The organism is Corynebacterium sp. LaCa_23, assembly GCF_058182375.1.
In genome coordinates this window covers 2223478-2281148 of record NZ_CP190825.1, presented here as the reverse complement: position 1 = coordinate 2281148, position 57671 = coordinate 2223478, and the positions used below count along the sequence as shown (strand labels likewise).

General features: G+C 60.0%; 43 protein-coding genes (2 of these 43 only partly in view). 20 read left to right on the top strand and 23 right to left on the bottom strand.

The window, feature by feature from the left end; all coding sequences use genetic code 11:
• Positions 1-837 carry the 3' portion of a UDP-glucose dehydrogenase family protein gene (locus ACP8IT_RS10785; protein WP_490290610.1) on the top strand. Its footprint begins 480 nt before the window's first position, so only the last 837 of its 1317 coding nucleotides appear in the window; its start codon lies off the left edge, out of view; its stop codon occupies positions 835-837.
• Here the strand turns inward: ACP8IT_RS10785 and ACP8IT_RS10780 are convergent.
• The 9 genes from ACP8IT_RS10780 to ACP8IT_RS10740 all read right to left on the bottom strand — a co-directional run bounded on the left by ACP8IT_RS10780 (position 834) and on the right by ACP8IT_RS10740 (position 13937).
• Complete coding sequence (locus tag ACP8IT_RS10780) at positions 834-1961, bottom strand: YibE/F family protein (protein WP_490290609.1); 1128 nt, start codon at positions 1959-1961, stop codon at positions 834-836. The genes ACP8IT_RS10785 and ACP8IT_RS10780 overlap by 4 nt on opposite strands.
• A 256-nt stretch (positions 1962-2217) precedes the next feature.
• Complete coding sequence (locus tag ACP8IT_RS10775) at positions 2218-3453, bottom strand: pyridoxal phosphate-dependent aminotransferase (protein WP_490290090.1); 1236 nt, start codon at positions 3451-3453, stop codon at positions 2218-2220.
• A 49-nt stretch (positions 3454-3502) separates the two neighbouring features.
• A complete protein-coding gene (locus tag ACP8IT_RS10770) occupies positions 3503-4153 on the bottom strand; it encodes a DUF1707 SHOCT-like domain-containing protein (protein WP_490290089.1) in 651 nt (216 codons plus the stop codon).
• A gap of 75 nt (positions 4154-4228) precedes the next feature.
• Positions 4229-5536, bottom strand: coding sequence for a cation:proton antiporter (locus ACP8IT_RS10765; RefSeq protein ID WP_005279348.1), 1308 nt, complete (start codon positions 5534-5536; stop codon positions 4229-4231).
• 34 nt (positions 5537-5570) lie between these two features.
• Positions 5571-8453, bottom strand: coding sequence for a (Fe-S)-binding protein (locus ACP8IT_RS10760; RefSeq protein WP_490290088.1), 2883 nt, complete (start codon positions 8451-8453; stop codon positions 5571-5573).
• Between the two features lie 119 nt (positions 8454-8572).
• Entirely contained in the window at positions 8573-9607 is a 1035-nt protein-coding gene (locus ACP8IT_RS10755) for an oxygenase MpaB family protein (RefSeq protein WP_490290087.1), read from the bottom strand.
• Between the two features lie 96 nt (positions 9608-9703).
• Positions 9704-11668, bottom strand: a complete 1965-nt coding sequence (locus ACP8IT_RS10750) for an ABC transporter ATP-binding protein (protein WP_490290086.1) — start codon at positions 11666-11668, stop codon at positions 9704-9706.
• Positions 11668-13410: an ABC transporter ATP-binding protein gene (locus ACP8IT_RS10745; protein WP_490290085.1), complete on the bottom strand. Its 1743-nt coding sequence runs from the start codon at positions 13408-13410 to the stop codon at positions 11668-11670. The genes ACP8IT_RS10750 and ACP8IT_RS10745 overlap by 1 nt, the downstream gene beginning before the upstream one ends.
• A 110-nt stretch (positions 13411-13520) precedes the next feature.
• Positions 13521-13937, bottom strand: a complete 417-nt coding sequence (locus ACP8IT_RS10740) for a methylenetetrahydrofolate--tRNA-(uracil-5-)-methyltransferase (RefSeq protein ID WP_490290084.1) — start codon at positions 13935-13937, stop codon at positions 13521-13523.
• A 172-nt stretch (positions 13938-14109) separates the two neighbouring features.
• Between ACP8IT_RS10740 and ACP8IT_RS10735 the strand changes: the two genes are divergently transcribed.
• From ACP8IT_RS10735 to ACP8IT_RS10720, 4 genes are all read left to right on the top strand, one after another.
• A complete protein-coding gene (locus tag ACP8IT_RS10735) occupies positions 14110-14895 on the top strand; it encodes a phosphoadenylyl-sulfate reductase (RefSeq protein WP_490290083.1) in 786 nt (261 codons plus the stop codon).
• On the top strand, positions 14895-15794 hold the full coding sequence (cysD, locus tag ACP8IT_RS10730; protein ID WP_023018066.1) for a sulfate adenylyltransferase subunit CysD: 900 nt from the start codon (positions 14895-14897) through the stop codon (positions 15792-15794). Before ACP8IT_RS10735 ends, cysD begins: the two co-directional genes overlap by 1 nt.
• The gene (locus ACP8IT_RS10725) at positions 15794-17077 is read left to right on the top strand and encodes a sulfate adenylyltransferase subunit 1 (protein ID WP_490290082.1); all 1284 of its coding nucleotides are present in this window, start codon (positions 15794-15796) and stop codon (positions 17075-17077) included. Before cysD ends, ACP8IT_RS10725 begins: the two co-directional genes overlap by 1 nt.
• A gap of 206 nt (positions 17078-17283) precedes the next feature.
• On the top strand, positions 17284-17892 hold the full coding sequence (locus ACP8IT_RS10720; protein WP_490290081.1) for a nucleosidase: 609 nt from the start codon (positions 17284-17286) through the stop codon (positions 17890-17892).
• Between the two features lie 117 nt (positions 17893-18009).
• On the opposite strand, the gene ACP8IT_RS10715 is transcribed toward ACP8IT_RS10720, so the two are convergent.
• The 6 genes from ACP8IT_RS10715 to ACP8IT_RS10690 form a co-directional block, all read right to left on the bottom strand.
• Positions 18010-20379 (bottom strand): SpaA isopeptide-forming pilin-related protein, encoded by a 2370-nt coding sequence (locus ACP8IT_RS10715; protein ID WP_490290080.1) that lies wholly within the window; start codon positions 20377-20379, stop codon positions 18010-18012.
• Positions 20380-20852: 473 nt separating this feature from the next.
• Positions 20853-21656 (bottom strand): pilin N-terminal domain-containing protein, encoded by an 804-nt coding sequence (locus ACP8IT_RS10710; RefSeq protein ID WP_490290079.1) that lies wholly within the window; start codon positions 21654-21656, stop codon positions 20853-20855.
• Positions 21657-21713: 57 nt separating this feature from the next.
• The gene (locus ACP8IT_RS10705) at positions 21714-22634 is read right to left on the bottom strand and encodes a class C sortase (protein WP_284630747.1); all 921 of its coding nucleotides are present in this window, start codon (positions 22632-22634) and stop codon (positions 21714-21716) included.
• Positions 22635-22796: 162 nt separating this feature from the next.
• Entirely contained in the window at positions 22797-24317 is a 1521-nt protein-coding gene (locus ACP8IT_RS10700) for a SpaH/EbpB family LPXTG-anchored major pilin (protein WP_490290078.1), read from the bottom strand.
• Positions 24318-24622: 305 nt separating this feature from the next.
• Positions 24623-26104, bottom strand: a complete 1482-nt coding sequence (locus tag ACP8IT_RS10695) for an AI-2E family transporter (RefSeq protein ID WP_490290077.1) — start codon at positions 26102-26104, stop codon at positions 24623-24625.
• Positions 26105-26244: 140 nt separating this feature from the next.
• Complete coding sequence (locus ACP8IT_RS10690) at positions 26245-29685, bottom strand: bifunctional proline dehydrogenase/L-glutamate gamma-semialdehyde dehydrogenase (protein WP_490290076.1); 3441 nt, start codon at positions 29683-29685, stop codon at positions 26245-26247.
• 1124 nt (positions 29686-30809) lie between these two features.
• On the opposite strand from ACP8IT_RS10690, the gene ACP8IT_RS10685 reads away from it, so the two are divergent.
• Entirely contained in the window at positions 30810-32528 is a 1719-nt protein-coding gene (locus tag ACP8IT_RS10685; RefSeq protein WP_490290075.1) for an LPXTG cell wall anchor domain-containing protein, read from the top strand.
• Positions 32529-32663: 135 nt separating this feature from the next.
• Here the strand turns inward: ACP8IT_RS10685 and ACP8IT_RS10680 are convergent, their stop codons facing one another.
• The 4 genes from ACP8IT_RS10680 to ACP8IT_RS10665 all read right to left on the bottom strand — a co-directional run bounded on the left by ACP8IT_RS10680 (position 32664) and on the right by ACP8IT_RS10665 (position 35210).
• Positions 32664-33338, bottom strand: coding sequence for a response regulator (locus ACP8IT_RS10680; protein WP_490290074.1), 675 nt, complete (start codon positions 33336-33338; stop codon positions 32664-32666).
• Positions 33323-33478, bottom strand: a complete 156-nt coding sequence (locus ACP8IT_RS10675) for a hypothetical protein (protein ID WP_023018046.1) — start codon at positions 33476-33478, stop codon at positions 33323-33325. The genes ACP8IT_RS10680 and ACP8IT_RS10675 overlap by 16 nt, the downstream gene beginning before the upstream one ends.
• A 91-nt stretch (positions 33479-33569) precedes the next feature.
• On the bottom strand, positions 33570-34748 hold the full coding sequence (locus ACP8IT_RS10670; protein ID WP_490290073.1) for a histidine kinase: 1179 nt from the start codon (positions 34746-34748) through the stop codon (positions 33570-33572).
• 240 nt (positions 34749-34988) lie between these two features.
• Positions 34989-35210, bottom strand: a complete 222-nt coding sequence (locus tag ACP8IT_RS10665) for a hypothetical protein (protein ID WP_039885835.1) — start codon at positions 35208-35210, stop codon at positions 34989-34991.
• A gap of 485 nt (positions 35211-35695) precedes the next feature.
• Between ACP8IT_RS10665 and dnaK the strand changes: the two genes are divergently transcribed.
• From dnaK to exaC, 5 genes are all read left to right on the top strand, one after another.
• Complete coding sequence (gene dnaK, locus ACP8IT_RS10660) at positions 35696-37558, top strand: molecular chaperone DnaK (RefSeq protein WP_481971692.1); 1863 nt, start codon at positions 35696-35698, stop codon at positions 37556-37558.
• Positions 37558-38280: a nucleotide exchange factor GrpE gene (gene grpE / locus ACP8IT_RS10655; RefSeq protein WP_481971693.1), complete on the top strand. Its 723-nt coding sequence runs from the start codon at positions 37558-37560 to the stop codon at positions 38278-38280. Before dnaK ends, grpE begins: the two co-directional genes overlap by 1 nt.
• A 98-nt stretch (positions 38281-38378) precedes the next feature.
• A complete protein-coding gene (gene dnaJ / locus ACP8IT_RS10650; RefSeq protein WP_481971694.1) occupies positions 38379-39584 on the top strand; it encodes a molecular chaperone DnaJ in 1206 nt (401 codons plus the stop codon).
• Between the two features lie 20 nt (positions 39585-39604).
• Complete coding sequence (locus ACP8IT_RS10645) at positions 39605-40141, top strand: heat shock protein transcriptional repressor HspR (RefSeq protein WP_237801270.1); 537 nt, start codon at positions 39605-39607, stop codon at positions 40139-40141.
• A gap of 455 nt (positions 40142-40596) precedes the next feature.
• Positions 40597-42117: an acetaldehyde dehydrogenase ExaC gene (gene exaC / locus ACP8IT_RS10640; protein ID WP_005279394.1), complete on the top strand. Its 1521-nt coding sequence runs from the start codon at positions 40597-40599 to the stop codon at positions 42115-42117.
• Positions 42118-42160: 43 nt separating this feature from the next.
• On the opposite strand, the gene ACP8IT_RS10635 is transcribed toward exaC, so the two are convergent.
• Positions 42161-43339 (bottom strand): alpha/beta hydrolase, encoded by a 1179-nt coding sequence (locus ACP8IT_RS10635; protein WP_490290072.1) that lies wholly within the window; start codon positions 43337-43339, stop codon positions 42161-42163.
• Positions 43336-43599 carry a hypothetical protein gene (locus ACP8IT_RS10630; protein WP_490290071.1) on the bottom strand — a complete coding sequence of 88 codons (264 nt, stop codon included), beginning with the start codon at positions 43597-43599 and terminating at the stop codon, positions 43336-43338. The genes ACP8IT_RS10635 and ACP8IT_RS10630 overlap by 4 nt, the downstream gene beginning before the upstream one ends.
• 91 nt (positions 43600-43690) lie before the next feature.
• On the opposite strand from ACP8IT_RS10630, the gene ACP8IT_RS10625 reads away from it, so the two are divergent.
• Positions 43691-44506, top strand: a complete 816-nt coding sequence (locus tag ACP8IT_RS10625) for a carbon-nitrogen hydrolase family protein (RefSeq protein WP_490290070.1) — start codon at positions 43691-43693, stop codon at positions 44504-44506.
• Here ACP8IT_RS10625 and ACP8IT_RS10620 read toward each other — a convergent pair.
• Both ACP8IT_RS10620 and ACP8IT_RS10615 read right to left on the bottom strand, forming a co-directional pair.
• On the bottom strand, positions 44503-45747 hold the full coding sequence (locus tag ACP8IT_RS10620; protein ID WP_490290069.1) for a 2-polyprenylphenol hydroxylase: 1245 nt from the start codon (positions 45745-45747) through the stop codon (positions 44503-44505). The two genes, ACP8IT_RS10625 and ACP8IT_RS10620, sit on opposite strands and share 4 nt — an antisense overlap.
• A 126-nt stretch (positions 45748-45873) precedes the next feature.
• Positions 45874-47217, bottom strand: a complete 1344-nt coding sequence (locus tag ACP8IT_RS10615; RefSeq protein WP_490290068.1) for an NAD(P)-binding domain-containing protein — start codon at positions 47215-47217, stop codon at positions 45874-45876.
• A gap of 131 nt (positions 47218-47348) precedes the next feature.
• Here ACP8IT_RS10615 and ACP8IT_RS10610 point away from each other — a divergent pair, with 131 nt between their 5' ends.
• The 8 genes from ACP8IT_RS10610 to fbaA all read left to right on the top strand — a co-directional run.
• Positions 47349-48725: a sodium/glutamate symporter gene (locus ACP8IT_RS10610; RefSeq protein ID WP_035108524.1), complete on the top strand. Its 1377-nt coding sequence runs from the start codon at positions 47349-47351 to the stop codon at positions 48723-48725.
• A gap of 403 nt (positions 48726-49128) precedes the next feature.
• Positions 49129-51684 carry an ATP-dependent chaperone ClpB gene (clpB, locus tag ACP8IT_RS10605; RefSeq protein ID WP_490290067.1) on the top strand — a complete coding sequence of 852 codons (2556 nt, stop codon included), beginning with the start codon at positions 49129-49131 and terminating at the stop codon, positions 51682-51684.
• A 45-nt stretch (positions 51685-51729) separates the two neighbouring features.
• Positions 51730-52587 (top strand): sulfurtransferase, encoded by an 858-nt coding sequence (locus ACP8IT_RS10600; protein ID WP_284623027.1) that lies wholly within the window; start codon positions 51730-51732, stop codon positions 52585-52587.
• A gap of 70 nt (positions 52588-52657) precedes the next feature.
• A complete protein-coding gene (locus ACP8IT_RS10595) occupies positions 52658-54670 on the top strand; it encodes a hypothetical protein (protein ID WP_490290066.1) in 2013 nt (670 codons plus the stop codon).
• A gap of 77 nt (positions 54671-54747) precedes the next feature.
• Positions 54748-55302 carry an orotate phosphoribosyltransferase gene (gene pyrE, locus ACP8IT_RS10590; RefSeq protein ID WP_005279411.1) on the top strand — a complete coding sequence of 185 codons (555 nt, stop codon included), beginning with the start codon at positions 54748-54750 and terminating at the stop codon, positions 55300-55302.
• Positions 55303-55336: 34 nt separating this feature from the next.
• Positions 55337-56026 carry a TrmH family RNA methyltransferase gene (locus tag ACP8IT_RS10585; protein WP_490290608.1) on the top strand — a complete coding sequence of 230 codons (690 nt, stop codon included), beginning with the start codon at positions 55337-55339 and terminating at the stop codon, positions 56024-56026.
• A gap of 53 nt (positions 56027-56079) precedes the next feature.
• Positions 56080-57285: a glycoside hydrolase family 76 protein gene (locus ACP8IT_RS10580; protein WP_490290065.1), complete on the top strand. Its 1206-nt coding sequence runs from the start codon at positions 56080-56082 to the stop codon at positions 57283-57285.
• Positions 57286-57474: 189 nt separating this feature from the next.
• Positions 57475-57671 carry the 5' end (the start) of a class II fructose-bisphosphate aldolase gene (gene fbaA / locus ACP8IT_RS10575; RefSeq protein ID WP_023024081.1) on the top strand. It continues 838 nt past the right edge of the window, so 197 of the gene's 1035 nt are visible here — the first part of the coding sequence; it begins with the start codon at positions 57475-57477; its stop codon lies beyond the right edge, outside the window.

Sequence of the window (57671 nt, the reverse complement as noted above, 5' to 3'; positions counted from 1 at the left end):
ACCATTACCCCGGACCGCATTGTCATTGGCACCCGCGAATCAGAATCCCGCGCGGAAGAGCTTGCCCGCGAGATCTACGCGCAGCCGCTAGCGCAGGATACGCCCTTCATTGTGACCGATCTGCAGACCGCGGAGCTGGTGAAAGTATCCGCCAACGCTTTTTTGGCCACCAAGATTTCCTTCATCAATGCAGTCTCCGAGATTTGTGAGATCGCGGGGGCAGACGTGGTGGCGTTGGCGGATGCCATTGGCATAGACAAGCGCATTGGTCGCAAGTTTCTCGGCGCGGGCCTGGGCTTTGGCGGTGGATGCCTGCCCAAGGATATCCGCGCCTTTATGGCGCGCGCCGGTGAGCTCGGCGCTGATCAAGCGCTGACCTTCCTGCGCGAGGTGGATGCGATTAATATGCGCCGGCGCGACCGCATGGTGGATATGTCTAAAGAAGCCTTCAATGGCTCGCTGTTGGGCCACCGCGTCACCGTGCTGGGCTGTGCTTTTAAGCCGAACTCGGATGATGTGCGGGATTCGCCGGCGCTCTCGGTCGCGGGGTCCTTGTCCTTGGCGGGTGCGGCGGTGACCGTCTATGACCCAGAGGGTATGGAAAACGCCAAGAAGGTTTTTCCCACCTTGGACTATGCCGCCGACACGGAAACCGCCTTGCGGGAGGCGGAACTTGTCATCCTGGCTACCGAGTGGGAGCAATTTAAGGAACTGGACCCGAACGAGGCCGGCGAGCTGGTAGATAATAAGCACATTATCGATGGCCGCAATGTGTTAGACGTTGCGGCCTGGTCCGACGCCGGCTGGAAGATACAGGCGCTGGGGCGCACGCTTTAACGGCGGCGTGACGGGACCGTAAACGCGGCAATCAGCGTGGTAATTGGGACTGCGAGGGTCAGCGCCATGGCGCCGACACCGGAGCGCAAGAGTTCGGTGGCGACGAGATCGCTGCTAAGTATTTGCCCCGCGGGGCGTTCGGCGGCGGTAATGAGCAGGAGCAGGGGTAATGCGGCGCCGGTATAGGTCAAAATCAGGGTATAGACCATCGAGGCAATGTGGTCGCGGCCGACCCTCATGGCGGATAAGAAAAGCTCGAGCGGTGTGGCCGCGGGGTCGGATTCATGCAGCTCGGTGATGGTGGAGGCTTGGGCGATGGCGACATCGGCAAGGCTGCCCAATGCGCCGACGACGAAGCCACACAGCAGCACGCCCAGGATGGACACATTGGGCATATATAGCAGCAGCTTGAGGTTATCTTCGGAGCTAAAGCCTTGCAGCTGCGAACTATCGATGGCCGCCCAAGCCAGAAACGCGGCGAGGGCGAGCGCAGTCAGTGAACCGCCGACCGCAGAGGCGGATTTCCAATTCACGCCGTGGACAAGTGGCACGGCGAGGAGAACGATGGCGGTACAGGCGGCGAGGGCCACCCACAGGGGATTGGTGCCCGCAATGAGCGCTGGGATGAGGAAGCTGAAGACGATACCAAGGCTCAACCCCAAGCCGATGATCGCGCGCACCCCATGCCACGCCGCGAAAGCAATGATGACGATCGCGATGACCACTCCCCAGAGCAGGAGGCTATTGCTGCGCTGATAATCGGCAAAGGCATACGATACTGCCCCGGCAGGATCGGTGGCCTTGGATAGCACGATGTCATCGCCCGGCTGCAATTCTGGGTCGCCTGCGTTGCCGTAGGTGACCAATTGGGTCATCTTTCCCTCGTCCTCGCCGGAGGTGATCTTCACCAGCGCCCGGTCACAGTCCACGTCTTCCTTTTCCGGAATAAGCGGCGGGGTATCGAAGGCCAAGCCGGTCTGCTCCGATTGGCACGCCGAATGATCGGTCTTCTCCACGGTGCCTTCCACCTGCGGGTGGTTCAACGCGTAGGTGGACTCGAACTCCTCCGAGGTATGCTCAGAGGCAGCACTAGTGGGCCAGAGCAGGACGAGGCCGACCAGCATGGCGATAAGGGCCGCACCGATGGCGGTTACTAGCCCAATGCGCCACGGGTGACCGGATACCGAGTGCGCCAACTGACGTGGCTTTAGGCGTTGTAACCTCGACCGGCCCTGCGCGTGCCCGCTGGACTCCGATCGACCCTGCGCTTGCCGATGCCGCGAAGCGGCGCCCGTCGTCGAATTAGAAACCGAGGAATGTCGTCCCATACGATGTATTGTCAACGTTTATCACTGCAATTACCAATCGTCTGCTGGGGTGCTATTGGCGGTAGCTTACTAAGAAATTGCCCAAGCGTTCGATGGCGTTTTCTAATTGGGAGGCCCAAGGCAGCGTGACCACGCGGAAGTGATCCGGGTGCGGCCAGTTGAAGCCGGTGCCTTGGACCATGAGGATCTTTTCCGCCTTGAGGATATCCAACATGAGTTTGGAATCATCGTGAATGTCATAGACATTGGGATCCAAGCGCGGGAAGAGATACAGCGCGCCTTTCGGCTTTACTGCGGAGACACCCGGAATTTCGTTGAGTTTGTCATAGGCGATATTGCGCTGGCGTAGCAATCGTCCCCCAGCTCCGGTGAGCTCGAAGATGGATTGGCGGCCGCCCAGCGCCACTTGGATGGCGTGTTGCGCGGGAACATTCGGGCACAGGCGGGTACCTGCCAACAATTCGAGCCCCTCAATGAGCCCGTGCGCATGATGTTTCGGACCCGTAATGACCATCCAGCCCGCGCGGTAGCCGCATACCCGGTAGGCCTTGGACAGGCCGTTAAAGGTAAAGGTCAAGAGATCGGGGGCCAGCGAGGCGATGGAGATATGCTTCGCATCGTCATAAAGGATGCGGTCATAAATCTCATCGGCCAAAATCAGCAGGTTGTGCTCCCTGGCGATGTCCACGATCTGCTGCAGGACCTCGCGCGAATACACCGCGCCGGTTGGGTTATTCGGGTTGATAACCACGATGGCCTTGGTCTTTTCGGTGACCTTGGACCTAATGTCCTCGATGGATGGGTTCCAGTCGTCTTCCTCATCGCACAGGTAGTGCACTGGGGTGCCGCCGGCCAGCGAGGTTGCCGCCGTCCACAGCGGGTAATCGGGTGCCGGGATGAGGATCTCATCGCCGTTATTGAGCAGGGCCTGGGTGGTCATGGTGATAAGTTCTGATACGCCATTGCCCAAGAAGACATCGTTGATATCAAAATGAGGGAAGTCTTCGAGCTCATAGCGCGTGACGATGGACCGCCGGGCCGAGGTAATGCCTTTAGAAGTGGAGTAGCCCTGGGAGGTGGGCAGCGCGCTGATCATATCGCGCATGATGACATCGGGTGCATCGAAGCCAAAGACGGCGGGGTTGCCGGTATTGAGCTTGAGGATGGTGTGGCCGTCCAGTTCCATTCTCTCCGCTTCCGCTGAGACCTCACCGCGAATATCGTAAGCGATGCCTTTTAATTTTTCGGACTGGTCAAAGATGCGGGGTTTGGGAGAAGTCATGGCCATATTGTGCCATCTTTCACAGCGCTAAGAAATATTGCAGCGCACCTCAGCGCTATTTATTATTCCACTTGCTGATTTGCTTCTTTGCCATTTCCATAGCCTGACCGGTAATTTCCCCGGCCTGCTGGCGGCGTTCGGACCACATTTTCTTCTCTAATTCTTTTTGGTGCGCCCGCTCGTGTGCCGTCAGCGCACGGATCTCGCGCTGCTGTTGGCGCTCAATCTGCCGCACCGAGGGGGCATGCCAGGATTCCGGGCCCACCTTGGCCACGTACAAGAGGATCCACACGATGGGGATGAGCGCTGCGGCCACGGCGCCGCCCGCCAGCAACCAGGGGCTATTCATAGTGGCGCTGAGCAAGACAAGAGTGGGCGATGCCGCGAGCAGCACCACCGAGCTGGTCAGAGCCGTAGCGATGCGCGGCTTCTTTGCAGCATTATAGGCGCGGTCCACATCGCCTTGGGAGTAGATCTTTACCTCTTGCGAGCCGGTCGCAGGAATATCGCTAAAGATCGGTGCCAGGTCTTTCTGGGTCACGGCCTGCATGACGCTATCGGAGCGCTCCTCAAACTCGTCCATGGATAAGCGGCCTTCGCCCACTGCGCGGGCTAGATCGGTCAGGGCATCGTTGCGCTCTGAATCGGATAGACGCAGTGTCCGGTTATAGGGGGAGGATCCGTAGCTATTAGTCACAGCCACCATAATAGACAAGCTGATTCAAAAAGAATATGCCCTGCCGCGGTGGCAAGGCATGGCTTCTAGAGTGGAGTGCACAGATTAGAGCTCTTGCGACTCTTCTTCCTTATCGTCCTCGTTAGAATCGGACTTCTTCTGTGGATCGGATTCATCAACCGTCTTGGAGTCTTTCCTCCCCACCAGGTTGGCCAGGAACGGGAAGATGGCAACGGTCAATGCGCCACCGGCGACGAAGATCGAAGCGGTTTCTTGCTTCATCAATTCCGAATTAACCGCCAGCGAGGTTACGGCAACGATGATCGGCAGGCCGGTCGCCGTGTACAAACTGACTTGGAGGCGCTCGCGCACCGTTTCAATTTCGGAGCCGGTGTGGCCCACATTCTCGCGCAGGAATACCGGCAGGCCGCGGGTAACGAGAATAAGCGCCGGGATGCCCAGCACCTTCCCCGGATTATTGGCGATGGTATCCCAGCTAATCGTCATGCCAGAGACCACGAAGAAAACCGGGATGAGCATGGAGTGGAAGACCACATCGAGGCGGTGCTCCAGCCGGCGGTGGAATTCATCCGGAATGATGCGGTTTAAGATGATGCCGGCGGCGAAGGCGCCCAGCACGATGTCTAGCTCAAAGACCGCCGTGACGGCCATGAGGGTGGCAAGGATCAGGATGATAAGGCGCAAAATGGTCTGGTTGGTAGACCCCGCACCGGAGATAAACGCCGCTTTAACCCACGGAATCGTCGTGGCAATGGCCGCCGGCATGATGGCAACAGCCACGGCGATGCCGATGAACGCGAGCATAATCAGCAGCGTGGTCCACGTGGAGCGCGTGCTCAGCAGCAGCGCCATCGCGGTGATGGGGGCGACCTCACCAATAGCACCGTGAATCATGACCGATTTACCCACTTTGGTCTCGAGCACGCGGTCCTGTTTCAGCATGGGCTGAAGCGTGCCCAACGCCGTGGACGTCAGCGCGAGCGCCACCACGATGGCACCTGGGACATTATCGACCAAGAAATACGCACCAACACCACAGGCCACGAGGCAGATAAGCCAGGTGGATAGCGCAGTTCCCGCCTCTTTGGTCTTGAGCGTAGAAATCTCGATTTCAAAACCGGCGAGCAAGAAGAGCGCACCAACACCTAGTTCTTTGAGCATGCTGATGCCGGCATCCTCATGCGCGACATCCAAAAGCGAGGGGCCGATGACCATGCCAAAGATGATCAAAAGGGCAACGGCCGGCAGCCGGTTGCCCAACATGAACGACACTATGGGCGCCAACAGCGCCGCAAGCATGATCCAGGCAAAGGAAACGAGGCTAGTGGTGTTTTCCGTCGCGCCCGCTGCGAGAACAACAGTATCCGCAGCCCATCCCACATCTAAATGCATGGATCACAGCGTACGCACTCACCCCTGCACATGCCTACTCGGTATTCGCGTCTTCCGGCGGCGTGGGTGGCTCCGGCGGTTTCGGTGGCTTGGGTGCCTTGGGAGGCTCTGCGCTTGCCGACGTCCCCGGTGGTGCCGGTCGCGCAGGCGGCGTCGACGATGCCGGTGGAGCGGGTGGAGCAGGTGGTGGGGCCGCTGCCGGTGGAGCCGGTGGACCCGACGGGGCTGGCGGGGCAGGGGGTGCAGGCGGTGCGGGTGGCGCTGCTGCTTCGGGGTTCTTGTCAGCGCGCGGTGGCTTTGGTGCTGCCGGAGCTTGTGGTGCCTTGGCACTTGGAGCAGCTGGCGGAGTCGGAGCACCTGGAGTTGCCGGGGTACTTGGTGCTGCTGGAGCGCTCGGAGCTGCAGGGGTGCTGGGTGCCGAAGGAGCACTCGGAGCCGCTGGGGCCTTAGGAGCCTTTGGCGGCGTGGGAGCGCCCGGTGGTGTTGGCGCGCTGGGCGCGGAGGGAGCACTCAGTGCAGCAGATGGAGTGGGCGCGCCGGGTGCCGAAGGAGCCTTTGGCGCCGATGGTGCCGATGGCGTCGCAGAACCGGGTGCGGGAGGAGCCGCCGGAGCAGCGGGAGCGGATGGTGCACTGGGTCCGGCAGGCTGAGTTGGTGCCGCCGGAGTGGAGGGAGCGCCTGGGACAGAGGGTGCGGTTGGAGCTGCCGGTACCGAAGGAGCAGAAGGCGCAGAGGGCGTAGCAGGTGGCGTCGCGGCAGCGGGGGTGTTGGTGGAGGAGGGGGCATCGGCAGGCGTGGGTGCCTTGGGGGATTCAGCGGTGGTGGCTGAAGCCGCGCGGTGGCGCACTGGGGTGCCCAGGAATGCCTTGGGGCGGGGCTTGGGAAGAGTGCCCTTGTCATCCAGGGAAATGGAATTGCGCAGCATGGTAGCCACGTCGTTGACCTGCGTGGTGGGGGTGGACTCGGTGGCCAAAGACTTCACGCCGCCGGTCATCATGACATTGCAGAATGGGCAGCCGGTGGCGATTTCCTCGGCGCCGGTCTCGAGAGCCTGCTCCGTGCGGAACTCATTGATGCGAGAGCCCAGCTTTTCCTCCATAAACATGCGGGCGCCGCCGGCGCCGCAGCAGAAGGCCTCATCGCGGGACTTGTCCATTTCGCGCAGCTCTACGCCTGTGGCCTCGAGAAGCTCACGCGGGGGATCGAAGACCTTATTGTGGCGGCCCAGGAAGCATGGATCGTGATAGGTGATGGGCTTGCGGTTTTCTGGGGTGCGCGGAACCGGCTGTAGCAGCTTTTCGCGCACCAGGCGGTTGAGTAGCTGCGTGTGGTGGAATACATCGAAATGCCCGTCAAAGTCCGGGTACTCATTGCGGATGGTATTAAAGCAGTGCGGGCAGGTCGTGATGATTTTCCGCTGGCCTTTGGGTACGCCCGCAAACGCGTTGTTGAGGGTTTCAACGTTTTGCTGCGCCATCATCTGGAACAAGAACTCGTTGCCGGCGCGGCGGGCGGGATCGCCGGTGCAGGTCTCACCGGTAGAAAGCACGCCGAACTTAACACCGGCGGTGTGCAGTAGATCCACGACGGCGCGGGTGGTGCGGCGGCCATTGTCATCATAGGCGCCGGCGCAGCCTACCCAGAGAAGGTATTCCATATCGGAGAAATCGGCGGTGTCCTCGCCAATGATGGGTACCTCGATGCCATCGGCACGCGCCTCATCAATCCAGGCGCGGCGCTCGGAATTATTGCGGCCCCAAGGGTTGCCCTTGGTCTCCATGTTTTTGAATAGGCCGGTGAGTTCCGAGGGGAAATCGGATTCCGCCAAGACCTTGAAGCGGCGCAGGTCTGCAATATGGTCGATGTGCTCGATATCGGTGGGGCACTGATCCACGCAGGCCCCGCAATTGGTGCAGGACCACAGGACGTCATCGTCGATGACACCAGCCATCGAGAGCACATCGAGGCCCTCGTGTGGGTTGTAATTATCCAGCGCGCCTTGGCGCAGGTCCATCATGACCTTTTTGGGGCTGAGCGGCTTATCGGTATTCCAGGCAGGGCACAGCTCCTGGCAGCGGCCGCACTCGGTGCATGCGGTCGAATCCAGCAGCATCTTCCAGCTGCCAGGGGTGATGTCTTCTTCCAGGTCCGGGGTGGGCAGGGACTTGAGCGCCTTGTCCCCAGAGGTATTGCGCTGGAAAAAGATATTGAAAAACGCCATGAAGCGGTGCCACATGACACCCCACTGGAATTTGCGGGCGATAAAGAAGATGAAAAGGAGCCCGGATAGTAGCTTGACCAGGGCGAAGAAGCTGACCAGTGCCGGGGATTCGGGCAGCGCCTTAGCCAGGTGAATAGTCAAGAAATCCGCGACTGCGGAACCGTGACCAAAGGCCGCGATCTTGGAGGCCTTGACCAGGAGCATGCTAAGGCTCTCGATGAAGACGATGGCCTCTACCCAACGGGCCGCGGCCGTTTGAGAGTTGAAAAAGCGGCTGCCGCGCTCGGTATCGCCCAGTTTCAGGCGCACGCCGATGAGGAAGCAGATGCCCAGCATCGTACCGATGCCGAGCACTTCTTCCACGAAGTGATAGACCGGCCAAGTGCTTAAGACCGGCCACCCTTTATCCGGGGCGAAGGATTGGATATAGGCCTCAAACCACACCAGGATGCCAAATAAGAAGCCCACCATGACTAACCAGTGGGCGGCGTTGACCAGTGGTTTTCCCTTGAAGTGGGTGTGTCCGAAGACCTCTACCAGCACGCGCCAAAGGCGTTTTACGGGGCTATTGGTGCGCTCTAGTTGGGTGGGCCCGCCCGAGCGGATGAACTTAATGAGCGCCCCGACGCGGACGAAAAAGTATAGCCACACCGGAATCGATGCGGCTATAGCAATCCAACCGAACACGGTGGTCATTCGTGCTCCTTTACTACTGATGCTCCACGATGCTTCTACCTTAAAGCCTAAAGGCGCGAATCTGGGAGTCAGTATTCAGCTCACGGGGCCACGTGTTCTAGGAAATCGGCGTTCCTGCCTTAGAAGGGGCAGCCAGCTGCGCGGCGCTTGGCGGCGTTATCGTCAGCGTCCTTGCCGTGGGCGGATTCGGCGGAAGCGGAGTCAGAATCGGTGGCCTTCGGCGCGTAGCCCTGAATCTTCTTCGGCTCCTTGTACTTGCCCTCGATCATGCCGTTTTTGATCATCAGGGAGCGGCCGGGCTCCATGTAGCGCTTGTCTTCTGGCAGGTGATCCATGATGAAGCGGACGGACTTGGCAATGCGGTCGAAGCGCTTTTGATCGCGCTTGGTCCACTTGAGATCCAAGATATCGCGGTACTGCTTGGGCAAGGTCGCCACCGTTAGCCAGATGGCGCTGCGCATAATGGGCTTCCAGATGACCTTCCACACAGCCTCCGGAACACCGTCCGGGGCCTTGACTGGCTCAACGCGGGCGGTGCGCAGGGCAAAGTCCACGGTCTCATTGCGCTCCAGGACGGTATCTGCCATCTCATCCATGTACGCCATCAAGTCGTCGTAATTATCGATGACCGGGCGCTCAGACATGCCGTACTTATCCCACCACGTCACGCCTTCGCGCACGATCTGGTCTCGCTCTTCCTTGGTAAATGGCGTACCGAAGAGTTCTTGGGCGTAGATGACGCGGTAGACGAAGGTAGCGTGCGCCCACCAATAGGTCTCCGGATTGAGGGAGTGGTAGCGCTCGCCATTTTGCAGCGTGCCCTTAATGGTGACGTGGTAATCGCGGATACGCTCGCCGATGTCCCCGTCATCATAGATGGACTGAATGATCTGCGGCGTGGAGCGCTGCAGGCGGGCGAATGGCTCGTCGAAGAACTTCGAGTGATCCAGCAGGGATTGCCCGATGGCCGGGTGCATATTCTGCAAGATGCCGGTATATCCGCGCAGCAACTGCAGGCGGTTATCCGATCCCCACTTCCACAGCAGGGAATCCGGGCCTAAGGGCGCGCGGCGCAATTCGCGCTTTTCTTCCTTATTGTTCTCGGTGTTTTCTTCTGGTGCTTGGTTGTTTTCTGTCTTGAGTGAGTTGGACATAATAGTCCCTCCCTGTGAGTGATAGAGCGTGATAAGAGTGTAGCGTAGCACACAAAAATCCGGCAATGTTTCGGGGTATACATTCCCCAGAGGGGATTAGCCTTCCGCGAATTGCGATTGGTGCAGGCGCCAATAAGCACCCTGGGCGCGCAGCAGCTCTTCGTGGGAGCCTTGCTCGACGATGCCCCCGTTTTCCATCACCAAGATCAAATCAGCGTCCCGGATGGTGGACAAGCGGTGGGCGATGACGAAGGAAGTGCGCTCGGCGCGCAGGGCATTCATGGCCTCTTGGACGAGCACCTCGGTGCGGGTATCCACGGAGGAGGTCGCCTCATCCAGGATGAGTAGCGCGGGCTGGGCCAAAAAGGCGCGCGCGATGGTAATCAGCTGGCGCTCGCCGGCGGAGATGGCACCGCCATCTTGGTCGATGACGGTGTCATAGCCTTCCGGCAGGGAGTGCACGAAGCGATCCACGTAGGTAGCTTTGGCCGCGGCGATGACCTCATCGTCCGTGGCATCAAGCCGGCCGTAGCGGATATTGCCCATGATGGTGCCCTCAAAGAGGACGGCATCTTGTAGCACCATGCCCACCTGGGAGCGCAGGGCGGTGCGGGGCATGTGGGCGGTATCGTGGCCATCGATAAGAATGCGCCCAGAATCGATGTCATAAAAGCGCATGAGCAGATTGACCATGGTGGTCTTGCCTGCGCCGGTGGGGCCTACGATCGCCGCGGTTTGCCCCGGTTCCACGCGCAAGTTGAGCCCGGTGATAAGCTCCTTCTCCGGCGAATAGGAAAAGTCAACGTCCTGGAACTCCACGCGGCCGCGGGCGCGGCCGGCTAGCTCATCGCTGGTTACCTCCAGCGATTGTTCTTCCGCATCGAGGAATTCGAAGACGCGCTCGGCTGAGGCCACACCGGATTGCACCTGTTGCATCATGCCGCCCAATTGGCCCAGCGGCTGGTTAAATTCGCGGGAATACTGGATAAAGGCGGTGGCCTGGCCCAGGGTCATCTGCCCGTTGGCCACGCGCAGGCCGCCAAGCACAGCGATGGCCACATAAGACAGGTAGGACACGAATTGCATGATGGGCATCATGATGCCGGAGAGGAATTGCGCCAGCGCGGAAGCGCGGAAGAGCTCGTCATTGCGCTCATCAAATTGGCGCGTCATATCCTCCGTGCGGCCAAAGACGATGCCTAAGTCGTGGCCGGAGAAGGACTCTTCTACCTGGCCATTGAGCTGGCCGGTAGCGCGCCACTGGGTTTTGAATTGGCGCTGCGAGCGCCCGCCGATGACTCCGATGATAAGTGCGGTCAGCGGCAGCGCCAAGAGCGCCACCAAGGCGAGCTGCCAAGAGATGCTCAGCATCATCACGGTGATGCCCAGGATCATCAGGATGTTATAGAACAGCTGGGACAGCGCCTGTTGGAGGGCTTGTTGCACATTGTCGATGTCATTGGTGGTGCGCGAGAGGATATCGCCGCGCTGGCGGGAATCGAAGTAATTTAACGGCAGGGCATGCACCTTGGCTTCTACGCGCTGGCGCAGCTCGTAGACCGTGTCGACGGTCAGGCGGTTTAAGATGAGCCCCTGCCAGAGCTCGAAGGCGGCAGAGACGATGTACATCGCGATCACCGCGATGATAAGCGTGCCCAAGCGGGTAAAGTCGATGCCCTCGCCGGGAGTGAAATCCATGCCGGAGGCCATATCGGCCACCTGATCTTGGCCCTGGGCGCGCATGCCGTCGATGGCCTGCTGCGCCGAAATGCCAGATGGCAGCTCGCGGGAGATGACTCCGGAAAAGATGACGTCCATGGCATCGCCCAAGATCTTGGGCGCAAAGACCGCCAGGAAAACGCAGACGATATTCATTGCCGCCACTACCGCCAGCATGCGTTTATAGGGCATGAGCAGTAGTAACAAGCGTTTAGCAGAAGGCCAGAAATTCTTGGCCTGGCGCGGTGCGGAACCGGACCATTCATCGGCGGCAACCTTGGCCTCAAGTTCTTGGAGCTCAGCTTCCTCAGCGGAGGAGTGGTGGGTGGTGTCTTTAGCCATTAGTGCTCTCCTCCAGCTACTCCAGCGGTTTCTTGGGATTTAACGATTTCCTGGTACACATCCGAGGAATTCAGCAGCTCCGTGTGGGTGCCGCGGGCGACAATCCGTCCTTTATCGATGACCAAAATCTGATCGGCATCCTGGATGGAGGCCACGCGCTGGGCCACGATGATGGTGGTGACGGCCTCGCCGCGCTGGGCAAAGGACTGGTGCATGGCGGTGTGCACATTGGCATCCGTAACCACATCCAGCGCGGAGAAGGAATCATCGAAGAGATAAATGCGCGGCTGGGCCACGAGCATGCGGGCGATGGATAGGCGCTGGCGCTGCCCGCCCGATACATTGGTACCGCCTTGCGCGATGGGCATACCTAAGTCATCGACGAAGTCCGCCTGTGCCACGCGCAGCGCCTCCCATAGCTCATCGTCGGTGGCCTCGGGGCGGCCCAACCGCAGGTTGGAGGCCACCGTGCCGCTAAACAGGTAGGCCTTTTGTGGCACCAGCGAGACGCGGCTGACGATGTCGGGGCGGGAGAGGGAGGTGGTAGGGGTGGCATCGATAAGCACCTCGCCTTCGCTCGGGACGTACAGGCGCGGGATGAGGGAGAGGAGCGTGGTCTTGCCCGCGCCGGTAGAACCGATGATCGCGGTGGTGGTGCCGGGAGGGGCGGTAAAGGAAATATCCTCTAGCACCGGGGCATCCGCGCCGGCATAGGAGAAGCTGACATTGCGAAACTCCACGGTGCCGGAATTGGTCGCCGGGGTGACGGTATCCTTCGGCGGGGTAATGGACGGCTCGTGGCTTAAGACCCCGGTGATGCGGCGGGCACACACGAGGGCGCGCGGGAGCATCATCGCCATAAACGTGCCCATCATGACGGCGGCGAGGATTTGCAGCAGGTACTGGAGGAAGGCGGTGAGCCCGCCGACATCAACAAGCCCGGCATCCACGCGCTGGCCACCGAACCACAGCACGGCGCCCGTGGCAACGTTCAAGATGACGGTGATAAGCGGGAACATGAGGACAAAGAGCTGGCCGATTTTCAGCGAAAGCTGGGTAATGTCCTTATTGGCCTTGGTAAAGCGTTCAGTTTCATAGGCCTCGCGCACAAAGGCGCGCACGACGCGGATGCCGGTGATTTGCTCGCGCAAGGTGCCGTTGATGGTGTCCAATTTGTCCTGCATGGCACGAAAAAGCGGCATAAGCCGCGCGATGAGGACGGAGATGGTGCCGAGCAGCACCGCGACAGAAACCCACACCAACCAGGACAGTCCGGCGTCCTCCCGGATGGCCATGATGATGCCGCCGATGGACATAATGGGTGCTGTGACCATGAAGTTCAGCATCATCATGTAGACCATCTGCACCTGCTGCACGTCATTGGTGCCGCGGGTGATAAGCGTGGGCGTGCCGAACTCGCTCATATCTTCTGCAGAAAACGTGGTGACCTTGCGGAAGACCTCGCTGCGCAGATCCCGGCCCACGCCCATGGCGGTGCGGCTGCCGCACCACACCGCACCGATGGCGGTAATGACCTGGACAAAGGCCACGACGAGCATGATGCCGCCGGTGCGCCAGATATAGTCGATATCGCCCTTGGACACGCCTTCATCGATGATCTTGGCGTTCAAGGACGGCAGATACAGGGTGGCCGCGGTGGACAGCGCCTGCAGGATAAGTACCGCTATGACGTAGAGCGTATAAGGCGCCGAGCGGGTAAAGAGGATTCGGACCAGATCCATAAACCTGCGCTTCTTTCGAGGGAGAATAGGGATTAACCAGCAAGCATATCTGGTGGGCGCAGATGGGGCGAACGGTTTTTATATTTAGGCACCTGACCTCGTAGCCGGACCTAGACCAAGACGTGCGCCAATTGCGCCCTGGCGATGACGCTGGTCCAGTCCTCAAAATCCGTGATCGGCGTGCACAGCCCCTCCCACGTGGTAACGGGAACGCCGCGAGCCTTTAACTCCATGACAATGAGCTCGCGGTCACCGTGGGCGGCCAGCTGGTGGACCTCGTTATGGGTGATATCGCCGTCTACTCCCACGCGCACGTTTCCCAATAGGCGCAGCCGCGGGGTAGTGCCCGGTGCGCACTCGTGCGGCACGGCCTCATCAAGCACGCCCGCAAGCCCCGCAAAGCGGCGAAGTAGACCGAACGGTGCAGTTTTCTCTGAGATGAGGTCTACGCACATGCCGGCGCTTAGGAGCCTTTCCACGGTGGATAAGGCGGCAGGACCTTCCCCAATGATGGCAACACGCTGCATAAAAGTTCCTCCTCGGGCGAGTCCGGTCGGCCCGTGATAGACTACATTGTCTATAAATCTAGTCAGCTTGGTTCAGAAATAAAACATTTTATTCTTCCCTTCGGCCAAGCTCAGCGCCGTTTCCAGAAAAACGTGCTGCGTGAGCTACCGCGGTTGCCTAGTGTGTGAGCTCATGAACCCAACGACGAACCTGCTGGATGGTGGACACTCCTTCCGCGATCCCCATATCTCGCCCGAAGGCACGCGCGATACCGCACCGCTTTCCACCGAGGTGGCCGCGCGCAATGAACAGCTAGTGGACACGTGGGCGGATAAGCTCTACGACGAATCCGCAGAAAGCATCACCGAGTGGGCCGCCGAGCACGCCCCCGGCCGGTTAGCGGTGACGATGTCCATGGAAAACACCGTGCTGGCAGAGCTCTCCCACCGCGCCGGGCTCGCTGCTGACCTGCTTTTCATCGATACCGGGTGGCACTTCCCGGAGACCCTCCAGGTGGCCGAAGAGGTGGATAAGCGCTACCCGGATCTCCCCCTAGTCCGCGTGCTGCCGCTGCTGAGCCCCGAAGAGCAAGACGAGGTCTACGGCCCGCGCCTGTACGCGCGCGATACAGCCGCCTATAACCGCATGCGCAAGGTGGAGCCGCTGAACATGGCCATGGATCCTTATGCAGGGTGGGTCACCGGCCTGCGCCGGGCCGATTCCGAGCACCGCGCCAATGCCCCAGCGCTCAGCCTGGACCGCACCGGGCGGTTAAAGATTTCGCCGATCATTACCTGGGACTTGGACGATACCGATCAGTACATCGCAGAAAACGACCTCATCATCCACCCGCTGACCCTGCAGGGATACCGGTCCATCGGCGATGCGCCGTTGACCTTCCCAGTCGGCGAGGGCGAGGACGCCCGCTCCGGGCGAGTATTTGCAGATGGCAAGACAGAATGCGGGTTACACGAATAATGAGCACACTTTCCCCACACCTACAAGACCTAGAAAATGAATCCATCCACATCCTGCGCGAGGTAGCCGGGCAATTCGATAAGGTAGGCATCCTCTTTTCCGGTGGCAAGGACTCCGTTGTCGTCTTCGAGCTGGCCCGCCGCGCCTTCGCCCCGGCCACGGTGCCTTTTGAATTGCTCCACGTGGATACCGGTCATAACTTCCCCGAAGTCATCAAATTCCGCGATGACCTAGTCGCGGAATCCGGTGCCCGCCTCCACGTCGCCCACGTCCAAGACTGGATCGATAGCGGCGAGCTGCAGGAACGGCCCGATGGAACGCGCAACCCGCTGCAGTCGGTGCCGCTGGTAGAGAGCATCGCCAAGCGCGAGTACGACGCCGTGCTGGGCGGGGCCCGCCGCGATGAGGAGCGCGCCCGCGCCAAGGAACGCATTTTTTCCATCCGCGATTCCTTCGGCGGCTGGGACCCTCGCCGCCAGCGCCCCGAGCTGTGGGACCTGTACAACGGCGGTAAGATGGCCGGCGAAAACGTGCGCGTTTTCCCCATCTCCAACTGGACCGAATCCGATATTTGGGAATACATCGGCGCGCGCGAGCTTGAGCTGCCGCCCATTTATTATTCCCACCAGCGCGAGGTCTTCAACCGCGGCGGCATGTGGCTTTCGCCAGGTGAATGGGGCGGACCGCAAGACGATGAGCAGCTAGAGACCCGCACCGTGCGCTACCGCACCGTCGGCGATATGTCCTGCACCGGTGCTGTCGACTCCACCGCCTCCAGCCCCGATGAGGTGCTCGCGGAAATCTCCATTTCCACCCTGTCTGAGCGCGGCGCCACCCGCGCCGATGACAAACTTTCTGAATCCGCCATGGAAGACCGCAAGAAGGAAGGCTACTTCTGATGACGACTACCCTCGCGCCGAATGTCGGCGCCCTCAAACAGCGCGATACCCTGCGCCTGTGCACCGCCGGCTCCGTTGATGACGGCAAATCCACCTTCGTCGGCCGCCTCCTCTATGACACCAAGTCCGTACTCGCGGACCAGGTCGAGTCCATGGAGCGCTCCTCTTCCGATCGCGGCTTCGACGGCATGGACCTATCCCTGCTGGTCGATGGCCTGCGCGCCGAGCGCGAGCAAGGTATTACCATCGACGTGGCCTACCGCTACTTTGCCACCGATAAGCGCACCTTCATCCTCGCTGATACCCCGGGGCATGTGCAGTACACCCGCAATACGGTCACCGGCATGTCCACCTCGCAGGTGGTGGTGCTGCTTATCGATGCCCGCCACGGCGTCGTCGAACAAACCCGCCGCCACCTCAACGTGGCCGCCCTGCTGGGTGTGCGCCACGTCGTCCTCGCGGTCAACAAGATCGACCTCGTAGACTACGATGAGCAGGTCTTCCGCGATATCGAGGCCGAATTCCATAAGATTGCCCAGCGCCTGGGCATTACCGATACCACCGTCGTGCCCATTTCCGCGCTCAAGGGCGATAACGTGGTCGAGCGCTCTACCACCATGGATTGGTACACCGGCCCCACCGTCCTCGAGGTGCTCGAGACCATCCCTGTTGCCACCGGCCGCGCCGATGATCTGGACTTTCGTTTTCCCATCCAGTACGTCATCCGCGAGCACTCCACCGATTACCGCGGCTACGCCGGCCGCGTGAAGGCCGGGTCCATCTCCGTGGGCGATACGGTGCACCTGCCCGAAGGCCGCACCAGCACCGTCACCCAGATCGACACCGCCGATGGCCCCGCCCCCTCCGCCGCCGCCGGTGATTCGGTCACGCTACTGCTTGCCGATGCCATCGATCTCACCCGCGGCGATCTCCTCGCCGGCGCCCAGCGTCCCCCGGCCACCCGGGAATTCGATGCCACGGTGGTCGGCCTTACCGAAAAGGACCTGAAACCCGGCCAGATGCTCAAGCTGCGCTATGGTTCCTCCCTGGTCAAGGCCCGCATCGCCGCCGTTTCCCGCACCTTGGATCTCGATGGCGTATCCGACATAGATGATCCCGAGGCCGTTGCCATGAACGACATCGCCCACATCACCATCCAGACCCAGGCCGAATTGCCCGTGGAGGACTACGCCGCCCGCGGTGCCGTGGGCAACTTCCTGCTCATTGACCAATCCTCCGGCAACACCCTGGCCGCCGGATTCGTGGGCCACCGTTTGCGCTAGCGATGTCCGCCCAGTGGCTTCACGGGTACTCCTTCAGGCGGTACCCGGTCGCTCCACGTGACCGCCACGGTTCCTAAAGCAACCGCGTTCTTGTAAATTTCGCCCCCATTTTTAGCCAAACTCGGTTGCTTTGTGAACTGTTGACGAGCGCCCCGCGAAAACGCCCCTCGCCGATGACCACGCGAGGTGCAGGTATTGTCGCAGGCATGGAAAATTTATCTGGACGAACCCTCTTTGTAGCGGCCGTGGACGCCGAAGCTGCACACATTCCGGACGGTGAAGCGCTGCTTATTACCGGGATCGGCACGGTTCCAGCCGCGATATCCCTGACCGAGGTATTGGCAGAGGCCCGCGCGCATGATGCTTTGCCTGAGCGCGTGGTCAATATTGGTACGGCAGGCGCGCTTGTCGATGGCATGGATGGTGTCTTTGAGATCAATAAAGTAACCAAGCACGATTTCAAGCTAGACGTGCTGACCGATATCAGCCGTTACCTCCTGCCAGAATTCATCGAGTTGGAGACTTCTGGTGAACTTCCAGCACGGGGGCTGGCCACCGGCGACATGTTTGTCTCCACTACCGCCCTGCGCAACGAATTGGTGAAGAAATCGCAGTTGTGCGACATGGAAGGCTATTCCATCGCGGCCACCTGCCAGCGCTTTGGCGTGCCCTGCACGCTGCTTAAGCAGGTTTCTGATTCCGCGAACGAGGAATCGATGGGAACCTGGGCTGGTGTCCTAGATCGCAGCGCCCGCCAGCTTGCCGCTGCCGCAGCTGACTTAGGCTTTTGTGCTAGAAGTATTCCCAGCTACTAATCCGGTATGAGACGAATACGCCGGATTTAGATAGGGAAAAGCCTTCTCAACGTCATTTTTGAAAGACGTTGAGAAGGCCTCACGGTTAAAGGACAGTTCTATGGAAGAATTCCTTGATTAGTTCAAAGCACGCCGTCCAATAAACACAGCTGCTGCTGCTACGACACTGGCCAACAGGGCTAGTCCTCCCAACCCGCGACCGCCGGTATAGGGCAGATCGCCTTTGCGGATATCGGCTACCTGCATTACGGAGTGGTTCGGTTCCTTTTTATCTTTCTGGATAGAAATCTCCGGGTACTGTTCAGCTCCTCCCTCAATCTGAATCTCTGGTTTCCCAGATTCTCCAATAGCGATGTTGAAGTAGATGGGACGGCTAAGCAGCTGGTAGCCAGTAGGTGCTTGTGTTTCTACAAGTTCGTAGCGATTGCCCGGTTCGAGGTCGAAAATCCTCGTTGCGCCATCGCGCAGAACCCCTACTTGTTCGCGGTTATCCCCCTCTACTTTATTAAGCGTAAATTCGGAACCTGCTAGTGGTTGCGGGGTGTCTTCGAAACTGACTTTTTGCACGGAAAGATCAATTTTTACGGGAACGGTATCATTTTCAATCGTGCAATTGACGATGCCCCGGAATGGAACATCCACGCCGAATCCTGGTCTCTCGGCATGATCAATATTGCGCACCTTGGCGTTCGTAGTCTTCCAGGAGTTACCGTCTTGTACACGAGTCGTGCATACAGCATTCTTGCCGTTCTGCTTGTGGAGCCTATAGCCAGACTGCTGATGCTCAACTACGGTGACGGACTGGCCCTTCCTATTTTCTTGATTCAAGGAACGCCCGTAGCGTCCGTCTTCATCGGTTTTATCAGTGACCTGTGCCTTACGCTCAGTTCCATCCTCGCCGTCGATGATGGCTTCTTGACCACCGTCAACGGAGGTATCAAAGGTCCAATCCTGTCCAGGTGAGACCGAGCCATCTTCGCCATGGACAAGCTTAGTCACGTTAATGGAACCAAAGCAGTCACTGAGGACTAGGTCATTGAGTCTATTCACCAAATTATTGAAGTTATCTACGGTAGTGACAGCATCCTCGCTGGAGATATCTGCACCGATGGACTTAGTATTACGAACGCCCGCACGCCAAACTTCTGGCTGGTTCGTAATATCGTATTCCGTGACGGTACTCGCATCAGTGGTATCCCACATCAAGACCTTGCCATTCTCGACAATATCCCGCACGAAATCCGCTTGTCCGTAGTAGCTCGGGTATCCATAGCCGTCCTGGTGAGGCCAGGGTTTTGATATACCATCTGTCACATTGGGTACGTTTGGCGTCTTCTGATTTTTAACTGCCCCCAAACCGAAGTAATCATCTTTCAGAATGTGCTCGTTAAATGGTTCTACGCCTACCATAACGGTTTCGATGCGTGTGCCGGATTCTTTGATCCGGTTAGCCGCGCGAACTGCGGCGGATAGATCACTTTGATTGATCAGGGTACCGATATCAAAGCCGTAAGGATAGTCTCGCCCGCTTGTGGTTGGAAGCCCATCGGAGATGAAGTAGACTACGTCGAACTCTCCCGAGGGGATCTGGTTAAGGCCGGCTTCATAATTGGTGCCACCACGACCATCGCGGTAAAAAGGTTCTGCGATGGCATTAACAGCGCTGCGCAGCTTTTGCACATCACCATTGTCGTTGAGGCTTAACGTATCTGTTGACATGCCGGGGACTGACTTTGCGCTTGAAGCAAAGTTATAGATCGCCATCTGGCTTCCTGTTCCCTGTAACGCGTTAATAACGCTTAAGCCGGCATCGCGGCTAGCAGCAACACCGGCACCATTATTTCGTGCGATGGAATCGGAGGTATCGAAAACTAGGGCAATCTTTCCCCCACAGCGCTTAGGCAAAGCGGGGTTTGGGGAAGATGCTGGCAGCCAGTCTAACTCGTGACGTGGTGTTTCTGGTGCGTTGATATCGGTATCTGTTGCGTCGCGGTTGAACCACTCGGGAGCCTTGTGCCACAGCGTCATCTGGCAATTGGATTGTGTCACATTTAGTGGGATCCGGGCTTCGACATCGAAGGAGTCGATGTTTGAAGGAGCTCGTTGCATCTTTTGATTGAGCTCAAAAAAGATTCGGTTTCCACTTACCGTTAGCGTGTAATCAACGTCTTTTTTAAGCTCTGTCCAACCGGCCGCCCCGGAGCCGAAGCGGAGTTGCAGCCGTGGATCTGCGGTATTGATGGCATTAGTGAGGTCCCCGCCTCCGTTAAGAGCCACCTCGACTACGCTTACATCTTTGCCGCCATGCTTCCGCGTGTTTTCTGAATTGTCCCACCAAGTCTTTGCATACAGAAGGCCATCGTTTGAGGTGCAAGCATCCCACGTTCTCTTGTTTGGAAGCGCACGGTAATTTTTCGCCTCTGTAGGATTTCCAACTGCTGGGGGCTCTGGTGGTGCTAACTCGGTGCCTTCCATGGTCGCCGTCATACTAGACAACCTAGGGACATTTCTCTGTCCTGCCCGCCATTGGACAACAATTGGAGTCCCAGGCTGTACGTCTATGGCAGTCGGAAGAATTACGGTAAGCGTATTCGTAGATCTTCCGTTAGGGGAAATCCAGGACACAGGATACGAGGTACCATTGATGGTGAGAGCCTTGTCTGTATCAGCTGGATACGTAGAGAACTTCTCTGTGGTGTTAAGAGTCAGCTTCTTCATCGACATCGCTTGGGTGGCCGACATGTGAACCGAAAAAACGTTGCTGTATACAGTGCGAACGTTATTGATTGTCACCGGAGCTCGCACTGCAGATTGAGCATGAGCAGTCGGTGTGACGGAGTGTTCCGATTGGGTTGGGGTGACCGCTGGAACAGCCCCAGCTGTCAACATGAGGGTAAAGGCAGCTACTGCGCTTGTCCGCATTTTGCGGGAGAAGCTGTGCATTGTTGTCGTCCCTTTCATCATTGGTCACCTTTGTTATTTCGACGGATAAGCAGCATTCCGGCCGCGATGAGGCTAGCAGCCAGAACAAGGATTCCGAGTACGGAAGCGCCTGTTCGTGCTAATTGGCTGGGCTTTGGTTTCTCAGGACCTTCTGGTGGGGTATCAGCAGGCGTAGTTTCTGTTGTTTCGGAGCCATCCGGTCCCGGCCCCGGAGGCGTGGTGTCCTCAGGTGGTGGGGTCGGACTAGGCTTCGATGGAGTCGGAGTGGGGGTCGGTCGTGGATCGGGGATATCCGTTGGTGGAGGGACATCGCCACCGCCGTCGTCGGTTTTGGCTACTACCTTGAGATCGTGTAGCCAATTTCCCTCCTTGTCGGTGGCAGGAAGCACAACGATCATGGGCTGGATGTCCTTATGCTTCTCCCCGCTGCGTTGGGGAGGGGTTATCTCGATTAGGTATGCGCCCGCCGGGAGATTATCGAAGCGAACCTTGCCAGAATCATCGCTGGTCTCCTTCCTCTTTACCTCGGTAAACCCCAGATCACGTGCTTTTTGCGGAGTGAGGTTGAGAGCATCCGTATATCCCTGGTGCGTACGGATATCAAGACCCGCTACCTGTGCTAATTCGAAGGTATAACCGCTTAACGCTCCCGGTGGTAGCTCGCCTTCTTTAACTTCATCAAAGGGATTACCAGTGGGCAGAGAGATGGTAAGGGAATTGAGCTCTTGACCAATGGAGCTGGGGTCAACTTGGGTGGACGCGGTAGCATACCCGGAAATGACTTTGGCATCAGCCGGTGCTGCGGGTGCAGTCAATGTCACGACACACCCTGCGCACAAGGCTGCTGTTGCCCGAGCTAGTCTACGTTGTTTAAACATTTATGCTTCCTCTAGTGATACTGACTGACCAAACTTCGGCTTTTGCTTTTTATTCAGTTTGTACAGCCAGAAAGCGGCCGCAATGGCGATAAGCAATGCGCCAGCCATAAAAGCCCACATCCACCAAGTCCAGTGGAGGCCACGAGGGGTAAAGGCTTGTTCTGCTTCTTCATCGAAGGGCACGCGCTCAGCAGTAACCAACAAGCGATGGGAATTGACACCATACGGCGTGCAGGTAATGAGGGTAACTTGGTCCTTTCCGGCTTCTGGCCGGAGAGAATCCGTCTCGTGCGGAAGCACCACCCGAATGTCATTGACCTGGTACTTCATTTTTTCACCGGAGACACCAACATAGATTGGGTCTCCTTCTTTGACTTTGTTGAGATTGTCAAAGAGCGTGGCGTTTACCAGTCCGGTGTGGGCAGTTAGGACTGAGTGCGTTCCTTCTCCGCCAACAGGGAGATCGGAGCCGTACAAGTGCCCAACACCCTTCTGAAGGACGTCCTCGCTGGTGCCGTGATAAACGGGAAGATCGACGTCAGCCGAAGGCACAACGAGTCGAGCCATAACGTCATGGGCATCTAATTCGGATAAGTATGCTTGGTAGTCAGCGTTATCCTCAGAAATACGCGTCAGCCAGGGATCGAGGATCGGACCAGCCGAATGAGTCTTGTTGTATTCCTGGGCTGCGGCGAATTGCTGGGCAAGCAACTCCTGATCTGCATTATCGATGTCGTTGCTATAAGAATCAGCGGCGCGGAGCTGTTCCCAGTTATTGAGTTGTGTCACCACCACTGGGTAAAGCAAGAGGCCGATGGCAAGCATCGCGAGAACAATGACGGGAACTGCTTTTTGCGGCAGTGTCTTCGATGTGTCCCTATGCTTCGCTTTAACCGCGGGACCAGAAGTACGCAGTACCATATAAAATTTCCTCACTCGCCAGACTCGGCATGTCCGTTGTGGTGGTGTAAAAGCTCATGGAATCTGTTCCCTCGCCGAAGCGAGGGAACAGTCCACGTATGTGGGAGTTAGCTGCCCGTATGCAGTCGAATTAACTCCCAGGTGCCTAACCGATGGTTCGGTTTAGCTTTCTTTGTTCGCGCGGCGAGCGAACCAGAGTGCACCGCCTGCTACCAGTACGGCGAGTGCGCCTAGGATGCCAATACCCATGCCACCGGTAAGCGGGAGCTGCGGCATATCGGAGCGCTTGTTTTCAATCTTTTTCTCCAACTGCAGAGGGGAATCCGCGTTCAGCTTAGTTTCGTCGGAAGTCAGCTTAAATGAGTGGACCTCATTGGTGGCAACAAAGCCGCGCGGGGCTTTGGTCTCTACAAGGCAGTAGGAGTTTTCGATCTTTTTCGAATCGTCTTCTACATCGGTGACGTGGATGCCATCGATAAGTACGGTGCCGTCGTCAGCGGTCTTCCACTTAGAAGTGCCGTCGATGGAAATCTTTTGCTGATCATTTAACTGATCAGCTTGCGTTTCAGTACCTGCACAGCGGTAGAGCTCAAATTCAGCACCCTTCAGCGGAGTCTCAGAGCCCTCTTCGGTTTTAACTACCTTGACCTGGCCCCAGTAGGACTTGACCTCGTTGGACTCGGTTTCGGTCTCGTTATCTTGGTTAGGGTAGTGGACGAACTGACGGGCCTTGTTTACGGCGATGCCATCGGTGCCTGCGAGTTCCTTCACCTTGGCGGTAATAGTGAGATCGACGGTGGTTCCAGCGTCCAATCCTGCAAGCTTGTCCAAATTGGTGACGTTTAGCTCAACGTCGCCGGTGCCTTGGGTGATATTCAGGGTGTAGTCGCTGGCAGCCAACTCGGTACCATCAGAGAGTGCGACCTGAGCTTCAATATTCTCGAGGTTTTCGGTATCGAGTTTATCCGTAAGGCGGAAGCTCTTGAGCTTTTCGCCCTTCGGGACGACCGGTACGTTGCCGTGGACAACATACTCGATGGTGTCTCCGACGTTCTTGTCCGCGTCTTTGACTTCCTTGGTAACACCTGCGGTGGTGTTCTTCGGCTGGACCACTACATTGTAGTTCCATCCGTTGCCTTCACCGTTGGTATAAGGCAGGGAAACGATAAATGGGGTGGAGGGGGCTACTTGAGAGGCTTTGTAGCTCTTTTGAGTAACGGTGTCGGTTACTTCGCCCTCGATGGTTTCAGTGAATAGCCAAATGCCCTGCTGGAAATTGGTACCGTTCGAATCAAACTTCAGCTGGCCATCGTTGCCGGTTTTGCCGGTAACTGTAGTTCCCGTGGCGGTAGCTCCAAGCTCCTTGTAGTTGCTTGCGTTCAGTTCGCCCAATTTCTTCGGGTCTACGTTGCTGACGTCAAGGAGCGTACCGGTGAAAGTAGCACCTGCCAGTGGGTTACCGGTTGCATCTTGATCTGCTGTGCCGGAACCAGGTCCGCCGATGCTGGTGGGATTGAGGCGCTTATCGATGGTCAGGGTCACCGGCGCATTCTCATCGATGACAGCAGCCGGGGCGGCGGCCGGAGCGCCATCTTGGGCCACGGCGGTTACCCCGCCCATGGAGAGCGTAAGCCCGAAGATGGCCGCAGCACTTGCGGACCGGATTAATGCAGTTTTCTTCATGCGTGAAAAGCCTTTCTTTGCTTAACACCCAACGTGTAGAGAGGGAATCTTTAGGCCAGGTGTTAATGACGACATCCAGGAAACGGAGATCTCGTTTACCCTGTACACACCGTAGGAAGATTAATATTTCCTGTACAAATTGGTTGGAGTGTGATTATCGTTACCTGGAAATATCCTGCATGTATTGATTTCGCAAAGTAGATGCCCCCCCCCCCCAAATGGGAAGACTCTTTGCATTTAAATAAGGCGCGGTGCACCTCGGAAGGAATACTCCGGCAGGTGCACCGCGTTGTGTAAAAGGGCCTTTAGGCGAGCGGGCTCATGGCCACGAAAAGTTGCTTTACCTTCTCGCGAGGAGACTCCTCGCGGGAGTTGTTGGTGCCGTCGCCGCTTTCGTCGGTGCGCTGGCTTTCGGAGTCTGTGTTGTCGGCGTCGGCACCCTTGCCATCTTTGTCCTCTTTGTCGTTCTTAGACACGGCTTTGGAGCCGGTGACGACTTCGATGTCATCGGGGGAGACCTCGCCGGCGCGCAGGGCGGCCATTTCTGCGTGGTAGCGCAGGACAACGGCGATGGTGGCGGCGACCGGCACGGCGAGGAAAGCGCCGACGATGCCGGCCAAGGTGGAACCCACGGTGATGGAGAGCAAGACGATGGCCGCGTGCAGGCCCATGGCCTTGGACTGCAGGATGGGCTGGAGGACGTTGCTTTCTACCTGTTGCACGATGATGATAAGCGCCAGTGCGAGCAGCGCATTGGTCAGGCCATTGGATACCAAGGCGATGATGACGGCCAGGGCGCCGGCGGTGACCGCACCGATGATGGGGATAAAGCCCGCAAAGAAGGTGATCACGGCGATGACCAGCGCCAGTGGGACCTGGAGGGCCCAGAGGCCGAGGCCGATAAAGACGGCATCGACAAGAGCGACGATGGCCTGGGCCTGAATGAAGCCAGACAGGGTCTTCCACACTCGCGAAGTGAGCTCCGTGATGTGCCAGGCGGCGGAGTTGCCGGTGTATTTGCGCAGCCAGGGCAAGAACCTATCGCCATCTTTAATGATGAAGAAGGTGATAAAGAGCATGATGACGGTGGCTACCGCAATGGAGCTGGCCATGGAGACACCAGAAAGCACGCCGGTGGCAATCGTGGAGGCCTGACCCTTGGCAAAGGTCACGATGTCTTGGAAGACCGATTGCAGCTGGTCCACTTCAATGTCCAGCGGGGAATCGTTGACCATCTTGGTCAGCTGCATAATGCCGGCTTCGGCCTCATTAATAAGAACCTTGGACTGCGCGGTGACCATGGGCGCCATGGCGGCAAAGATGCCGCCGAAAATAACCACCAAGCCCAAAAGCGTCGTGACCGCTGCCAGGGTGCGGGGAAAGCCTACGGACCGCAGCCAGGCGGTGACCGGATACAGCACCGTGGATACCAGGATGGCCAGGATAACCGGCAGTAGGCCCACCCAAATAAAGCGCAGCAGGAAGCCCGCCAGGCCAAGTCCTGCCGCGATGAGGATAAAGCACACCGAAATCTTGGCCATGCTGCGGAAGTCTTTCGCTAGCACGGCGGATTTATTATCCCGATCGGCGGGATCGGCGGTGGCTACCTCAGCGCCCAGCTGGGATTCATCGGGGGAGACCAGCGGCGCGGCGTAGGGGTTGTTCGCATCGGCCTTGCGGTTGGCGGCGTTTTGCTCAAGCGCCGACGGGTACTGCGGGCGCTGCGCCGAATTCTGGTCCGAGTGCTGCTCGGCGCCGTTGGGGGAATGGTTTTCTGGCGTAGTCATTCATCTACTATGCCACAGGAAACCACCTAGAGATAGCGCAGGAAAAGCGGAGAAAAAGGTAGCGCCCCACCCAACTCCCAGCAGGAAGGGGAGAAGGTGGGGCGCTTAGTCGCTATACCGCGAGGGCGGCAACTGGCGTATTAGTCGCGCAGGTTGCCCACGTTGCGGATGATGCCGAAGCGGTGCATGGTCACGGAGACTGCCTGCTCGAGGAGGTAAGGCATGAGCTCACGGCGGCCATCGGCAAGCACGGGCTGGTCCAGCACCACGGAGTTGGAGCGCACCGCTGCCTCGTAGACGGAATCCGGCACGGTGCCCAGGGCGCGCACGCGGGAGGACTCGTCATTGGCCACGGCGGCGGCGAAGGAACCATCAGAAATGGACTTCACGTCGAAGCCGAGCTCCTGCAGCTGGGCGGCAACCTCTGGGGCGGCGGAGATTTCCGTCTCGGTACCGGTAATGCCGGAGGCGAGTACCTGGCGGGCGACATCGCGCAGCTTGTAGTCCTCGCCCACGCGGATGCGCAGCTTGGTCAACAGCGGGCGGTAGCGGAAGCGGTTGGCCTCAGAAACCAGCGCGGTGCGGTCGTGGGTGCGGCCGAATTCCTCGAGCCATGCAATCCGGTCCAGCTCGGCGGAGCGCCAGAGCCATTCCAGATCGTCCTTGCTGAGCTCATCAGAAAGCTCATCGCGCAGGCGCTCCAGAATCTTCACGCTGGCCGGGGCGATATCCACGTCGCGCGGCTTGAGCTCGCCATCGGTCCAGGTACCCATCTGAGCCACGTAGTTCGGGCCGCCGGCCTTCGCACCTGGGCCCATGACGGACTTCTTCCAGCCGCCGAAGGACTGCCGCTGGACAATCGCGCCGGTAATGCCGCGGTTGACGTAGGCGTTGCCCACTTCAACGTTGTCGATCCAGTACTCGATTTCCTTGTCATCCAGGGAGTGGATGCCGCCGGTCAGGCCATAGCCGGTGCTGTTTTGCCAAGCGATGGCCTCTTCCAAGGTATCGGCGTACATGATGCCGAGGATGGGGCCGAAGCACTCATTCTTGTGGTACCAAGAACCCGGCTGGACATTATCGCGAATGCCTGGGGACCACAGGGTGCCCTCTTCGTTGAGCTTCTCCGGCTCCAGCAGCCACTTCTCGCCCGGCTCCAGCTGGGTCAGGCCGCGCAGCAGCTTCTCGCTCGGCTTTTCAGCCAGGCCGTTCATCGTGGTGGTGATGTCATAGCCCGGGCCAGGCTTCAGGGTCTTGACGGAATCCAGCAGCTGCTCGCGCAGGCGCTTGGACTTGCCCGCAGCGCCAACGAAAATCACCAGCGAAGCGGCCGAACACTTCTGGCCGGAGTGGCCAAAGGCGGAGTTGTACAGGTCCTGGATGGCCAGGTCCGGGTCGGCGGCTGGGGTGATGACCAGCGCGTTCTTACCGGAGGTCTCTGCCATGAGGTTCATCTTGGGCTTCCAGGAGCGGAAGAGCGCGCCGGTATCGGAGGCACCGGTCAAGATGATGTTGTCCACGTCATCGTGGGAGAGCAGGGCCTTGCCGGCATCGCCTTCATCAGTCAGCACCAGCTGCACCAGATCCGGGTCCAGGCCTTCGGCTTCGAGTGCGGTGCGGAAGGCTTCAACCACCATCTTGCCGCAGTGGACTACCTGGGGAGCAGGCTTGACGATGACCGCCGAGCCCGCCGCCAAGGAGGCCGCAATGCCGCCAGTAGGAATGGCGATGGGGAAGTTCCACGGCGGGGTCACCACGGTGACGGTGTGCGGGTGGAACTCGGAGTGTGCCTCTTCCAAGAAGCGGGCGGACTGGCCGTAGTAGGTGCAGAAGTCAATGGCTTCCGAGACCTCCGGGTCAGTCTGGGTGACCGTCTTATTCGCCTCATAGGCTGCCACGGAGATGAAGTCTCCGCGCTTGGCGGCCAGCTGATCCGCGACGGCGTCCAGGGCCGCGGCGCGCTCTGCGGCGGGGCGCTTGCCCCATTCGGTGCCCAATTCCTTGGCGCGGGCGACGTAGCTTTCCACGGCGGAGGGGTCGGTGACCTCTTGGACGCCGTGCTCACCAGGGTCATTTGCAAGCGCGCGCTTGGCCCAGGTGCGGTTCGGGGTAATTGCCGGGTCCGTATCGGGCTCGTTCCTGAAGCGGCCGGAATCCGGTGCCTGGCGCCCGGAATCCTCGAGGCGGTTCTGGGTGCGGCGCGATCCAGCGAAGGTATCCCAACGCTTGGCCACGGCCTTGCGGAACGTTTCTTCCTGGCTTGCCAGTGGTTCCTCGCCCGGGGCGAAGAGGGCGTAGAGGAAGTTCTGCGGCGCGGAGTTCTCCTCCAAGCGGCGCACGAGGTAGGACACGGCGACGTCGAAGTCATCCGCGTGGACCACCGGGGTGTAGAGGATCTGGCGGCCCTCGTAGACCTTGCGCACGGCTGCCTGCTGCGCCGGGGACATGCCCTGCAGCATCTCAGAATCCAGCATGTGCAGCACGCCGCGCTTTACGCCCAGCTCGTAGGCCATGGCGGCGGTGTACAGGTTGTGGCTGGCCACACCGATGCGGATGCAGTCCGCGAATTCCTCCTGCAGGATGTAATCCAGCAGGCGGTAGTAGTTAGCGTCAACGTCCAGCTTGTTGGTGTAGGTAGCCAGCGGCCAGTCGTGGACTTCGCTTTCGGCGGTCTCCATGGACAGGTTGGCGCCCTTTACAATGCGCACCTTGACCTTGGCGCCGCCTTCTGCCACGCGCTGCTTGGCAAATTCCGCGATGTCCTGGAGGGCATCGAAGGTATCGGGCAGGTAGGCCTGCAGCACGATGCCGGATTCCAGGTTCTTGAACTCCGGCTCGCTCATCAGGCTCTTGAACAGGCGCAGCGTCAGGTGGAGGTCGTGGTATTCCTCCATGTCCATGTTGATAAAGACCTGCGGGTTGCGGCGTGCGGCCTCCTGGTAGAGCGGGCGCAGGCGGTCCTTCAGGCGTTCTACGGAACTGCCGATGTCCCAGTTATTCAGCTGCGCCACCATCGAGGACGCCTTGACGGATACGTAGGTCACGCGCGGGTTCTTGATGAGCTCCAGCGTGCGGCGCGCGCGGGACTTTGCTTCCTCTTCACCAAGCACGGCCTCACCCAGGAGGTTGAGGTTCAGCTGCTCGCCGGAGGCTGCGGCCTTTTCCAGGGTGTCATTGAGCGCATCCGATTCCGCGTCCAGCACCAGGTGGCCAACCATCTTGCGCATGTACATGCGTGCTACCGGCATGACCAGGTTAGGCAGGATGGGTCCGAAGAAGCCGCCGGCGCCGACGAGCGCGCCATTGATGCTGCCCAGGAAGGAAGGATCGTACTGGGAGGAAATGTCCTTCAGCGCCTTGGCCGTGACCTTGTCATCCTCCGGGCGCATGACGCGGTCCACGAAGTCCATTGTGAACCGCACACCATTGTCATCGCGCAACAGCTCCGCGAGCTGCTCGGTGGCCTTGTCCTTTTCATCTGCGGTGGATTCAAGCCAGCCCTGCGCGCGCTTAATGGCGGCGGGCAGTACGGCCTCAACATCATCAGATAGTGGCGTGCGGGTGTATGCGGGAGAAGTCATGTGAAATTCAACCTCTTTTTCGAAACGTGTACTTCCAGGTTGGCGGCCAACCCACACCGCGGTGTGGCCTTTATGCTGTGACTTTTAGCGCCGGTGGCAGAAAGTGGCTGGTAAGTCTATGGAAATGAGAAAGCATGCGGGGCGTTTTAACGCCGCACACGTGGCAATGAGTGGAACACGCGGAATGCGCGCGCCGCTGCTCGGTGGTTTACACCAAGCGAATCAACAAGCCATAGTGCTATCGGTATTGGTGACCGGGGGCCTGTCGCTATGGCGGCGGACGCGTGCCAAGTTGGTGTTCAACACTCACCTGCTTTCTACGAAGTGACGATATTAAAAAAGGGTGAGCACTCTATCTGGTAAAAGTGCAATGTCCTTTATGTTCCAGAACGGGGTATAAGTACCGGAAACGGCATAAATCCGCTGGTACGCAAGGATTTTTACCCCTTTGCTGTTAACCTGATTATAGGGATGGAAGAAACGTGACGCTAGTCTCGTTTGCAAAATCGCACTCGGGGGTAAAAATAGAAAGCTTAACTTGCTGGGTATAGAGTTTTAGGGGGTAGTCGCTGTCTAGTGTTAAAGGTGCGCTTTCTCCGAGATTAACCGTGTTAAAGACTGTCTGGCGAGGTCAGGGTCGTGCGGCGATCTGGGGTAAATGGGCCAAGACTGTATTTCATCCAGATCGCCGCTCATGTGAAGTTGATATGTGTTCAACCTTGTACATGAGGTACACGCTTTTCACAGCTCATGTTAATGTTCACGGCTGAATCTTAAGCATTCTCTAGCCCCTATCCATCTACTTGCCAGAGGTTTCCATGAGTACTTCCAGAAAAGCTTCCACGAAAGTAATGGCGTTGTTTTCCGCTTCGCTCCTGACGGTAGGGGGAGCTGCGGTCGTAACCCCTACGTCTGCTAATGCCTTCATTCCTGACGATCAGCTAACGACATCCCACGGTGACAACTTGGGACACGGCCCTAAGGCGGCCAGGATTACTTTGGACACAGATAAAACCAAAGTAAAACCAGGTGAAACCGTCAATGCCCACATTGAAATTGAAGGTGCGGCACCTTATCCAAAGTTGGGAGAATGGAAATATGGCGAGTCTGATATCACCGCAGTTTTGTTTGAGCTGAATGTTAATCCGAAACTGACCGTGAAATCGGTAGATAAGTTGGACTTTAAGTGGAGCGACGGTAAGAAGCGGGAGCTTACCCAGGCTCCGACGGTGGACGAGCACAACACTATTACTTTTGAATTTGCAACCGGCGAGCTTCGCCCTGGGTTTAAATCGACTACTCCCTTTGGCGCCGACACTTCTCTAAGTGTCGATATTCCTGTCACGGTTAACGAGACTGTCAAAGACGGTGAAGAACTCGGTGTGACAGTAGCGACCGAAATCGATATCCGCCCGACGTTGGACTGGACGTACGGGAAATGGGAAATGAACGAGGTAAACGGTCGCGAGGTGGACAATGCTGCCTGCTACCGGGATGCGGAAGGTACGCTTACCTTTGAAAACCCAGGCCGCTACGGAACTTGGATGGCCGATTTGTGGCTCGGGACCACTGCTGACCACTTCAGATTGAATGGTCAACCAGAATTTACTGTGACGGGCCCCAATGGAGAGAATCTCACCGATAAGGTTTTCCCAAGTGACGCTTATCCAAAGCGTACCCTGAACCCGCAGGCTAAGCCGACCATTTATACGGGTGCCGACGGTACGGATCTGACAAACTATCGTTGGCTCAGCCGCTATGAATGGAAGTTCAATGAAAAGGGCTCCGCCGGCGATGTATGGATACCTGAAGGCTCTACCATCCACGTTAAACAACGGGTGAGGTCTACTAATTGCTCATTCAATCCCAGCAAGGACCACTTCGGTGTCAAGGTCGAAAGCCGAAATGCGCATCTATTTAAACAAGATGTTGCGAGTGCCGCGCTGACCGTCGATGAAAATCCGGAGGCGCCTACTCCAAGCGAAACTGAACCGAAACCGGATACGGAAAAAGAGTCGGAGCCGTCTTCTACCTCTTCTACTCCGTCTACGGAGGCGACGACTACCTCGGATTCTCCTGAACCGTCGGAGCCAACGGAACCAACGGAGCCATCGGAACCGTCAGAGCCTTCGGAGACTACGCCCAATGAAGATGGCGAGACCACGGTAACGACCACGGAACCAGAGACCGAGGCCCCTGAGCCTGAGCCGGAAGAGGATCCTGAGCCATCTTCTCCTTCGTCTACTACGTCTACGGAGGTGACGACTACCTCGGAGACTCCTGCTTCTTCGACTACGGAGACGACCAAGACGACTACGCCGACGTGTAAGCCATCGGAGTCTGAGTCCCCTAAGCCATCGGATCCGTCGGAGCCGTCCGAGCCTTCGGAGCCAACGCCTAGCGAGAGCGGCAAGACCACAGTTCCTTCTACGGAGCCTGAGTCCGAGGACCCAGATTGCAAGCCATCGGGAAGCCCTGAGCCTACGCCTTCGTCCACCACGACGCCGACGCTGCCGCAGCCATTGCTCCTCGTGCCATTGTTGCCGCTGGGCAAGAACAAGGACGAGGATCCCAGCACGACGCCGGAAAAGCCGAAGTCGAGCGAGCCTAAGGGGACCGAGCCGCAGGAGCCTGGCAAGCAGCAGGAGACCACCCAGCCGCAGAACGGGTCGCAGTCTCATGCCGCCACCAGCACGACGGCGCCAGCCCCTGCCAAGGGTGACCACTCGCAGCGAACCACTGGCCTTGCCAATACCGGTGCATCTGTCATCGGCCTGGTGATTGCCGGAATAATGGCTATTGCAGGCGGTCTCTTCCTGGTGCGTAGGAACCGCAACGCTTAAAAGCTAGTGGCAGTTACCCAGCACTGCCGACTTTTCAGAATCTGACTTAGAAGCGGTCAAAGCAGCGCCCTCGCAACGCGTACGAAACGTTGCGGGGGCGCATTGTGCTGTGCAGGTGCCCTCTAAGGGAAGTAGCTATTTTCCGTAGCCGGCTTTCAGTGCTTTGACGGCGAGTTCAAGGCGGGACTTAGCATGGAATTCGCTGAGCAGGCTGGAGACGTACTTTTTGACGGTGCCGGCGGCATAGTGGGTGCTGGTGGCAATTTCCTCATTGGATTTGCCCTCGCAGACTAGGTTGAGGATGCGCTCTTGTGCCGGGGAGATGGTGGGTGCTTCCGGGCTGTGGTCCGGGGCGGCGGCATCGCTATCGGTGTGCAGCTCCGGCATCTGCTGGAAGAGGCGCGTCAAAGATTGCGGGGCGACGACCGTGCCGCCGCGCACCGCCTCCCGGACCGTGTCTTGGATATAGGCGGGCTTGGAGCTTTTGAGGATATAGGCTGCGGCCTTGTGGGACATGACCTCTTTGAGGGTGTCATCGTTATCCATTGCCGTCATCGCGATGAAAACTGGGGGATCCTCCAGCTTGTTGATCTCGCGCAATAATTCCGTGCCATCCATTTCTGGCATGTGAATATCGGCGATAACCGCATCGATGTCGTTGGTCTTTAGCTGCTCCAGGGCATCCTTGCCGTTTTCTGCGGTGGCGCGGACCTCCATGTCCTCGGCGGTAGCAAAGTAGTGGCCTAGGGCTTGGAGGACGAGGGGGTCATCATCGACAAGCAGCAGCGCTGTCTTTACTCGAAGCACCATGGAGCCGGGCAGCCGAAGACGAGTTCTACGGAGGACTCGTACTTGGTGTTCTGGGGGAGATCGCCGGGCGTTAGGTCCGCGCCGAACAGGGAGGTGGACATCATTAAGGGCGTGAGGATACTAGCGAGCGCGGTCTGCATAACCAATCTCCTTGTCATAAAATCTACGTCAAAATAAGCAAGGCATAGCTTAATTGAAGGGGGCGCGGGCCTGCCATGCGGCGTGGCATAATTAACGCGCCTTATGCGCCGAAGGTGGCAGGGATAGGGTGAGCTCCCAGCGCTTGTCGATGCCCCTCGTATCCAGCCTGGCATCGATAGTCGCGGCGATGCGCTGCATGGATGAAAGCCCGATGCCTGACGATGTCTCTGCCGACGTGTTCGTGGGCTTGGCTATGGGATTGCTCAGCCTCAGTTGCGTCCAGCCCCTATGAGGCCGCGCCGAAATGACAATCTCGGCACCGGGCGGCGAGTACTTCACAGCGTTCAGGCACGCCTCGGTGGTGATGGCGGCGATGGATTCGAGCACCGTGGGAGGAAATTCGGGGCAGAAATCGTGCCCGCTGATATTGACGACCGGGCGCCGGTTGAGCTTGGAGAGCCGCTCTTCCTCGCGGCTGAGCAACTGGGCAAAGCTAGTGGGTGGGGCCATCGTCCCAAGGCTGGTGCCCTCGGTCGCGCCCTCAATATTGGTGCGCAGCACCTTGGTGAGCGCGCGGACCTCGGACATAGAGGCACGCATGGCATCGCTAAGCTCAGTAAGGCGCCGGCTAAGTCCTGGATCGTTGGCATATTCCAAGCTTAGGGCTTCTAATTGCATGGTATTGACCGTCAGGCTGGAGACCACGGAATTGTGGAGGGTCTCCGCCAAGTCGGTCTGGCGGCGCTTGACATCGTTGTTCCATTCCACCATGGCCTTCTTGTAGCGCTTGGCGGAATGCGCCAGCGTGCCGCCGATAAGGGCGCTGACAGTCAAAAGCATGCCCCAGACCAGCGCGGGCGCCGGGAGGAAAACCAGCCGGTGCGTGCCAGGATCGATAAGGCCGACACCCCAAAATGCCAAGAGGAGGAAGAAGGTCTGCCATCTGGTGCCATGAAAGGCGAAGACGGCGAGGAAGACCGGGGCGAGGAAGACGCAGCTGGCATAGGGGATGCCCACCGTGAGGATGGCAGCGACCCAGATGCCCAGGAACGCCACCGTCATGGTCTTGGGGTAGCGGTACACAGAGGCGGTGATCACCGTGAGGATAAGCCCGATGATGGCCGCGGAAAGCTGATGCTCGGTTGGGGTGAGAAACGCTGCGAGCAGGGTAAGTGCTACGCACAGCGCGGCGATCAATGCTGCGGTGCGCTGCAGGGTCATCGCCGAGCGGAGGCGATGATACAGCGGCGGGCGAGGGGCGTGGGTCACGGCGAGAAGGATGCTTTCTAGACGCTGGGGTGAAGGTTGACGTGCGCGTCTAGTGTAAATACAAACGCATATCTGAGAAATAGGGTGCTAAAACAGCTAAACCTCCCTGCGCCTTCTGGCTGCTTAATCGTGCAGCTTAATTGCGCAGCGCATGCCGCGCGGCACAGAAGGTGAGGGAGGTTTAGCTGGTCTTCACGAAGGAGTGTGAAACGCTACCGAGCGTTTTAAGTGCTCGGAGTTTTAAGCGTTTGCGGCGGTGGCGGTGGTGGCAGCCTCTTCAGCCGCAGCGGTGGTCTCAGTGGTGGACTCTACGCTGCCCTGGGAGGACAACCCCTCAACTACAGAGGACAGGCCCTCGGAGTTGGAGTCGGACTGAGAAATCAGCCCAACAATGCCCTTGGTGATCTTAACGACAGTATCGAAGTCAACGGCGGAGCTGAGGTGTACAAGGGTATCGAGCATTGACATTTCCTTTCATGTCGGTGGGGGAAGTGAATCTACACAACAATCATTCTCTGGATAGCAACCGAGCGGCTGCCGTGGTGTCCAGTATCTGCGAGCAGGTGAGGGCTGACAATCCTCTTTGTGCCCCATTCTTTGGTAACTTTTGGCCACCTTTGGGTCACTTTTTGGGGCGCCGTGTGGGTGACTTTGGGCTCTGTGGGGCTCAAGGGGGAAGAGTTTTTCTTTGTTGTGTATCTGGGGCGGCTGGGATGGTGGTCCAGCTTTACAACCTGTCTAGCTGGGAAAATATAAAAAGTTTCAAGAAAGTTGAGTCTGCGGGAATAACTTTGCAGGGTGGCCCGTTATTAAGATTGAGTGACACAGGCTCAAGGTTTTGTGTAGGAGCGCTAAAGTTCTGTTAGAGTAGCGCAAGGACGCAACGAAGAGTTGAGTCACTGACAATCAACTTTATTAACTGCACTCAATAAAAAGGAGAATGAATCATGGGACGCGCAGTAGGTATTGACCTTGGTACGACGAACTCCGTCGTTTCCGTATTGGAAGGTGGCGAGTCCACCGTTATCGCTAACTCCGAAGGCTCCCGCACCACGCCTTCCGTTGTAGCGTTTGCGAAGAACGGCGAAATTCTGGTTGGTCAGTCCGCCAAGAACCAGGCCGTGACCAACGTGGACCGCACCATCCGCTCCGTCAAGCGCCACATTGGTACTGACTGGACCGTCAACATCGATGACAAGGACTACACCTCCCAGGAGATTTCTGCTCGCACGCTGATGAAGCTGAAGCGCGATGCAGAGTCCTACTTGGGTGAGGATGTTACGGACGCTGTTATTACCGTTCCTGCATACTTCGAGGACGCACAGCGCCAGGCCACCAAGGAAGCCGGCCAGATTGCCGGCCTGAACGTCCTGCGCATTGTCAACGAGCCCACCGCGGCAGCACTTGCATACGGCCTGGAAAAGGGCGAACAAGAGCAGACCATCCTGGTCTTCGACTTGGGCGGCGGCACCTTCGACGTGTCCTTGCTGGAAATCGGCGATGGCGTCGTTGAGGTTATGGCTACTGCAGGTGACAACACCTTGGGCGGCGATGACTGGGATCAGCGCATCGTTGACTGGTTGGTTGACCGCTTCAAGAGCTCCCAGGGTGTTGACCTGACCAAGGACAAGCGCGCCGTGCAGCGTTTGCGCGAGGCTGCAGAGAAGGCCAAGATTGAGCTGTCCTCCTCTCAGCAGGCCAACATCAACCTGCCTTACATCACCGTTGACTCCGACAAGAACCCACTGTTCTTGGACGAGACCCTGACCCGCACCGAGTTCCAGAAGATCACCCAGGATCTGCTGGACCGCACCAAGGCTCCATTCAACCAGGTCATCAAGGATGCTGACCTTTCCGTTGGCGATATCGACCACGTTGTGCTGGTCGGCGGTTCCACCCGTATGCCGGCCGTATCCGACCTGGTCAAGGAGCTGACCAGCAAGGACCCGAACAAGGGCGTTAACCCGGACGAGGTCGTTGCAGTGGGTGCTGCCCTTCAGGCAGGCGTGCTGCGCGGCGAGGTTAAGGACGTGCTGCTTCTCGATGTCACCCCGCTCTCCCTCGGCATTGAAACCAAGGGCGGCGTGATGACCAAGCTTATCGAGCGCAACACCACCATTCCGACCAAGAAGTCTGAGACCTTCACCACCGCAGAAGACAACCAGCCTTCCGTGCAGATTCAGGTCTTCCAGGGCGAGCGCGAGATGGCTACCGCCAACAAGCTGCTGGGTTCCTTCGAGCTCGGCGGCATTGCACCGGCGCCTCGCGGTGTGCCCCAGATTGAGGTCACCTTCGATATCGACGCCAACGGAATCGTCCACGTGACCGCCAAGGACAAGGGCACCGGCAAGGAAAACACCATCAAGATCCAGGAAGGCTCCGGCCTTTCCCAGGAAGAGATCGACCGCATGGTCAAGGACGCCGAGCAGCACGCTGAGGAAGACAAGAAGCGTCGCGAGGAGCAGGAGCTGCGCAATAACGCAGAGTCCACCTCCTACCAGACCCGCAAGTTCTTGGAGGATAACGAGGACAAGGTCTCTGAGGACACCAAGACCAAGGTCACCGAGGCTGCTGACGCCGTCGACGAGGCACTGAAGGGCGATGACCTTGATGCCATCAAGTCCGCAGTAGAGAAGCTGTCCACCGAATCCCAGGAGATGGGCAAGCAGATCTACGAGGCACAGGCTGCAGAAGGCGGCGCTGAGAGTGCTGCCGATGCTGGCGCTGCACAGGGCGACCCGAACGTGGTCGACGCTGAAGTTGTGGACGAAGACGAGAACTCCGACGACAACAAGGATGGCGACAAGTAATGACTCAGGACAGCGGAATGCCGCAAAACCCAGGCGACCCGGAAAACACGGATCCGGAGGCTACCTCGGCTGACCGCGCTGAGGCTGCCGCCGAAAAGGCCGAGGAAGCACAGGCTGCCAACGACGCGCAGGCTGATGCCTCCGAAGAAGCCAAGTTGGATCCCACCCTTGATGCTGACCTCGAAGACGCGCTGGCTGATGTCAACGCCGATGAGGTCGAGGCCGAGGCGGAGGGCGATGAGCCCACCTCCACCGGCGCTGCCGCCAACGATGTGGAGGCGCAGTTGGCAGAACGCACGGAAGACCTGCAGCGTCTGAATGCGGAATACACCAACTACCGCCGCCGCACCGAGCGTGACCGCCAATCCGTTATTGAGACCGCGAAGGCAAAGGTCATTAGTGACTTGCTGCCGGTCCTCGATGACCTCGATTTGGCCAAGCAGCACGGTGACCTAGAGGGCCCGCTCAAGGCGGTTGCGGATAAGCTCCGCAAGGGCCTAGAGCAGCACAACCTCACCGCCTTTGGTGAAGAAGGCGAACCCTTCGACCCAGAGATGCACGAGGCCGTGCAGGATTTATCCTCCGGCGATGAGCAGGTGCTCGGCACCGTGCTGCGCCAGGGCTACCGCGTAGGCGAGAGGCTGGTGCGCAACGCGCTGGTCATCATCGCGGACCCCGGTGAGGACTCCGGCAGTTCGGAAGGCACCGAACAAGCCGATTAATCCGGAAAAAGGGCGCCTTGGGAACTGACTGATTCAACTTCCCCCGGCGCCCTTTTTACTAACTACAACCGATTCTTCTTGAAAGGAGGAGATGCCCAGTGAGCGCTAAACCCGAATGGGCAGACAAAGATTATTATGCGGATCTGGGGGTCTCCTCGTCCGCAGACCAAAGCGAGATCAAGCGCGCGTACCGCAAGCTTGCCCGCGAAAACCACCCCGATACCCACCCCGATGACCCCGCGGCAGCGGACCGGTTCAAGCGGGTTGCGGAAGCATACGATGTGCTTTCCGATGCCTCCGAGCGCAAGGAATACGACCAGTTCAAGGCCATGCTGCGTAATGGCGGTGGCTTTGGACGGAACGGAGGCGCCGGCTTTCCCGGCGGGTTTCGATCCACGAACATGGGTGGACAAGGTGCGCAAGACTTCGACCTCTCGGACCTCTTCGGAGGAGCCACTGGAGGATCGTCTCAAGGCGGCGGTTTTGGGGATATCTTCGGTAGCGTTTTCAACCGCAGCGGTAGTGCTGGCCACTCAGCTAAACCGTCGCGGGGGGCCGATGTCGAAACGGAAATAACCCTCGATTTCCGCGAGGCCGCCAAGGGGACCACCATCCCGCTGGCCTTAAGCGGTAATGCGCCGTGCACCACGTGCCACGGCTCGGGTTCTTCCTCTGGCAAGACCTCAACGTGCGGGACTTGCAATGGCTCCGGGTACACCTCGGAAAACCGCGGTGCCTTCGGCTTTTCCGCCCCGTGCAAGGATTGCGATGGCACGGGCCGCCGCATCCCGGATCCGTGCTCGGATTGCAACGGCACCGGAACGGTGCACCGCACCCGGAATATCACGGTCCGCATCCCCGCCGGCGTCATCGACGGCCAAAAGGTCCGCATCGCCGGCCAAGGCGAGGCTGGCCCGAACGGTACCCCGGCCGGTGACCTCTTCGTTGCGGTCACCGTCAAGCCTGACAAGGTCTTTACCCGCGACGGCGACGATATCCACATCACCGTCCCTGTCTCGTTTGCCGAGCTCGCCCTTGGTGACACCATCACGGTTCCCACCTTGGACAGCCCGGTCCGCGTGAAGATCCCGGCCGGTACCCCGGATGGCCGCACCTTGCGCGTGCGTGGACGCGGCATTGCCAAGCGCGCCGGCAAGGCTGGCGACCTCTTGGTCAGCGTGCAGGTCACCGTGCCTTCCAAGCTCGATGCTGCGGCCTCCAGCGCCTTGCGCACCTATGCACAAGCCGAAAAGGACTCTGGCTTTAATCCCCGCGCAGGCTGGGCCGGCGCGGGGAGCAATTAAGGCAGGAGGTGCATTGCACAATGAGTACTGGAAAGGCAGAAGGCTCCGCTACTGCGGTCTACGTCATTTCCGTGGCCGCCGAGCTTTCCGGGATGCACGCCCAAACCCTGCGCACCTATGACCGCATGGGTTTGGTCTCCCCGGCCCGCACCCGGGGCGGCGGCCGCCGTTATTCGGATCGCGATATTGAACTGCTCCGCAAGATTCAGGCGCTCTCGCAAGACGATGGCGTCAATCTCGCCGGCATCAAATCCATCATCGAGCTAACCGAGGAACGCGACCAGCTCGAGGCTGAACGCGATGCGCTTGCCGATGAAGTCCGTGCCCTCCGCGACCAGCTCGCCGCCGGGCAGCGCTCGGGATCGCAGCACCCCCAAGCCCAGGGGCAGCACACCCGCGGCGCACAAGGCCCGCAAGGCCCACAAGGCTCGCAGGCCCCAGTGCGTTCCCAGCGCAGCGGTGAGCTCGTCCACGTCCCGCGGTCTACCTCCGTGGTGATGTGGAGCCCGCGCACCGCGCGCGATCGCAAACGCAATCGCCGAAACAATGGCGGCTAAACCGGCTAAACCGCCTAATTCGTCCTGCGGACGAGAAACCTCAACTTAAAACCCTCCATACCTTTGCCAGGACATAGCGCCCGCACAGGTATGGAGGGTTTATCTCTGTCCAAAAGTCCTTCACCTCCGCGGTTCCTCCCTCGGTGCTCTCTCTCGGCGCATTCGCGGGAGCCCTCTCGGTGCCCATCGGCGCCTACCCGTTCCCGCGTCCTCTCGCAGTCGCTACGCCTTCACCCCGGAAATGTCGCGCCCGCACAACCGGACTTTGGCCTGTGAAGAAATGTTAATTTCTCACCCCTATTTTGTGCGAGATGCGAAAAAGTGCATTACTATGGCCGGAAAGCAGGTGAGATACGCCACGGTAGAGCGCCTGCAGTGGTTCGAGCCATACCCGGCAAGGGCCACGTCTGGCAAGAGCCACAGTCGAGATTTCTGCACGAGAGGACACCACCATCATGACTTTGTACGCAGCACCCGGAACCGAAGGGGCCATCGTCAACTACCGCGACCGCTATGACAACTACATCGGCGGCAAGTGGGTACCGCCAGTCGATGGCGAATACATGGACAACATTAGCCCCGTGACCGGTGAAGTATTTTGTCAGGTAGCCCGTGGCAAGGAAGCCGATGTCAATGCAGCCATCGACGCCGCGGAAAAGGCCTTCGCCACCTTTGGCAAGACCACGCCAGCAGAGCGCGCGCTCTTGTTGCACCGCATCGCGGACCGGATTGAAGAAAACCTCGAAAAGATCGCCGTCGCGGAAACCTGGGAAAACGGCAAGGCCGTCCGCGAGACCTTGGCCGCCGATATCCCACTGGCCGTTGACCACTTCCGCTACTTCGCGGGCGCCATCCGCGCGCAGGAGGGCCGCCTGTCCCAAATCAGCGAAGACACCGTGGCCTACCACTTCCACGAGCCGCTCGGCGTGGTCGGCCAAATCATTCCGTGGAATTTCCCGCTGCTCATGGCTTCCTGGAAGATCGCACCGGCCCTGGCCGCCGGTAACTGCATCGTTCTCAAACCCGCGGAGCAAACGCCAGCATCCATCCTCTTGCTCATGGATATCATCGGCGACCTCCTCCCAGACGGCGTGCTCAATATCGTCAACGGTGTGGGCGAGGAAGCTGGTGCGGCATTGTCGGGTTCGGACCGCATCGCCAAGATCGCGTTCACCGGATCCACCCCAGTGGGCAAGCTCATCAATAAGGCCGCCGCGGACAAGGTCATTCCGGTCACCCTGGAACTCGGCGGCAAATCGCCGTCCATCTTCTTCAAAGACATCATGGATGAAGATGACTCCTACCTAGAAAAGTGCGTCGAGGGATTCGTCATGTTCGCCCTCAACCAGGGCGAGGTCTGCACCTGCCCATCGCGCGCGCTGGTCCATGAGGATATTGCTGATAAGTTCTTGGAGCTCGCCATCGAGCGCGTCAAGAAGATCAAGATTGGCCACCCGTTGGATACCGAAACCATGATGGGCGCCCAGGCCTCTCAGGAGCAGATGGACAAGATCACCGAATACCTCAAGATCGGCCCAGAAGAAGGCGCGGAAACGCTCACCGGCGGCCACGTGAACAAGGTCGAAGGCCTCGAAAACGGCTATTACATCGAGCCCACGGTCTTTAAGGGCAGCAACGAGATGCGCATCTTCCAGGAGGAGATCTTCGGGCCAGTGCTCTCTGTGGCGACCTTCAAGGATTACGACGAGGCCATCGAGATCGCGAATACCACCAACTTCGGCCTCGGCGCCGGCGTATGGTCGCGCCAACAAAACATCTGCTACCGCGCCGGGCGCGATATTCAGGCCGGCCGCGTGTGGGTCAACCACTACCACGACTACCCGGCACACAGCGCCTTCGGCGGCTACAAGGAATCCGGCCTGGGCCGCGAGAACCACTTGATGATGCTCGGCCACTACCAGGAAACCAAGAACATGCTGGTCTCGTACTCGGACGCCCCCGCAGGACTCTTCTAAACCCGCCCCACGCTCCCACGCCCCCGCGCTGCCCAGCCCAACGCTAATCCGGCCTGGGTTCCGGGGCGGCCACCGTGCCCAAACCGCGCAGGAACTGCGGATCCTCCCAATAGGACCCGTGGTCCCCAGGCAGGCCATCCGCGCCGGGGAGGGGAGTGGCGCCAAAGGACTGGGTGGTGGGATCCGGGCCGTGGATTCCGCTCAGTGGCCCCGTCGCGATAGCGATGGGGTCATTGTCATTAGTCGCCGCCCACACGGTGCCGCGCAGCTCGCGGGCGTGCTGCGCGCTGGTGCCGGGGCTGCCCACGAGCACGATATCGGAGGCGATGTCCTCCTCGCGCGCCGCATATCCGGTCACGACGGAGCCATAGGAATAACCCACCACCGTTCGTTTCGCACCTGGATACCGCTTGCCGATGCCCCGCTGAAACCGCACCAGCTCCTGCCCCGCCGCCCGCGCGGGTTCGGCGTGCACGGCGCGCGGCAAACTTGACGGCGCCTGGTAGCCCAACCATACGGCGGCAGGGCCACCGCTCGCCTTGGCGATATTGCGGCCACGGTCCACGGCGCGCTGCCAGGTGGTGGGGTCGGAGGAATGCACGCCTTCGACAAACGTGGTCACGGACGCAGGCTCCGTGCGAAAGCCCTCCGGATCCACCAGGGCCACCAGCCGTCCGGGGCTGGTCTCCACGATGCGCATATCGGGATTATCCGCGGCCAGCTGCGCCACGCGGTCGCTGGCCTGGGCGAGGTTAATCTCGTGGATGGTATCGAGGGGGAGATCGGCAAAATCCTCCAGCCGCTGCGGCGGCTCCGCCCCGGCCGGCGTGCAGAGGGCGTCGATTTCTTGGGAGCAGAGCCAATCGAGGGCGTCGCCAAGCGCGCGCACTTCCCGCAGTTGTACGGCCCCGGCTAGCGCGGCGGGCCCAGAAAGCTCGTCGATCTTGCCCAAAAAGGAAATGATCCGCGCCTCCACTCCCTCGCGCCAGGCCTGCAGATCCGCATGCCGGTCGAGTACCTCGATGACCCGCTCCATCTGCCCAAGCGGGCTACTCAGCCACTCGGTCGCCTCCTCCAAACCGGATCGCGCCGCCACACCCGCGGGCCCACCCAGCGATAGCGAGCGCCAATCGTGGTGCGAGTCCATATAGTGAGTGTGCAGGCCAGAGCGATCCGCGGCGAGCTGCGCGGCGCTGTGGCGCAGGGCAGTCGATAAATTCATCGCGCCCTCCCCAAGCTCGCGGCGAGCGAGGAATCGAGCGCGCGGGCGCGATCCAGAAAGTCGTGGAGGCTGCGCAGGTGCTGGGAAACGGTGGCATCGCTAAGCTGCTGCGTCTCAGACCATTGCGCCACCGCGCGCTGGAGGGAAGCGGACGTCCGAGAGGCCACGCTTAAGTGCGCCCCCGGCAACGCCGCCGCCGGCCGCGCCCTCAACGTGCGTACATGTACGGGAAGGTGTTCAGGAATATCTACATAAGTCATGGCCTTAAGCGTGGCCGCTGCGGGCTGTGGCCGCGAGGGCAAAACCGCCAACCTGTGGATAACTAGGTGACGCTGCACTAAGTTGGGATTTATGAAAGTAGCAGCAGTGCAATTGACCTCCACCGGCAGCATCGAGGACAACCAAGAACTCGCCCTGGATAAAATCCGCGAGGCCGCGGCGGCGGGCGCGCGCCTTATCGTGCTGCCCGAGGCCACCTCGCAGAACTTCCGCTCGGGCCGCCTGGACGAGCAGGCGCAGAACCTCGAAGGCTCGTTCGCCACCGCGATTCAGGAAGCGGCGGAGGAATTGGAGGTCACCGTCGTAGTCGGCATGTTCTGCCCAGCCGATACCATCGAGCGCGAGGATAAGACCATCAACCGCGTATCCAATACCGCGCTCGTCGCGGGCCCTGGCGTGCTGGGCGGCTACGAGAAAATCCACACCTACGATGCCTTTGACTACCGCGAATCCGATACGGTGCAGCCTGGGGAGTCCTTGGTGACCTTTGACGTCGATGACCTTACCGTCGGCGTCGTGGTCTGCTACGATATCCGCTTCCCGGAGCAGTTCAAGGACCTGGCACGAGAGGGCGCACAGCTCATCGTCGTGCCCACCAGCTGGGCGGATGGCCCCGGCAAGCTGGAGCAGTGGCGCCTGCTCACGGCGGCGCGGGCGCTGGATTCCACCAGCTATATTCTCGCCGCGGGCCAATCGCGCCCGGGCGGCAATGCGGAGGCCGGGACTCCCTCGGGCCCGACCGGCATCGGGCACTCCACCATCGTCGATCCCAACGGCGTGCGCGTGGCCGAGGCCGGCTACGAAGACGAGATCCTTTACGCCGATATCGATCCGCACGAAGTAGCGAAGACGCGCCGCTCCCTGCCGGTGCTAGAACTCAACGACTAAGACTGCGCCGCATAATCCTCTGGCAGCCACTCCCGGTCGCGGCCCCAGCTGTGGCTGAAGATCCACTGCTTGCCAATGCCCCTTTTCTCCAACCCCCTCCTTCCTTCCGCTACCTCCTCGGCGCTGCCGAAGAGGGCGAAGTAAGTGGGCGTGCCTGTGGATAACTCGGCCTCGTTGATTACTACATCGGTCGGGTCGGGGGAGAGGGTGTGGGTGGCGGCATCGGCAAGCGGCTGTGCCCCCAGCAACCACGGGTCGTTTTCTTGCCGGATGATGCGGCGCAGGCTGAGATCGGGGTAGAGGGCCGTAAGGTTCTGCTGGAAGTGCGTGTCATAGTGCGCGCCGGGGCTATCCGCAACGGCAAAAATCTGCAGGGACAGATTTTTTGCGAGGCCTTCTTCCCCCGCATCCGCAGCCTGGCGGGCCGCCAGCGCCAAGCATCGCGCCGCTGCCCAGCCCGTGCCATAGGCCACGATGACCAACCTGCCGCCGCGCAACGCGCGCAGGTCCTGCCAAATGGACCCGGTGGGCCGGCCCAACGTCCACCAATCGCCCGGCTTGGTATGCGCAAGCGACCGAGAAGCCGCGCCCACCGCGGCGACGTGGAAGACCAGCTGGCCGGTGGCATCGCTTGGCTGAGCTGGGGTGAGCATGCGCCATTGGCCGGGAAGGTACTGGGTGGTGACGGGGAAATACTGCCCCGGCTCGAAGTCGGCGGGCATCCCCGCCTCCACGCGAATGACCGCGGTTTCGCGCGTCGGCCGCTCCACCGCAACCACCTGCCCCGAATACGCCGGCGCCTCCCCAGCCAGGTCCGCCTCGCGCGCCGCGGTGCCCATCTCCGCGCAGACCTCGTGGATGACGGCGCAGGCGAAGTCGTACTGATACCGCGTGAGCGCCAACACCCGCAAGCCTGTGACGAGAGCCTCCTCGAACCGTGCATACACCTCTGCCGGGAAGCCGTGCCTGCGGTGATCGCGGCCGAGCTGCGCGATCTTCTCCCGGACGGCCTCAGGCAGCGCAGCCCCAACCCCGGTCCCGGACCCCGCCTTCGTGCCGGCGCTGCTGGGCTCCGCGTGTTCAATCACCCACGCCAATGCGTGCACCATGGACCGGTGGGTGTCCTGCATAGAAAGGGAAAAGACCTGCCGCGCCTCCGGCACCATGAGGAAAAACTGCTCATGCACCGCATCGCGGTAGTCGTCTGCGTACTTCCGGAAGTGCTCGCCCAATTCCCACATGCTTTCCCATCCTAGTGTGCTTGCTCGCCTCTATTTCGCACTTTCACCCCGCGCCTGCCTTTTGGTGGGCAGCGGCGCCCGCTCCAACGGCCTCCGGTTTAGCAGCCCCGCATTATCGTCCCCGCGCTACAGGTCCAGCACCTTGATGACCTCGCGCGCAGCCAAGCGCCCCGCGCGTGTCGCCCCCACCGTCGAGGCGGTCGACCCATAGCCGGCGAGGAAAACCCGCGGGTTCGCGACAGGCGAGACCTCGTTGCGCATGACAATCCCACCCCTGCGCGAGCGCAAGCGTAACGGTGCCAGGTGGTCCAGCGCCGGACGGAAACCGGTATTCCAAAAGATGACGTCCACCGTCAAATGCGTGCCCGCCGGGTACGGCTGCCATGCCGCCACGCTTTCCGATGCCCCCACAGCCCCACCGCTCACAGCACCGTCGCCGTCCGCCACCGTCTCACGGTGCGCCGCAGATTCATCGCTCGCCGCAGCCCCGCTACCCGTGGCCGCCCCGTCGCTCGCCGTAGTCCTGCTGCTCGTCGCAGCCTCGCCAAACCACACGCCGGTCGCATCGATGGCATTGAACATGCCGCGCGAGACCAAAACGCCGCGCTCTACCGCATCCAGGTATTCCTGCCAGGGCGGAATCCCGGTGGTCGAGACCACCGGGGCCGGTGGATTGCCGCTAAAGACCCGCTCGCGGACCTTCTTTTCCACATCCAAACCCCACTGCTTATCGAACTCCGTATCCGTAAAATCCGGTGCCCGCCGCGTGGCCCAAGTGGTTTGCGCGATGCCCTCAAGCTCCAATAAAAACTGCACCGCGGATAGCCCGCCGCCAACGACCAACACGTGCTGGTCTGCAAAATCCTCCGCCGCCGAATAATCCTTAGTGTGCAGTTGGCGCCCGCCGAAACTGCCGATGCCCGGAATATAAGGAATATACGGCCTATCCCACGTGCCAGTGGCGTTAACGATGGTGTCCGCGGAAAACTGCTCGCCGGACTCCAACGTCACGAGAAACGCGCCGCGCGGCTCGGGTTCGTCGTGCGAGGCGTGCGCACTGCGTGGCTCGTCTGGGTTCTCTGGTGTGCGATCATCGCGCGGGCCGAGCGCGCCGTGGAGATTGCGTGCGCTGTGCGTGCCGGGCAGGGGGCGTACACTGCGGACGCGCGCCGGGCGGTAGGGTCGCAGCTGGAATTTGTCCTCGTAAGCGCCGTAGTAGGAGGCGACTACGTGGGAGGCGGGGGAGGAGGCATTGGCAAGCGGGGCGGGCATGCCTGGCAGGCTTGCGATGTTATGGGCTTTTCCCAGCGTCAGGGAATCCCACCGGTGACGCCAGGCGCCGCCGGGGGCGGGGTTGGCATCGATAAGCAAAAAGTCTTGGGCGGGGATAAGGCCGCGGGAGGTGAGCTGGTGGGCCGTCGCCAAGCCTGCCTGGCCCGCGCCGATGATGATGCTGAGGTAGTGCTCCACCGTGCCATTGTAGCGGGGGTGAAAATCCGCCGTATGTTGTGGCTCACTAGATGGTAGGTAATGTACTTTTTATCTGCGAGCTCTCTACAAGTGAGCGGCCTGTCATAACTGCACAGCTAGAAAGGATTCCCATGGAAGATTTTTCCGCTTATACGCTCATGCTGGACGTGGGTTGGATTTCCTTACTCATGGTCATCGGCAATATTTTGCGCCACCAAGTGAAGTTTATCTTCCAGGACTTATTGCTGCCTGCCCCCATCACCGCCGGCCTGATCGGCCTGCTCGTCGGCCCCAACGTGCTGGGCTGGATCAACTTCTCCGATAACCTCGGCGATTACACCTCCATCCTCATCGCCGTGGTCTTTGCCTCGATGGCCTATTCCATGGAAGTCGGCGGCAACATGGGTAAGGGCGCGCGCAATATGTGGGGCTATTCCACCATGATGTTCACCGGCCAGTGGGGCCTGTTCATCGTGCTCGGCCTGCTCTTCTTCGCCCCAGTCTTTGATACCCCCAACTGGTTCGGCATGATGCTGCCGGTTGGCTTTACCGGTGGCTTCGGCACGGCCGCCGCTGTGGGTGGCGCGCTGGAGGGCGTCGGCGCCGAGGCGGCAGCGTCATTGGGCTTTACTTCCGCGACCGTCGGCACGCTGGCCGCGATTATCGGCGGCGTTATTGCTGGTAACTGGGGCATCCGCAAGGGCAAGGTGTCCTACGTGCCCAAGGAGCTGCCGGAAGAGATTCGCCGCGGCTACATCAAGAACCTGGCTGATCGCCCCTCCCTTGGTCGCGCCACCACCAACCCTTCTTCCATCGAGCCGCTAGCGCTGCACTTCGGCTTCATCATCCTCACGGTCATGACGGCGTACGGCGTCAATAAGGGCATTTCCAGCATTTGGGAAAATGTTTCCATTCCGCTCTTTGCGATGTCCATGGTTATCGGCCTCATCTTCCGCGCCATCATGAACTTCGTCGGTGCCGAGGATTATCTGGATAAGGATTCCGTATCCTCCATCTCCGGTGCTGCTACCGACTACCTCATTGCCTTCGGTGTGGCCGCCATCGTTCCTGCTGCTATCGCTTCCTACTGGCAGGCGCTGCTGGTGCTGTTTATTTTGGGCACCATCTTCTGTAGCTTCTTCTTGATGTGGTTCCCCGCCGAGTTCTTTGGCGAGCGCTGGATCGAGCGCGGCATCTTCGGCTGGGGCTGGGCGACGGCCACCGTGGCTACCGGGATCGCCGTGCTCAAGATCGTCGACCCGAAGCTGAAATCCGGCACGCTATCTGAATACGGCATGGCCTATATCGGCTTCGGCCCGTTCGAGATTTCGTGGACCATTATCGCGCCGATGGCTGTGATGTACGGATTTACCGGTGCGTTCGGTGCCGTCTCGCTGGCCATTTCCATCGGTGTGTACCTGACATTCAAATTCATGGGCCTGCTTCCGCCGCGCGGCACGATTTTCAAAGAGGGCATCGGCCACGTGGGCCAGAAACAAGAAACCTAGCCTTCACAAATCCACCCTGCGCAGCTACTCTGCGCAAGCCGGGCTCCCACATTTTTGGTGTGGTGGCCCGGCTTTGTCGTGCCGCGCCCTGCTGGGGCTCCGTCACGCTCAGGCCGTCGGCTGCAAACTTCCCGCCTCATGGAGGTTGTCGGCCGGAACCTCTCTGCCTCGCTGGAACCCGGTTTGAACCCAGCTTCGGCAGTGCGGCGTGCTCACTCCTATGCCGGCAGGACTTGGGTAGAACTTTTGCTGCATGGCGGCAACGCTGGGGAGCATAGCGTGGGAAGTTGAGCCGGGTGGACTCAAAAAATTTGGGTTGAGTGGAATAGGCTCAACTTTATGTGCGTTATACCAAGTGAATCCTTAAAATGGACGAATAAATCTTAGAAGGAGAAACGTACACATGAGTTCTTTTAACCCCACCACCAAAACACAAGAGGCGCTGCAGGAAGCCCTGCAGACCGCTTCCGCGAATGGCAACCCGGATATTCGGCCGGCGCACCTGCTGGCTGCCATCCTTGGGCAGGAAGGCGGCATCGCCGCGCCGGTACTCAAGGCCACCGGCGTTGACCCGGATACAGTGCTGAAGGAAGCGCGCGAGCTGGTTAACTCTTACCCCAGCGCCGAGGGCGCCAATATGTCCAACCCGCAATTCAACCGGGATGGCTTAAACGTACTGACCAAGTCGCAGGAATTGGCGGGCGAGCTTGGCGATGAGTTCGTGTCCACCGAAGTCCTCCTCGCCGCTATCGCCGGTTCGAAGACCGACGCCGCCGAGTTGCTGACCGGCCGCGGCGCAACCTACGACGCCATCAAGGGCGCCTTCCCCTCCGTGCGCGGGGCCGCCAAGGTGACCTCGGAGAACCCGGAGGACCAATTCCAGGCCCTGGAAAAGTATGCCACCGACCTCACCGCGCGGGCGCGCGAGGGCAAGATCGACCCGGTCATCGGGCGCGATCAGGAAATCCGGCGCGTCGTCCAGGTGCTTTCGCGCAGGACGAAGAATAATCCGGTGCTGATTGGTGAGCCGGGCGTTGGCAAGACTGCGATCGTTGAGGGCCTGGCCCGCCGCATCGTGGCTGGCGACGTCCCCGAGTCCCTGAAGGGCAAGACGCTCATCAGCCTGGACCTCGGCTCTATGGTCGCCGGCGCCAAGTTCCGCGGCGAGTTCGAGGAGCGCCTCAAGGCGGTTCTGGATGAGATTAAGCAGTCTGAGGGCGAAATCATCACCTTCATCGATGAGCTGCACACCATCGTCGGCGCCGGCGCTACCGGCGAAGGCTCCATGGATGCGGGCAACATGATCAAGCCCATGCTGGCCCGCGGCGAGCTGCGCCTCGTCGGTGCAACCACGCTGGATGAGTACCGCAAGTACATCGAAAAGGACGCCGCCCTCGAGCGCCGTTTCCAGCAGGTCTACGCCGCAGAGCCGTCCGTGGAAGACACCATCGGTATCCTGCGCGGGCTCAAGGAGCGCTACGAGGTGCACCACGGCGTGCGCATCATGGACTCCGCCTTGGTGTCTGCAGCGGAGCTATCGAACCGCTACATCACCAACCGCTTCCTGCCGGACAAGGCCATCGACCTAGTCGATGAGGCTGGCTCCCGTCTGCGCATGGAAATCGACTCCTCGCCGCAGGAAATCGATGAGCTCGAGCGCATCGTTCGCCGCATGGAGATCGAGGAGCTCGCGCTGAAGAAGGAATCCGACGCCGCCTCCAAGGACCGCCTGGCCGCCCTGCAGGGCGAGCTCGCGGACCAGCGCGAAAAACTCGGCGAGCTCAAGGCGCGCTGGGCCAACGAGAAGAAGGCCATCGATGACGTGCAGGATATTAAGGAGGAGCTCGACGATCTTCGCCGCCAAGCAGAAATTGCCGAGCGCGACGGCGACCTCGCCCTAGCCTCCGAGATCAACTACGGCAAGATACCGCCGCTGGAAAAGGACCTGGCAGCAGCCGAGGAAAAGGCCGCTGCCCAGCGCAATACCATGCTGGATGAGGAGGTCAGCCCGGATACCATCGCGGAGGTCGTCTCCGCGTGGACCGGCATTCCCGCCGGCAAGATGCTGCAGGGCGAGACCGAGAAGCTGCTGAACATGGAATCGGTGTTGGGTGAGAGGGTCGTCGGCCAGCGCGAGGCCGTGACCGCTGTTTCCGATGCCGTGCGTCGCTCCCGCGCGGGCGTGGCTGACCCCAACCGCCCGACCGGCTCCTTCCTCTTCCTCGGCCCCACCGGCGTGGGTAAGACGGAGCTGGCGAAGGCGCTGGCGGACTTCCTCTTCGACGATGAATCCGCCATGGTGCGCATCGATATGTCCGAGTACGGCGAGAAGCACTCCGTCTCCCGGCTCGTCGGTGCCCCTCCGGGATACGTCGGCCACGAGGCCGGCGGCCAGCTCACCGAGGCCGTGCGGCGTCGGCCTTATACGCTCGTGCTTTTCGACGAAGTGGAAAAGGCCCACCCCGACGTCTTCGACGTCCTCCTCCAGGTCCTGGATGAGGGGCGGCTTACCGATGGCCAGGGGCGCACCGTTGACTTCCGCAATACCGTCATCATCCTAACGTCCAACCTGGGCGCCGGCGGTACGAAGGACGAGACCATGGAGGCCGTGAAGCGTGCCTTCAAGCCGGAGTTCATCAACCGCCTCGATGATGTGGTGATGTTCGAGCCGTTGTCGGAGGAGCTGCTGCGCGGCATCGTGGACATCCAGCTGCGCGGTCTTACCGAGCGCCTGGAGGCCCGCCGCCTGACGCTGCAGGTATCCGATTCCGCCAAGTCCTGGTTGGCCGACCGCGGCTATGACCCCGCCTACGGTGCCCGCCCGCTGCGCCGGACCATTCAGCAAGCTATCGGTGACAAGCTGGCGAAGAAGCTATTGGCTGGCGAAATTGCCGATGGCGATACCGTCCACGTCGACGTCGCCGATGGCGGCGCGGAGCTAGACATCTCCGCTCGCTAAAATATCGGGGCGAAAAATAATGCTCATGCCTTTAGACTGGAAGGCATGAGCATTTTAGTTTCCCCGCAGGAACTCAAAGAATCCATCTACCACGGCGATCGTTTCACCCTCCTCGGCACCCACTGGCAGCCCAAGACGGGCCAAAGCTTCATCGACTTTGCATCCCAGCACATCCCCACCGCGCTTTTCGGCGATACCGGCGCGGCCTTCGTCGGCCTTCCCGGCTCGCGCAATGGCCGCAACCCGCTTCCCGATGAAGACAAGCTGCAAGCCTGGATCCGTTCTTGGGGTCTGCAGGAAGACCGCCCCGTGGTGGTCTATGACGAGGGCCGCGGGCTGTTCGCCGGCCGCGCGTGGTGGACGCTGCGCTGGGCAGGACTAACGGATGTGCGCATCCTCGACGGCGGTCTGGAAAACTGGCTCGCGCACGGTTACCAGACTCTCACGGGGCCGGGCAATATTGCGGTCGGCTCCACGTTCGAGGTCACTCCTGGCCAGCTGCAGACCGCCTCGATCGATGACGTCCGCAAGCATGATGGCGTCCTCATCGATACGCGCTCCAGCAACCGCTTTGCCGGTCGCCGCGAGAACCTAGATTTGAAGGCAGGCCACATCCCCGGTGCGGTCAATATTCCCGAGCGCCTCTTCCACAACGATGGGGTGCGCACGTTGAAGTCCCCGGATGAAATCCGTGAGGTGCTGGCCGCGGCCGGATTGACCCAGGAAAACACCAAGGACGCAATCATCTATTCCGGCTCGGGCAATCACTCCGCGCTGGCTCTCGCTGCGATGGAAGACGCCGGATTCACCGGCCTGCGCCACTACATCGGCGGTTGGTCGCAGTGGTCTGCAGACCCGACCAACCCGGTGGAACGCGGGGATAGGACTTCGGTTAACGATTAATCCCAATTAATCGCTCCGACTCCGACTAGTACCGGCACCGTGGGGTGCCGGTACCTATTATTATCGGGAGATGATGGCTTCTTTACTCCTGATTTTCGCGCTCGTACTCGGCATCGCCGGTGGCTTTTTGCTGTACTACGACCGTACGCAGCGCGCCACCGATGCCCAGCGAGACACCGCATCCCAGCAGGACACCGCTGCAGGCGATTCCGATAATTCGGCGGCGGAACAATCTCAAGGCGAGAAGCCCCAACACAACGGGAAAGACCGGGACGCCCAAGGAGACCAGGACACCTGGGCAGAATTGGGCACTCGGGAAGGCCAGGGTGCGCCCTTCCGCGCAGCTACCGACACGGACGACACTGACCATGCTGACGGCAGTGACGAGGATGCCGAAGGCGCCCCAGACACCGAAGGTACCCCGGACGCCAAAGTGGTCGCAGAACCTGAAGATGAAGCCGCTGCTGAATCCTCCTCCAGTTTCGCGGCAAAGTACTCGCCGTCCCCCGATATTGAATCCGATTCTTCCTCAGCTACCTCTTCAGGGCGTCACCATCGCACTGCAGACGATGCGCACCGCAGCGCCAGCGACACCCGCCGTGCCAGCGAGTCCGAAGCTCTTTCGGAAAATGATGTCGTAAAGGGCAACACAACCGACGCCACAACCGCAGGCCCTGCATCCGGTGCAGACGGTGCCGGCAGGGCCAGCAGCAACGGCAGTATCGACAGCAACGACAGCAACGACACTGACGGCACTAACGAGAGCGTCGACAGTGCTTACACCGCAGGCAACACTGAAAAGGCCGCGGAAACTGGCGCAGGCTCTGGCATTCATCCTGCTGCGGGCTCAGCTGAAGATACGGAATCGGATGCGGATGCCTCCCCCGAAGAGGCAGGCCAGAAGGGAACTGAAGAGCAACCGGAAGCTCACGCGAAGCCTAAACCTGTGGGAAGGCCGCGGCCGCTTATCCCTGGCACCATTCGCCGGGAGCGCAAGAATTGGGCGGAAACCCGGGGCTTTGAGTACATGAAGTCGGACCAGTACCTTGTCGATGAATGGACGAGGGGAGTCGCCTCCTCTGGCGCCGCGCCGAAAGACATCGTCGCCGGCAACGTGTACGGCCACGAAATGCTGCTGATGGATATCGACGGCGTCAATGTGATGGCGATGAGGACGGGGGCGGCATCGGATGTGGTCATTGATTTCCAGCGCTTCGACAGCCAAGAGCCCGAGATGTCGGAGGACCTGCTTTTGGCCATGAACATCGAGGGGTTTGAGGTATATTCCTCCGATCGCGGTGTGACGGAGCGGATGGTGGACGAGCGCGTGCGCATCGCGCTGCAGCGCATGCCGGAAGTGGTGTCGGCGCTGTGGCTGGAAACCGAGTGGGTGCTGGCACAAACCACCAAGCATTCGCGCACCGCGGATTGGGAAGCAATGCTCCCGCCGCTAGCTTTGCTTGCCGATGCCGCCCGCGTCCTCCCACCCCGTTCCTCCTCCGTGCACACCATTCACTTCGAGGACCTGGACCCAGCCAGGGAAATCCCCGCGGCGCCGGTGGTTGAAGCGGTGGGTGGAACAACGGCGGTGGGGCAGCCGGAGTTTTCCCGACCGGTCATACAAAGGCCGGAGGAACCATTGGATATGCCGTCGCGCACGTACTCCGAGACCCGCGGCCCGGTTGAGCACACGGCGATTGGAGCCGACGAGGTCGATGCCATTGCCGATGGCAATGAGCGCCCCACCCCCGATTCAGGCAGCGCCCGCCTGCCGCGCCGGCAATTCGGGGAGGCTTCCATCTTCGGTGACACTTTTGGCGGCTCTTTCAGCGGCGGCCTCGGCGACGCCTCCCCAGGCCCGGGCAAAGACGCGGCGAAAAACATGACCGAAGACGCGGCCAAGAACGCGGCCAAAGATACGGCCGAAGGTGCGGCCAAAGACGCGGCCGAAGGTTCAGCCGAAGGCTCGTCCACGGGTCCATCCAGAGATTCTTCTCGAGGTCGTTCCAGAAACGCCAGTGGCCCAGCCGCTGCACGCGATAAAGACCGCCACGACGACTCGGGGCCGCGGCAGAGGGAGTAGCCTAGAATGTTGCGTTGGCCCACATAGCCAGGACTTTCCTCATATGCCGAAGAAAACTCTAAAGAAGGAGCAATGCGATGACTGAAGTGCACCTGCAAGAAGACAAGAAGAAGCGTCTCGCGGAACTGGTCAAGGAGCTTGCCGTTGTGCACGGCAAGGTGACTTTGTCCTCGGGCAAAGAGGCCGATTACTACGTTGATTTGCGCCGTGCGACCTTGCACCACGAAGCCTCCCGCCTCATCGGATCCTTGCTCCGCGAGCTCACCGCCGATTGGGATTTCGCGGCCGTGGGAGGCCTAACCCTCGGCGCGGATCCGGTTGCCACCTCCATCATGCATGCCGATGGCCGCGATATCGACGCCTTCGTCGTGCGCAAAGAAGCCAAAAAGCACGGCATGCAGCGCCGCATCGAGGGCGCGGATGTGGCCGGAAAGAAGGTGCTGGTCGTCGAGGACACCACCACGACCGGCAACTCGCCGCTCACGGCAGTCGCCGCATTGCGCGAGGCCGGGGCAGAGGTGGTCGGCGTGGCTACCGTCGTTGACCGCGCTACCGGCGCCGAGGATGTCATCTCGGCCGAGGGCCTTGAGTACCGTTCCCTGCTTGGCTTGGACGACCTTGGACTCGCGTAACGAGATGGAGCAGGACGCGCAGGTTGGGCAGGGTATGCGCGGCGAGAGTTCTGCGCAACCAGAGCAGCCCGAGGAGGCGAAGGGTCCGACCGAATGGAATGAGGGCCGGCACGGCGTGGGGCCCTGGGAAGGGCCCTGGCCGCAAGGGCCGGATGCGGAAAAATACGATCCGGAGCTTCTGCGGGAGGGCGACCGACGCAATGTCGTCGACGCGTATCGGTATTGGCGGAGGGAGGCGATTAAGGGGGACATCGATAAGCGGCGGCACAGCCTGCATATCGCCATCGAGAACTTTGAAAATGACGCCAATATCGGCACCGTCGTGCGCACCGCCAACGCCTTTGCCGTCGATACCGTCCACATCGTGGGGCGGCGGCGGTGGAACCGCCGCGGCGCCATGGTGACGGATAGGTATCAGCATCTGCGGCACCATGAGAGCGTCGATAAGCTCATTGCCTGGGCAGCCGAGGAAGACCTGACGGTCGTGGCCATTGATAACACCCCCGGTTGCGTGCCCCTCGAAACCGCCGAACTACCGGAACGCAGCCTGCTGCTATTCGGGCAAGAAGGCCCCGGCGTCAGCGCCGCCGCGCAAGATGCCGCCCTCATGACCTGCTCCATCGCGCAATTTGGCTCCACGCGGTCCATCAACGCTGGCGTGGCCGCGGGCATCGCCATGCATGCCTGGATCCGGCAGCACGCCGATCTGAACAATTCCTGGTAAGAGATCGTTACACTAACTGTAATAAACCTTGCTACTGGAGTGATAAAGAAAACGTGGAAGAAAAGTGGGCCCACCGCGCCGAACTCGCGGAAACCGCCATCGATGAGCGCCATGCGCATTCCGTATGGGGCCTGCCGCGAACCAACCTCGCCATCGTCAGCTGGCCGCCCACCACGAAAGAAAAGCTCCTCGTGCACTGGCATTACTGGTGGCAAGCGCACTACCTCGACTGCCTCGTCGATGCCGCGGAGCGGAAGAACACCAAGGTCCTCCGCCAGCGCATCCTTGACACCACGCGCGGGATTCGCGTCCGGAACCTGACGCAGCTGACCAAGAATAAGTACTTCGATGACAAAGCCTGGCTCGCGCTTGCTTTCGGGCGTGTGGGCGAGGTGAAGAAGATGAAATCACCCAAGGCGTTGGCGTCATTGCAGCGCAATATCACCGAGGGGCTCGATGACTCGCTGGGGATATTGCCGTGGCGCGATGGCGAGAACTTCATGAACGTTCCGGCCAACGGGCCCGGAGCCATCATGCTCGCGCGGATGGGAGAAATCACCGCGGCTCGCCGCATCGTTGACTGGGTCTACGACAATTTGGTCAACGAAGACGGCTTCATCATGGACGGCGTGCGCATGCGCATGGATGGCCCCGAGATCGTCAAACAAGTCCACCCGTACTGCCAGGGCGTGATGCTCGGGGCATGCCTGGAGATTGTGTTGGCGATGCGGGAGGAGTCGAGCATCGGCAAGCTGGAGCAGATCGACAGCGTCTACGAGGCCGAGCTGGCCTCCGAGATGATGAGCTACATCATCAAGATTCGTGGCCTGGTGCAGGCTATTGCCTCCGGCATGGCGACTCCCTCCGGCGTCGTGGATTGGGAGACCGGTGATGGTGACGGCGGCCTGTTTAAGGGCATCCTGATGCGCTATCTTGCCGATGTCGCCGTGCGCCTGCCCGGGGATTCGCCCGCCAACCGGGCTACCAAGAAGCTGGCGACCCGGATGGTCGTGGCGTCTGCCGAATCCGTGTGGGAGCACCGGCTCGAGGTTGATGGCCTGCCAATTTTTGGCTCTGACTGGACTGCCGATGCCCGGCTTCCCCACAACTACGGCTTCGGGCACACGACCGTTAGTGAAAAGATGGGCATTATTCGCGTGGATGAGCGCGACCTATCCGTGCAGCTGTCGGGCTGGATGCTTTTGGAGGCGTGCGCCCGGGTGACCCGTGACCTGCACGAAAAATCGGGCCGCGATTAACCGCGCTGTTGATCCTCTCTGTGGGTGATCTTCTCTGTGGAATTTGCCGAGGGGAACGCCGCAGTGTTGAGAGGCGGATTGTAAACACAGGAAATGTCACACAAATTTTACGGCGGGATTCCGGAAATGTGGGCATAATTGGGTGTTGGAACGTGTTTGACCGCAATCCCACTTTAAGGATGGAATTTCATGCCAATTGCAACCCCTGAGGCGTATAACCAGATGCTGGACACCGCGAAGCAAAACGGCTTTGCGTTCCCAGCCATCAACTGCACCTCGTCTGAAACGATCAACGCAGCACTGAAGGGCTTTGCCGAGGCAGAGTCTGACGGCATCATCCAATTCTCCACCGGTGGCGCAGAGTTCGGCTCTGGCCTCGCGGTCAA

What these genes read in the sequence shown, in the direction of transcription:
- ACP8IT_RS10780 (WP_490290609.1), bottom strand. Translation starts at nt 1,961, where the DNA reads ATGCTGGTCGGCCTCGTCCTGCTCTGGCCCACTAGTGCTGCCTCTGAG.
- ACP8IT_RS10775 (WP_490290090.1), bottom strand. Translation starts at nt 3,453, where the DNA reads ATGGCCATGACTTCTCCCAAACCCCGCATCTTTGACCAGTCCGAAAAA.
- ACP8IT_RS10770 (WP_490290089.1), bottom strand. Translation starts at nt 4,153, where the DNA reads ATGGTGGCTGTGACTAATAGCTACGGATCCTCCCCCTATAACCGGACA.
- ACP8IT_RS10765 (WP_005279348.1), bottom strand. Translation starts at nt 5,536, where the DNA reads ATGCATTTAGATGTGGGATGGGCTGCGGATACTGTTGTTCTCGCAGCG.
- ACP8IT_RS10760 (WP_490290088.1), bottom strand. Translation starts at nt 8,453, where the DNA reads ATGACCACCGTGTTCGGTTGGATTGCTATAGCCGCATCGATTCCGGTG.
- ACP8IT_RS10755 (WP_490290087.1), bottom strand. Translation starts at nt 9,607, where the DNA reads ATGTCCAACTCACTCAAGACAGAAAACAACCAAGCACCAGAAGAAAAC.
- ACP8IT_RS10750 (WP_490290086.1), bottom strand. Translation starts at nt 11,668, where the DNA reads ATGGCTAAAGACACCACCCACCACTCCTCCGCTGAGGAAGCTGAGCTC.
- ACP8IT_RS10745 (WP_490290085.1), bottom strand. Translation starts at nt 13,410, where the DNA reads ATGGATCTGGTCCGAATCCTCTTTACCCGCTCGGCGCCTTATACGCTC.
- ACP8IT_RS10740 (WP_490290084.1), bottom strand. Translation starts at nt 13,937, where the DNA reads ATGCAGCGTGTTGCCATCATTGGGGAAGGTCCTGCCGCCTTATCCACC.
- ACP8IT_RS10735 (WP_490290083.1), top strand. Translation starts at nt 14,110, where the DNA reads ATGAACCCAACGACGAACCTGCTGGATGGTGGACACTCCTTCCGCGAT.
- cysD (WP_023018066.1), top strand. Translation starts at nt 14,895, where the DNA reads ATGAGCACACTTTCCCCACACCTACAAGACCTAGAAAATGAATCCATC.
- ACP8IT_RS10725 (WP_490290082.1), top strand. Translation starts at nt 15,794, where the DNA reads ATGACGACTACCCTCGCGCCGAATGTCGGCGCCCTCAAACAGCGCGAT.
- ACP8IT_RS10720 (WP_490290081.1), top strand. Translation starts at nt 17,284, where the DNA reads ATGGAAAATTTATCTGGACGAACCCTCTTTGTAGCGGCCGTGGACGCC.
- ACP8IT_RS10715 (WP_490290080.1), bottom strand. Translation starts at nt 20,379, where the DNA reads ATGACGGCGACCATGGAAGGCACCGAGTTAGCACCACCAGAGCCCCCA.
- ACP8IT_RS10705 (WP_284630747.1), bottom strand. Translation starts at nt 22,634, where the DNA reads ATGGTACTGCGTACTTCTGGTCCCGCGGTTAAAGCGAAGCATAGGGAC.
- ACP8IT_RS10700 (WP_490290078.1), bottom strand. Translation starts at nt 24,317, where the DNA reads ATGAAGAAAACTGCATTAATCCGGTCCGCAAGTGCTGCGGCCATCTTC.
- ACP8IT_RS10695 (WP_490290077.1), bottom strand. Translation starts at nt 26,104, where the DNA reads ATGACTACGCCAGAAAACCATTCCCCCAACGGCGCCGAGCAGCACTCG.
- ACP8IT_RS10690 (WP_490290076.1), bottom strand. Translation starts at nt 29,685, where the DNA reads ATGACTTCTCCCGCATACACCCGCACGCCACTATCTGATGATGTTGAG.
- ACP8IT_RS10680 (WP_490290074.1), bottom strand. Translation starts at nt 33,338, where the DNA reads ATGGTGCTTCGAGTAAAGACAGCGCTGCTGCTTGTCGATGATGACCCC.
- ACP8IT_RS10675 (WP_023018046.1), bottom strand. Translation starts at nt 33,478, where the DNA reads ATGCAGACCGCGCTCGCTAGTATCCTCACGCCCTTAATGATGTCCACC.
- ACP8IT_RS10665 (WP_039885835.1), bottom strand. Translation starts at nt 35,210, where the DNA reads ATGCTCGATACCCTTGTACACCTCAGCTCCGCCGTTGACTTCGATACT.
- dnaK (WP_481971692.1), top strand. Translation starts at nt 35,696, where the DNA reads ATGGGACGCGCAGTAGGTATTGACCTTGGTACGACGAACTCCGTCGTT.
- grpE (WP_481971693.1), top strand. Translation starts at nt 37,558, where the DNA reads ATGACTCAGGACAGCGGAATGCCGCAAAACCCAGGCGACCCGGAAAAC.
- ACP8IT_RS10645 (WP_237801270.1), top strand. Translation starts at nt 39,605, where the DNA reads ATGAGTACTGGAAAGGCAGAAGGCTCCGCTACTGCGGTCTACGTCATT.
- exaC (WP_005279394.1), top strand. Translation starts at nt 40,597, where the DNA reads ATGACTTTGTACGCAGCACCCGGAACCGAAGGGGCCATCGTCAACTAC.
- ACP8IT_RS10635 (WP_490290072.1), bottom strand. Translation starts at nt 43,339, where the DNA reads ATGAATTTATCGACTGCCCTGCGCCACAGCGCCGCGCAGCTCGCCGCG.
- ACP8IT_RS10630 (WP_490290071.1), bottom strand. Translation starts at nt 43,599, where the DNA reads ATGACTTATGTAGATATTCCTGAACACCTTCCCGTACATGTACGCACG.
- ACP8IT_RS10625 (WP_490290070.1), top strand. Translation starts at nt 43,691, where the DNA reads ATGAAAGTAGCAGCAGTGCAATTGACCTCCACCGGCAGCATCGAGGAC.
- ACP8IT_RS10620 (WP_490290069.1), bottom strand. Translation starts at nt 45,747, where the DNA reads ATGTGGGAATTGGGCGAGCACTTCCGGAAGTACGCAGACGACTACCGC.
- ACP8IT_RS10610 (WP_035108524.1), top strand. Translation starts at nt 47,349, where the DNA reads ATGGAAGATTTTTCCGCTTATACGCTCATGCTGGACGTGGGTTGGATT.
- clpB (WP_490290067.1), top strand. Translation starts at nt 49,129, where the DNA reads ATGAGTTCTTTTAACCCCACCACCAAAACACAAGAGGCGCTGCAGGAA.
- ACP8IT_RS10600 (WP_284623027.1), top strand. Translation starts at nt 51,730, where the DNA reads ATGAGCATTTTAGTTTCCCCGCAGGAACTCAAAGAATCCATCTACCAC.
- ACP8IT_RS10595 (WP_490290066.1), top strand. Translation starts at nt 52,658, where the DNA reads ATGATGGCTTCTTTACTCCTGATTTTCGCGCTCGTACTCGGCATCGCC.
- pyrE (WP_005279411.1), top strand. Translation starts at nt 54,748, where the DNA reads ATGACTGAAGTGCACCTGCAAGAAGACAAGAAGAAGCGTCTCGCGGAA.
- ACP8IT_RS10585 (WP_490290608.1), top strand. Translation starts at nt 55,337, where the DNA reads ATGCGCGGCGAGAGTTCTGCGCAACCAGAGCAGCCCGAGGAGGCGAAG.